Origin of the sequence: Virgibacillus dokdonensis (assembly GCF_900166595.1) — a bacterium.
In the GTDB taxonomy this organism is placed as follows: domain Bacteria; phylum Bacillota; class Bacilli; order Bacillales; family Amphibacillaceae; genus Virgibacillus; species Virgibacillus dokdonensis.
Genome location: NZ_LT745763.1, coordinates 749731 through 807401 on the forward strand (window position 1 = coordinate 749731; position 57671 = coordinate 807401).

General features: G+C 37.6%; 51 protein-coding genes, 1 pseudogene and 1 riboswitch (2 of these 53 only partly in view). Of the genes and pseudogenes, 40 read left to right on the forward strand and 12 right to left on the reverse strand.

The window, feature by feature from the left end; all coding sequences use genetic code 11:
- A protein-coding gene (locus B2C77_RS05235) for a DmpA family aminopeptidase (RefSeq protein WP_077702684.1) crosses the window boundary here: on the reverse strand, positions 1–58 show its start. Its footprint begins 929 nt before the window's first position; the window shows 58 of its 987 coding nt (coding positions 1–58); its start codon is at positions 56–58; the stop codon falls past the left edge of the window.
- A 281-nt stretch (positions 59–339) separates the two neighbouring features.
- Between B2C77_RS05235 and B2C77_RS05240 the strand changes: the two genes are divergently transcribed.
- The 24 genes and pseudogenes from B2C77_RS05240 to B2C77_RS05355 all read left to right on the forward strand — a co-directional run bounded on the left by B2C77_RS05240 (position 340) and on the right by B2C77_RS05355 (position 23696).
- Positions 340–1461 (forward strand): CdaR family transcriptional regulator, encoded by a 1122-nt coding sequence (locus B2C77_RS05240; RefSeq protein WP_077702685.1) that lies wholly within the window; start codon positions 340–342, stop codon positions 1459–1461.
- Positions 1462–1708: 247 nt separating this feature from the next.
- Positions 1709–3121, forward strand: a complete 1413-nt coding sequence (glcD, locus tag B2C77_RS05245) for a glycolate oxidase subunit GlcD (protein WP_077702686.1) — start codon at positions 1709–1711, stop codon at positions 3119–3121.
- On the forward strand, positions 3122–4492 hold the full coding sequence (locus B2C77_RS05250; protein ID WP_077702687.1) for a (Fe-S)-binding protein: 1371 nt from the start codon (positions 3122–3124) through the stop codon (positions 4490–4492).
- A 617-nt stretch (positions 4493–5109) separates the two neighbouring features.
- The gene (locus tag B2C77_RS05255; protein ID WP_077702688.1) at positions 5110–5364 is read left to right on the forward strand and encodes a metal-sensitive transcriptional regulator; all 255 of its coding nucleotides are present in this window, start codon (positions 5110–5112) and stop codon (positions 5362–5364) included.
- Positions 5365–5609: 245 nt separating this feature from the next.
- Positions 5610–5969 (forward strand): rhodanese-like domain-containing protein, encoded by a 360-nt coding sequence (locus B2C77_RS05260; protein WP_077702689.1) that lies wholly within the window; start codon positions 5610–5612, stop codon positions 5967–5969.
- Positions 5970–6037: 68 nt separating this feature from the next.
- Entirely contained in the window at positions 6038–6391 is a 354-nt protein-coding gene (locus tag B2C77_RS05265) for a rhodanese-like domain-containing protein (protein ID WP_077702690.1), read from the forward strand.
- Between the two features lie 185 nt (positions 6392–6576).
- Entirely contained in the window at positions 6577–7056 is a 480-nt protein-coding gene (locus B2C77_RS05270; protein ID WP_077702691.1) for a DsrE/DsrF/DrsH-like family protein, read from the forward strand.
- 26 nt (positions 7057–7082) lie between these two features.
- Complete coding sequence (locus tag B2C77_RS05275) at positions 7083–7382, forward strand: rhodanese-like domain-containing protein (protein ID WP_077702692.1); 300 nt, start codon at positions 7083–7085, stop codon at positions 7380–7382.
- Positions 7383–7393: 11 nt separating this feature from the next.
- Positions 7394–7966, forward strand: coding sequence for a sulfurtransferase TusA family protein (locus B2C77_RS05280; RefSeq protein ID WP_077702693.1), 573 nt, complete (start codon positions 7394–7396; stop codon positions 7964–7966).
- A gap of 18 nt (positions 7967–7984) precedes the next feature.
- Positions 7985–8383 carry a DsrE/DsrF/DrsH-like family protein gene (locus tag B2C77_RS05285; RefSeq protein ID WP_077702694.1) on the forward strand — a complete coding sequence of 133 codons (399 nt, stop codon included), beginning with the start codon at positions 7985–7987 and terminating at the stop codon, positions 8381–8383.
- A gap of 126 nt (positions 8384–8509) precedes the next feature.
- Complete coding sequence (locus B2C77_RS05290) at positions 8510–8737, forward strand: sulfurtransferase TusA family protein (RefSeq protein ID WP_073011143.1); 228 nt, start codon at positions 8510–8512, stop codon at positions 8735–8737.
- 156 nt (positions 8738–8893) lie between these two features.
- Positions 8894–10576: a SulP family inorganic anion transporter gene (locus tag B2C77_RS05295; protein ID WP_077702695.1), complete on the forward strand. Its 1683-nt coding sequence runs from the start codon at positions 8894–8896 to the stop codon at positions 10574–10576.
- Positions 10569–11120: a carbonic anhydrase gene (locus B2C77_RS05300; RefSeq protein WP_077702696.1), complete on the forward strand. Its 552-nt coding sequence runs from the start codon at positions 10569–10571 to the stop codon at positions 11118–11120. Before B2C77_RS05295 ends, B2C77_RS05300 begins: the two co-directional genes overlap by 8 nt.
- Positions 11121–11282: 162 nt before the next feature.
- Positions 11283–12410: an MBL fold metallo-hydrolase gene (locus B2C77_RS05305; RefSeq protein WP_077702697.1), complete on the forward strand. Its 1128-nt coding sequence runs from the start codon at positions 11283–11285 to the stop codon at positions 12408–12410.
- A 337-nt stretch (positions 12411–12747) separates the two neighbouring features.
- On the forward strand, positions 12748–14052 hold the full coding sequence (locus B2C77_RS05310; protein WP_077702698.1) for a globin-coupled sensor protein: 1305 nt from the start codon (positions 12748–12750) through the stop codon (positions 14050–14052).
- 183 nt (positions 14053–14235) lie between these two features.
- Entirely contained in the window at positions 14236–14655 is a 420-nt protein-coding gene (locus B2C77_RS05315; protein ID WP_077702699.1) for a hypothetical protein, read from the forward strand.
- A 307-nt stretch (positions 14656–14962) separates the two neighbouring features.
- Positions 14963–15111: riboswitch (FMN riboswitch) on the forward strand.
- A gap of 892 nt (positions 15112–16003) precedes the next feature.
- Positions 16004–17392 (forward strand): group II intron reverse transcriptase/maturase, encoded by a 1389-nt coding sequence (gene ltrA / locus B2C77_RS05320; RefSeq protein ID WP_077701832.1) that lies wholly within the window; start codon positions 16004–16006, stop codon positions 17390–17392.
- Positions 17393–17774: 382 nt separating this feature from the next.
- On the forward strand, positions 17775–18383 hold the full coding sequence (gene ribE, locus B2C77_RS05325) for a riboflavin synthase (RefSeq protein WP_331805381.1): 609 nt from the start codon (positions 17775–17777) through the stop codon (positions 18381–18383).
- A 142-nt stretch (positions 18384–18525) separates the two neighbouring features.
- Positions 18526–19116 (forward strand): annotated as a pseudogene (ribB, locus tag B2C77_RS05330) (3,4-dihydroxy-2-butanone-4-phosphate synthase); the annotation flags it as partial.
- Between the two features lie 28 nt (positions 19117–19144).
- On the forward strand, positions 19145–19609 hold the full coding sequence (gene ribH / locus B2C77_RS05335) for a 6,7-dimethyl-8-ribityllumazine synthase (protein ID WP_414930283.1): 465 nt from the start codon (positions 19145–19147) through the stop codon (positions 19607–19609).
- A 597-nt stretch (positions 19610–20206) separates the two neighbouring features.
- The gene (locus tag B2C77_RS05340) at positions 20207–20386 is read left to right on the forward strand and encodes a hypothetical protein (protein WP_077702702.1); all 180 of its coding nucleotides are present in this window, start codon (positions 20207–20209) and stop codon (positions 20384–20386) included.
- 6 nt (positions 20387–20392) lie between these two features.
- Complete coding sequence (locus tag B2C77_RS05345) at positions 20393–22267, forward strand: ABC-F family ATP-binding cassette domain-containing protein (RefSeq protein ID WP_077702703.1); 1875 nt, start codon at positions 20393–20395, stop codon at positions 22265–22267.
- Positions 22268–22468: 201 nt separating this feature from the next.
- The gene (locus B2C77_RS05350; RefSeq protein WP_176087279.1) at positions 22469–23041 is read left to right on the forward strand and encodes a hypothetical protein; all 573 of its coding nucleotides are present in this window, start codon (positions 22469–22471) and stop codon (positions 23039–23041) included.
- 70 nt (positions 23042–23111) lie between these two features.
- A complete protein-coding gene (locus B2C77_RS05355; RefSeq protein WP_077702705.1) occupies positions 23112–23696 on the forward strand; it encodes a hypothetical protein in 585 nt (194 codons plus the stop codon).
- Between the two features lie 51 nt (positions 23697–23747).
- Here the strand turns inward: B2C77_RS05355 and B2C77_RS05360 are convergent, their stop codons facing one another.
- On the reverse strand, positions 23748–25475 hold the full coding sequence (locus B2C77_RS05360) for a DNA-binding protein (RefSeq protein ID WP_077702706.1): 1728 nt from the start codon (positions 25473–25475) through the stop codon (positions 23748–23750).
- 331 nt (positions 25476–25806) lie between these two features.
- Here B2C77_RS05360 and B2C77_RS05365 point away from each other — a divergent pair, with 331 nt between their 5' ends.
- The 3 genes from B2C77_RS05365 (at position 25807) to B2C77_RS05375 (ending at position 29227) form a co-directional block, all read left to right on the forward strand.
- Positions 25807–26853 (forward strand): C45 family autoproteolytic acyltransferase/hydrolase, encoded by a 1047-nt coding sequence (locus B2C77_RS05365; protein WP_077702707.1) that lies wholly within the window; start codon positions 25807–25809, stop codon positions 26851–26853.
- 257 nt (positions 26854–27110) lie between these two features.
- Positions 27111–27782 carry a hypothetical protein gene (locus B2C77_RS05370; RefSeq protein ID WP_077702708.1) on the forward strand — a complete coding sequence of 224 codons (672 nt, stop codon included), beginning with the start codon at positions 27111–27113 and terminating at the stop codon, positions 27780–27782.
- Positions 27783–28135: 353 nt separating this feature from the next.
- Positions 28136–29227, forward strand: coding sequence for a glycerol dehydrogenase (locus B2C77_RS05375; protein WP_077702709.1), 1092 nt, complete (start codon positions 28136–28138; stop codon positions 29225–29227).
- Positions 29228–29319: 92 nt separating this feature from the next.
- Here B2C77_RS05375 and B2C77_RS05380 read toward each other — a convergent pair whose 3' ends face one another.
- The 5 genes from B2C77_RS05380 to kynU form a co-directional block, all read right to left on the reverse strand.
- Positions 29320–30663 (reverse strand): CoA-disulfide reductase, encoded by a 1344-nt coding sequence (locus tag B2C77_RS05380; protein WP_077702710.1) that lies wholly within the window; start codon positions 30661–30663, stop codon positions 29320–29322.
- A gap of 233 nt (positions 30664–30896) precedes the next feature.
- Positions 30897–32243, reverse strand: coding sequence for a sodium-dependent transporter (locus tag B2C77_RS05385; protein ID WP_077702711.1), 1347 nt, complete (start codon positions 32241–32243; stop codon positions 30897–30899).
- Between the two features lie 365 nt (positions 32244–32608).
- The gene (gene kynA, locus B2C77_RS05390; protein WP_077702713.1) at positions 32609–33457 is read right to left on the reverse strand and encodes a tryptophan 2,3-dioxygenase; all 849 of its coding nucleotides are present in this window, start codon (positions 33455–33457) and stop codon (positions 32609–32611) included.
- Positions 33447–34100 carry an arylformamidase gene (kynB, locus tag B2C77_RS05395; RefSeq protein ID WP_077702714.1) on the reverse strand — a complete coding sequence of 218 codons (654 nt, stop codon included), beginning with the start codon at positions 34098–34100 and terminating at the stop codon, positions 33447–33449. The genes kynA and kynB overlap by 11 nt, the downstream gene beginning before the upstream one ends.
- A complete protein-coding gene (gene kynU / locus B2C77_RS05400) occupies positions 34101–35372 on the reverse strand; it encodes a kynureninase (RefSeq protein WP_077702715.1) in 1272 nt (423 codons plus the stop codon).
- A 414-nt stretch (positions 35373–35786) separates the two neighbouring features.
- Between kynU and B2C77_RS05405 the strand changes: the two genes are divergently transcribed.
- The 7 genes from B2C77_RS05405 (at position 35787) to B2C77_RS05435 (ending at position 44743) form a co-directional block, all read left to right on the forward strand.
- On the forward strand, positions 35787–37340 hold the full coding sequence (locus tag B2C77_RS05405) for a Na+/H+ antiporter NhaC family protein (RefSeq protein WP_077702716.1): 1554 nt from the start codon (positions 35787–35789) through the stop codon (positions 37338–37340).
- Between the two features lie 251 nt (positions 37341–37591).
- On the forward strand, positions 37592–38761 hold the full coding sequence (locus B2C77_RS05410; RefSeq protein WP_077702717.1) for an aminotransferase class I/II-fold pyridoxal phosphate-dependent enzyme: 1170 nt from the start codon (positions 37592–37594) through the stop codon (positions 38759–38761).
- 10 nt (positions 38762–38771) lie between these two features.
- The gene (locus B2C77_RS05415) at positions 38772–40424 is read left to right on the forward strand and encodes a thiamine pyrophosphate-binding protein (protein WP_077702719.1); all 1653 of its coding nucleotides are present in this window, start codon (positions 38772–38774) and stop codon (positions 40422–40424) included.
- A 27-nt stretch (positions 40425–40451) separates the two neighbouring features.
- A complete protein-coding gene (locus B2C77_RS05420) occupies positions 40452–41948 on the forward strand; it encodes an aldehyde dehydrogenase family protein (RefSeq protein WP_077702721.1) in 1497 nt (498 codons plus the stop codon).
- Between the two features lie 265 nt (positions 41949–42213).
- On the forward strand, positions 42214–43404 hold the full coding sequence (locus B2C77_RS05425) for a saccharopine dehydrogenase family protein (RefSeq protein WP_077702722.1): 1191 nt from the start codon (positions 42214–42216) through the stop codon (positions 43402–43404).
- Positions 43405–43625: 221 nt separating this feature from the next.
- Positions 43626–44375: an IclR family transcriptional regulator gene (locus B2C77_RS05430; protein ID WP_077702723.1), complete on the forward strand. Its 750-nt coding sequence runs from the start codon at positions 43626–43628 to the stop codon at positions 44373–44375.
- A gap of 56 nt (positions 44376–44431) precedes the next feature.
- A complete protein-coding gene (locus tag B2C77_RS05435) occupies positions 44432–44743 on the forward strand; it encodes a DUF3870 domain-containing protein (RefSeq protein ID WP_077702724.1) in 312 nt (103 codons plus the stop codon).
- Between the two features lie 215 nt (positions 44744–44958).
- Here B2C77_RS05435 and B2C77_RS05440 read toward each other — a convergent pair whose 3' ends face one another.
- The 4 genes from B2C77_RS05440 to mreBH form a co-directional block, all read right to left on the reverse strand.
- Complete coding sequence (locus B2C77_RS05440; RefSeq protein ID WP_077702725.1) at positions 44959–46407, reverse strand: NAD-dependent succinate-semialdehyde dehydrogenase; 1449 nt, start codon at positions 46405–46407, stop codon at positions 44959–44961.
- A 342-nt stretch (positions 46408–46749) separates the two neighbouring features.
- On the reverse strand, positions 46750–47964 hold the full coding sequence (locus B2C77_RS05445; RefSeq protein ID WP_077702727.1) for an acyl-CoA dehydrogenase family protein: 1215 nt from the start codon (positions 47962–47964) through the stop codon (positions 46750–46752).
- A gap of 83 nt (positions 47965–48047) precedes the next feature.
- Positions 48048–49184, reverse strand: a complete 1137-nt coding sequence (locus tag B2C77_RS05450; RefSeq protein ID WP_077702729.1) for a CaiB/BaiF CoA transferase family protein — start codon at positions 49182–49184, stop codon at positions 48048–48050.
- 776 nt (positions 49185–49960) lie between these two features.
- Complete coding sequence (gene mreBH, locus B2C77_RS05455; protein ID WP_077702730.1) at positions 49961–50968, reverse strand: rod-share determining protein MreBH; 1008 nt, start codon at positions 50966–50968, stop codon at positions 49961–49963.
- 730 nt (positions 50969–51698) lie between these two features.
- Here mreBH and B2C77_RS05460 point away from each other — a divergent pair.
- From B2C77_RS05460 to B2C77_RS05485, 6 genes are all read left to right on the forward strand, one after another.
- Positions 51699–52562 (forward strand): CAP domain-containing protein, encoded by an 864-nt coding sequence (locus B2C77_RS05460; protein WP_077702731.1) that lies wholly within the window; start codon positions 51699–51701, stop codon positions 52560–52562.
- Positions 52563–53051: 489 nt separating this feature from the next.
- Entirely contained in the window at positions 53052–53810 is a 759-nt protein-coding gene (locus B2C77_RS05465) for a lysophospholipid acyltransferase family protein (protein WP_077702732.1), read from the forward strand.
- A gap of 108 nt (positions 53811–53918) precedes the next feature.
- Positions 53919–54914 (forward strand): glutaminase, encoded by a 996-nt coding sequence (locus B2C77_RS05470; protein WP_077702733.1) that lies wholly within the window; start codon positions 53919–53921, stop codon positions 54912–54914.
- A gap of 315 nt (positions 54915–55229) precedes the next feature.
- Entirely contained in the window at positions 55230–55703 is a 474-nt protein-coding gene (locus tag B2C77_RS05475) for a low molecular weight protein-tyrosine-phosphatase (RefSeq protein ID WP_077702734.1), read from the forward strand.
- Positions 55704–55712: 9 nt separating this feature from the next.
- On the forward strand, positions 55713–56012 hold the full coding sequence (locus B2C77_RS05480; RefSeq protein WP_254843938.1) for a YtxH domain-containing protein: 300 nt from the start codon (positions 55713–55715) through the stop codon (positions 56010–56012).
- A gap of 114 nt (positions 56013–56126) precedes the next feature.
- On the forward strand, positions 56127–56951 hold the full coding sequence (locus B2C77_RS05485; RefSeq protein WP_077702736.1) for a YihY/virulence factor BrkB family protein: 825 nt from the start codon (positions 56127–56129) through the stop codon (positions 56949–56951).
- Positions 56952–57082: 131 nt separating this feature from the next.
- On the opposite strand, the gene B2C77_RS05490 is transcribed toward B2C77_RS05485, so the two are convergent.
- Positions 57083–57671, reverse strand: the final stretch of a protein-coding gene (locus B2C77_RS05490; protein WP_077702737.1) for a heavy metal translocating P-type ATPase. 1286 nt of this gene lie beyond the right edge of the window; 589 of the gene's 1875 nt are visible here — the last part of the coding sequence; its start codon lies beyond the right edge, outside the window — the gene reads right to left on this strand; the stop codon is at positions 57083–57085.

A 57671-nucleotide genomic window follows, 5' to 3' on the forward strand; every position in this document is an offset into this window, starting at 1 on the left:
CAATTTGGACTCCTGCAATATCCGTAATACAATTATGGCTCCCTTTTTTTAAATTCATCTGAGTAAACTCCTATCCATAAAAAACTTTATACATGCTAAAAAATTAATAGAATTATTTGAATAGGACAAGTCTAAAGGATGAACAGAATAGTTGCAAATAAAAGGGACGGAGCAATAAACAGATGAGAAGAAAAACAAAAACGGCATTTCCCTTCCTTTTTTCTATCTCGCTTTGCTTTTTAATAGCAATATCGAAATACGCCTGTAGCTGATCGAAAGACAGCTTTATTGTTTGCGTGATAAGATAATGTAGAAATACAAACGAGTAGGTGAAAAGCATTGGAAAATATTCTGCTGCAAACAGATCGGCTCTATAACTCGATTGTTCAGGAAATGAATCGGCTTATTAAGGAAGAAGTGATTGTAACAGATCAGCAAGGTTATATTGTGGCGAGTACAGATGCTAAACGAATTGGCAGTTACCATGAAGGTGCTTGTATAGCAATGCAACATAAAGAAAAAATGATCATGTCAAAAGAGTTAACCAAAAAACTACATGGCGTAAGAGAAGGCGTCGTGTTTCCAATTGTGATTAACAAAATTCCTTTGGGTGTCCTTGGGATTACTGGTAACCCGTCTATCGTAGAGCCATATGCTAGATTGGTACAAAAAGTGACAGAATTATTTATACAAGATTCGCTAACTAGAATAAATCAGGAAAGCAAAGCACGTGACGTGGAATTTTTTATTTTTGACTGGCTCAATCAAACAAGCAGCTATACGAGTTTAGTTGAGAGAAGTAAATTTTTTCATATTAACATGGAAGCTTATAAGCAAGTAGTTGTATTTAAAAGAAAAGAATTAAAAACTGGATTTTCGTACCATCGATTTGAAAAGTTGAAATCTGTTTGGGATGATTTCGTCGGTGCTTTGTTTGTAAGGTGGGGGCAAGACCGAATTGTCATGTTAGTTGAAGCAGTAGAGGCATCGTTATTAGATCATTGCCTACGCAAATGGATCGCTGCTGTATACCAAGAATTAGATGAACATTTGTATGCTGGGGTTGGAAATATTGTTGAGCCAGAGCACTTATCGGCATCGTTTTCGCAAGCAGTAAAGGCAAGCGAACATGCTGATGGGACAAATCCTGTTGTGTTTGAAGCGGATTTACGTTTTGAAATGCTCGAACATGAAATTAGTGCGCAAACAAAAGAAACGTTTATTTGTCGAACTTTAAAAGAGTTAGTAAAAGAAAAAGAGCTAATGAAAACGCTAGCGAGCTGGTTTTCTCATGATATGCAAATGCAAGTTACGGCGAATGCTTTACATATTCATAAAAATACATTGCATTACCGGCTAAATCGAATTGCAGAAATTACTAATTTAAATCTTAAAAAGTTGGATGATGTTATGTTATTGTATATGGCCTTTCGCTTATCATCATGTAATTATAATAAGTAATAAAATGTAAAGTTGCTGAAGTTCAAAATGACAAAAGTTATAGCAAGCGCGGAATCTAGAATTTGATATACGAACCACGAAATGTTACAGCTTGTAAGCAGATTTCATATAAATTGTTTTTATAATTAAAAACTTGTACATTGAACCAAAAGAAGGCGTTATCTCTGCTGAATTTTTGTTCAAATATACATTTCTTTTTCTTTTAATTTTTCTTAAAATAGAATTATTACTATGTAGGAGAATGTGTATGTTAAATAGGGATGTAAGAGAAAAGCTAATCGCAATTGTCGGGGAAAATAATGTAGAAGATAACAATGCAAGTTTACTAGCTTATTCATATGATTCTACGCCACGGTATCAGACATTACCTGATGCAATGGTAGCACCGAGAAATAAACATGAGGTTTCAGCGGTGGTGAAAGTTTGTAATGAACATCAAATACCAATTGTACCTCGTGGGTCTGGGACAAATCTATGTGCTGGCACAACGCCTTCAGAAGGAGGAATAGTGCTTATTTTTAAGCACATGCGAGAAATTTTAGAAATTGATGAAGAAAACTTAACTATGACCGTACAGGCTGGGGTATATACAAAAGATATTTTAGATAGAGCGAAAGCAGTAGGTCTTTTCTATCCGCCAGATCCAGGTTCGATGCACATATCGCAAATCGGGGGGAATATTAGTGAGAACTCTGGTGGACTGCGAGGGCTTAAATATGGTGTGACGAGAGATTACGTGCTTGGACTTGAGATCGTTTTGCCAAACGGTGAGATCATTCAAACTGGTGGAAAGCTTGCCAAAGATGTAGCGGGGTACGATTTGACAAGATTGTATGTCGGAGCAGAGGGGACGCTTGGGGTTATTACCGAAGCGATCTTAAAGCTTGTTCCACAACCAGAAACAAAACAAACGATGCTTGCCCTTTATCATGATTTAGCAGCTGCCGCGGAAAGTGTGTCAGCGATTATTGCCAACCGCATTATTCCTGCTACCTTGGAATTTTTAGACCAAGCGACAGTGCAAGTTGTAGAAGACTATGCCAAAATTGGACTGCCGACAGAAGCGAAAGCAGTGCTATTAATTGAACAAGATGGGTCACCTGAAGTAGTCGCTCGTGATATGGAAAAGATTGCGTCGTTATGTAAAGATAATCAAGCATTTGACGTACAGGTGGCGCAAACAGATGAAGAGGCAGAGCAATTGACGGCAGCGCGGAGAACAGCGTTATCCGCGCTATCTCGGTTAAAGCCGACAACTATTTTGGAAGATGCTACGGTGCCGCGCTCGAAAATTGCAGCAATGGTAAAAGCAATTGGGGAAATTGCTGCAAAGTACGAGCTAACTATTTGTACATTCGGTCATGCTGGTGACGGAAACCTCCATCCGACATGCCTTACAGATGCTCGTAATGAGAAAGAAATGGAATTAGTAGAAAAAGCATTTGCAGAAATTTTTGAGAAGGCGGTTGACCTTGGAGGAACGATTACAGGTGAACACGGTGTCGGAATGATGAAGCTTCCTTATTTGCATTTGAAAGCGGGAGAGCATGGAGTTGAGGCGATGCGCCGTATAAAGCAAGCGTTAGATCCCCATGAAATTATGAATCCAGGAAAAATGTTTGACCCGCTCACAAAGCAAAGTAAGGAGGTGGAGAAATAAATGGATACACAAGAAAAAGCACGCATTCAGACCGCTTTTCAAGAAAAAATGGATTATGATGAACTAATGAATTGTACGCGTTGCGGATTTTGTTTACCAAGTTGTCCAACATATGTTGAAACAGGAAGAAATGAAGTCCATTCACCACGTGGGCGAATCGCTTTAATGAAAGGTTTGGTCGACGGGGTGATTGAACCTAGTGAAGAAGTGAAAGAATCTATTGACCTTTGTCTTGGCTGTAGAGCTTGTGAACCCGTGTGTCCTTCTGGTGTGAACTTTGGCAGATTATTAGAGCAAGCAAGGGATGCGATTTATCAAAGCAAAAATCCAACATTACCAGAAAAAGTAATGAAGGGGATCTTTTTAAAAAATATTTTCCCTCAACAAAATCGCATGATTGGGCTGACTGGTTTACTGAGCTTTTACCAACGTTCTGGTGCTCAAAAACTTGCACAAGCAACTGGCGTCATGAAACTTTTTCCTGAGACGATGCGCACCATGGAAAAAGTGCTTCCAGATGTTCCAAAGCGTTCTGCAATGAAACGACGCCCACATCACTTACAGCCACTCCACAGAAATCGTACCAAGAAGATAGCGTTTTTTTCTGGCTGTTTAATGGATACCATTTTTATGGAAACAAATGATGCTACCATGAAGCTATTGCAGTATGCAGGGTGCGAAATTGTTGTTCCTAAAATACAAGCTTGCTGTGGAGCATTACACGGACATAGTGGGGAAATGGATCATGCTCGAGAAATGGCAAAATGCAACATTGCTGCTTTTGAAGAAGCTGAAGTGGATTATATTATTACAAATGCGGGTGGATGCGGTGCCTTTTTAGTGGAATACGCTCATTTATTAAAAGATGATCCGCAATGGCATGAACGTGCAGAGCGCTTTTGTGCGAAAATCAAAGATATCACTCGGGTGTTAGTAGAACTTGAATTTCATAAACAGCCGTTGTCTTTACCGGAACAAGTCGTTACGTATCAAGATTCTTGCCATTTGAAGAACGGTCAAAAAACATTTATGGAACCAAGGCAATTGCTAGAGTCAATTTCCGGTGTTCAGTATGTAGAAATGAAAGATGCAAGTTGTTGCTGTGGTTCAGCAGGCATTTATAATATTGTTCAATCCGAAATGTCGATGCAAATCCTTGATTATAAAATGGAACAAGCAAGGAATACGAATGCGAAAACGATTGTGACGACGAATCCAGGTTGTCTACTGCAAATGAAGCTAGGTATTGAAAGAGAAGGTTTGTCTAAGGAAATGAATGCCGTGCATATTGTCGATTTTTTACTGGAAGCATATGAAAGAGCAAATGATAAAGAAGCGACAAGCAAGCAAGTTGCAGCTTCAAAAGTATGAAAGATTGGAGAGACCGCGGTTTTGTAGCGGTCTTTCCTTGTACTACTAGGAAAGTATAAAAGTTTAAAGGTTTATAGTATAAGAAAACTACAGTTTCGTTATAAGACTTGACGGTAAACCTTTTTTTCTAATTCTTATGAAAGAATAAAATGTTTATGATTTATAGATAAGCAAAAAGACCGCATTTTCGCTATAAAAATTTGATGATAAACCAAGTTATTCTAATAAGAAACGAAAATTGTTGACAAAATACCTAAGGGGGTATAAAATGGGTTTGTAGCATGAAAATGATGCACCAATGAGGATGGTCTCGTGGTCAACTTATTTTATATTATACAAAGAATGAAATCGTAGATTTGGAGAAAAGTCAAGTTTTCTATCATTATAGGAAAGTATAAAATCATCGCCCAGCAACGAGGCGACTTCACGATATTGCCCTAAGCTAAGTCATTATTGGTTCGTTGCTAAGAGGAAGGCCGACTAAAAACGGGCTAGCGCCCACGTCGGTATAACTCTGTTTTAGTGATGATTCCTAAATCTTTCGTTAATTTCGTAAAGATAGCAGTTTGAACATGAAGTGGATTTAGATATAACTTTGAGGAAAGGAGTAGACGATCATGAAATACGATGCAAAAGTAAAAAATCGTATGAAACGTATAGAAGGACAAGTAAAAGGTATTATTAAAATGATGGAAGAAGAAAAAGATTGTAAAGATGTCGTCATGCAGTTATCAGCTGTAAAGAGTGCCTTAGATAGAACTTCAGCACTTGTAGTTAGCAAAAATCTGGAGGCTTGTATTCGTCAAGCAGATGATGAAGATGCAGAACCTTTAATTAATGAAGCGGTCAATTTGCTTGTAAAGAGTAGATAAAGCATCTTTTTTGCACGATAGATTTGAGGCTGGTATAAAAAAATACGCTTATTTGGTAAAAGGATAGTTCTAAACAAAGAAAACCAGTTGGTCTAGTCATACTTGTTTGATCCATGTGTGTCTTAATATATTATTACTCACTCTTGATACTATGATGGATAACATGAAGAGCTATTAGAAAACAAAACCGATATATAAAAAATTTTTCGAAAATAATACCTATACCCCTATAAGGAGAGAGTGATATGGAAATAGTGCAATGGGTGCTCATTGCTATAGCAGTTGTGTTTATAGTTAGTAGGTTTATGCCGGTAAAAGGCGTGACACAAATGACTGTACAAGAAGTAAAAAACAAGTTGAAAGATAGAAAAGTACAATTTATTGATGTCCGTACCCCGCAAGAATATAAGGCAAATCATCAAAAACCATTTAAAAACATACCGTTACACGAGCTAATGAATCGTTGTAACGAATTAGATAAGCAAAAAGAAGTCGTCGTTATTTGTCAAAGCGGTATGCGTAGTATGCGTGCAGCAAAAATATTAAAAAAACAAGGATTTGGAAAAATAACTAACGTAAAAGGTGGCATGGGTGCCTGGATATAGGGGGAGAGTGCTGTTAGAGATAATAGGCGAATATCAACGTCTAAATATACTATACAAGGAGTCGTAGTATGGCATTGTTGTTTATGAGTATAGTTGTTCTAATTCTATATTTTTCCTACCAAAGATATTTCCCTGTACGGGGAGTTAGTAGCTTAGATGAAGATGAATTATTTGTTAAAGATGATCAAACCGTTTTAGTTGATTTAAGAGATTATAATAAATCTTATAAAGATGCGCTGGATCGAGCTTTATGTTTACCGTTAGCTTATTTAAATCGGCATTATCAAGACATTCCAAGCAACTCTGTTATTTTAGTTGCTTCAAATAGTGTAGAAAAAAATATTGCTGCTAGATTTTTATGCAACAAGGGGTATGCTGTCAAAGGCTACTATGTAAGAGACGAAAAAAGCTGCTCTGATTAGTGAGTAGCTTCAAAGCGAAGGTGAAGCGCCGTATCATTTTACCGAGTAACATGGCAGATGAATTTATAGTTGACAAATCATTAGATAATAAATATTATTAACAATAGTGATTAAACAAGTCACCCATTTTTTTATAGTGAACAATACCCCTACGCCTATATATATAAAAAGAAAGGAGTTTATGGATGGCTGAAAAAAAGAGGACGACAATTATTCTATTTAGTGGTGAATACGATAAAGCGATGGCTGCTTATATTATTGCTAATGGTGCTGCTGCCTATGATCATGAAGTAACGATTTTCCACACATTTTGGGGGTTAAACGCACTACGCAAAGATAATCAAGCTCCTGTAAAAAAAGGCTTCTTGGAGAAAATGTTTGGAAAAATGATGCCGCGTGGTGCTGATAAAATGGGACTATCTAAGATGAATTATTTAGGAATGGGGCCAAAAATGATGAAGCAAGTCATGAAAAAGCATAATGCTATGCCACTTCCTGATTTAATTTCTATGGCGCAGGAGCAAGACATAAAACTACTTGCTTGTACGATGACAATGGATTTATTAGGTTTGCAAAAAGAGGAGTTGCTCGACAATATTGAGTACGGTGGCGTAGGAGCATATGTCGGAGATTCCGAAGATGCAAATATAACCTTATTTATATAAAACAAACAGCTCTTGGAGGGTGAAAAATGAAGGAAATTACAACACAAGATTTGATAAAGAAGTATCAACAAGATCAACAAATAAAGATTATTGATGTTCGGGAAGATGATGAAGTAGCGCTAGGGAAGGCCCCTGGAGCACTCCACATCCCATTAGGAGACGTAGCAAATCGTGTCCAGGAATTAAACAAGGATGAACATTATTATGTCATTTGCCGTTCTGGTGGTAGAAGCGCCACTGCATGTAAAATTTTAGCAGAAAACAACATTGATTGTACAAACATAGCTGGAGGCATGCTTGCTTGGGATGAAGAAGTAGAAATATAGGAGGAATGAAGATGAGTATTACTGCAAATGAAGTATTAGATGCCAAAGGGCTATCTTGCCCTATGCCAATTGTTAAAACGAAAAAAGCGATTAGCAATTTAAAGGCTGGAGAAGTTATTGAAGTGCAAGCTACAGATAAAGGTTCTACAGCGGATATAAAAGCTTGGTCTGAAAGCACAGGGCATCAATACATTGGCACGGTAGAAGAAGGAGACGTGTTGAAACATTACATCCGCGTAGCTAGTGAAGCGGAAAAGAAAGAAGAAACGAAGCATGATAACGTGGTTAATTTAAATGACTTACAAAAGAAAGTAGAAGCAAAGGATACTATTTCTATCCTTGATGTGCGTGAGCCGGCAGAATTTGCCTTTGGTCATATACCTGGGGCAATCAATATTCCTTTAGATCAATTGGATACAAGACTAGAAGAATTAGATAAAGAAAGAGAATTATATGTTATATGCCGGACGGGAAGCCGTAGCGATTTAGCTTCGCAAAAGCTTACTGCTCATGGATTTAAGGATGTGATCAACGTTGTTCCAGGTATGACCAAGTGGGAAGGATCACTTGAAAAAAATAACTAAATATGGAGGAATAAAAACATGGCAAATACAAAAGTGGCAATTATTGCAGCAAATGGGGGACTGTTTGATGCATATAAAGTTTTCAATTTAGCAACAGCAGCTGCAGCATCGGATGCAGAAGTAGGCATTTTCTTTACATTTGAAGGATTAAATTTAATTCATAAGGAAGCTCATAAAAACCTTCCATTGCCAGAAGGAAAAGAGCATTTTGAGGAAGGCTTTAAACAAGCAAATGTACCATCCATTGCAGAATTATTAAGTATTGCGCAAGAAATGGATGTAAAAATACTAGCCTGTCAAATGACAATGGATGTAATGAACTTAGAAAAAGATCAGCTCGTTGATGGTATTGAAGTCGCTGGTGCAGCATCTTTTATTGAATATGCGAAAGATGCCAATATGACGCTAACATTCTAAACTAGGAAATAAACGAGTGAGTTACTTTATTCTAAATGGTAGATTATATTAGATAAATGTATTTAAAATCAGGGATATCCCTGTTTGACGCAGATATACAGTCAAATTTAAAGGAGGATTTTATTTATGGAAGCAGCAAAAGTATTAGACGCAAAAGGGTTAGCATGCCCAATGCCAGTAGTAAGAACAAAGAAGGCGATCGAAGAAATAAATGCAGGAGAGATTTTAGAGGTGCATACAACAGATAAAGGTTCAAAAAGTGATTTAACGGCGTGGGCTAAGTCTGGTGGGCATGAATTAGTAAAAGAAGCCGAAGAAGGCGATGTATTTAAGTTTTGGATTAAAAAGGCTTAATAACATTTCTCGGGGGCACTTTCCCCCGAGACTAGAAAACGATCTGAACGTTTCCTAATAATGTAATAAGTGAATTGGAGGTGGCTCCATTGGGATGCAAGGCGCAAAATCCATGAAAAGCGTCTGTACCCGATTCAGCAGGAAGGGGTTTTTAAATTGTGGAAAAAACTAGTTCCAGCGTTTGATTGGTTGCCAAATTATAATCGTAGTGATTTCAGTGGTGACTTATCAGCCGGATTAATTGTAGCCATTATGCTAATCCCACAAGGTATGGCTTATGCCATGTTAGCTGGTTTAGACCCAGTTATCGGACTATATGCTTCAACAATTCCTTTAATTATCTATGCGCTTTTTGGTACATCAAGACAGTTAGCAGTAGGTCCAGTAGCAATGGTGTCTTTACTTGTTCTAAGTGGTGTTTCAACATTAGCCGAACCCGGATCATCGGAGTATGTTTCGCTCGTTCTTTTACTCATGCTAATGGTAGGATTGATTCAATTATTATTAGGGGTTCTTAAGCTAGGATTCTTAGTTAACTTTCTGTCGCATGCTGTCATTAGTGGCTTTACTTCAGCAGCAGCGATCATTATCGGTTTGAGTCAATTAAAGGACCTAACTGGTGTTACGTATGAATCTGGAAAAAGTGAAGTGTTTTTGCTTATCTTAGAATCTGTAAAACGAATATCCGAAATTAACCCAATTACATTAACGATTGGTATTGGTAGTATTGTTTTGTTAATTCTATTTAAAAAATATGTAAAAAAGATACCTGGCCCTATTGTAGTGGTTACACTAAGCATCTTAGCAGTGTATGTTTTCAATTTATATGAAGATGGTGTATCGATTGTAGGGCAAGTTCCTAAAGGACTGCCAGCATTGTCTTTCCCAACATTTACGATGGATTCCATCGTTGCTTTGCTACCAATAGCGTTTACCATTACCTTTGTTGGCTTTATGGAATCTATTGCTATGGCAAAGGCTATCGCAGCTAAAGAAAAGTATAAAGTAAATGCAAATCAGGAATTAATAGGCTTAGGTTTGGCAAATGTTGGAGGTTCCTTTTTCTCTGCTTATCCTGTAACAGGTGGTTTTTCTAGATCAGCGGTCAATTACCAAGCAGGTGCAAGAACGCCGTTAGCTTCAATTATTACGGCAGTGCTCATTATGCTAACATTACTTTTTTTCACAGATTTATTTTATTATCTTCCAAAGGCTGTGTTGGCGGCAATTATTATGGTAGCTGTCTATAGTTTGATCGATTTTCATGAAGCTAAAAAACTATTTAAACTTAACAATGCAGACGGTTGGACTTGGATACTAACATTTTTGGCAACATTAGTGCTCGGAATTCAAACAGGTATTTTAATCGGTATTGTATTTTCACTGCTTGTCTATGTTAGTAAAAATGCTTATCCACATATTGCGGAATTAGGCTTTGTGGAAAGTCGTGGTGTGTATAAAAACAAGCAACGTTATCCTGATGCAATGGATGATCCAGAGGTAATCATCTTTCGTGTAGATGCTGATCTGTTCTTCGCTAATATGTCATTTGTTGAAGATAAATTGTGTAATCGGTTAGCAGAAAAACCAGATACAAAGTATGTTATTATGGATTTTTCCGGAGTGAATTCGATGGATGCTGTTTCCATTCATTCATTGGAGGAAATGATGCAGACTTGTAATCAGCATACGCAATTTTTATTTGCGGGTATTAAAGGGCCTGTCATGGATGTATTAGAAAAAGCAAGCTGGGATAAAAAATACCATCAGATGATTCACTATATTACTATTGAAGAAGCAGTAAAATCATTGAAAAATAGGGTGAAGAACGATGGATGAACAACATATCATTCAAAGTAATCAAGATTTTGTTAAAAAAACGCAATTGGAAGACCCGGATCTTTTCAATCAGTTACAACAAGGGCAACACCCTGATTTCTTCGTATTAGCATGTAGTGATTCTCGAGTTAGTCCATCAGTCATTTCGCAAATGAAGCTTGGCAATATGTTTGTCCACCGAAATATTGCTAACCAAGTAGCGAAAGAGGATGCAAGTTTTTCAGCGAGTCTTTATTATGCCTTGGTCCATCTTAAAGTGAAGCATATTATTATAAAGGGGCATACAGAATGTGGTGGTATTCACGCTGCTTGGAGTGGTAACAATGAAGAAGAATTAGCACCATGGATTGCTAACATCCGCAGTAATTTACCAGATTCAAGTTCTAACAAAGAAGTCTCCATGGATGAGCTAACGAAAACCAATATCATGAAACAGGTAGAGCATATAAAAGATCATCCTATCTACAAAGCATATGGAGAAGGAGTAAGCGTAAGTGGATTATTGTTCCATCTTGACAGTGGAAAATTAGAAAAAATCGTCTAAGTTTTAAGTGGTTGACAATGTGGATATATTATTCTATAATACCTCATAGGGTATAATGAAGAGAAGTTATTTTTTTGGCTTTAACAATACCCTGCGGGGTATTGTTAAAGAGTAAGGATCCAAAAGTAAGTAAATAAAAACGTAACAAATGGAGGTATGGAGATGTCTTTTACAGCAATGAAGTCTCATGAAGTAGCAAGAAAGGTCATCCAAAAGAAAGAATTATTTATTTTGGATGTTCGTAATGAAAGTGATTTTGCAGATTGGAAGATAGAAGGAGAAAATTTTTCATATTTAAACGTCCCTTACTTTGATTTAATTGATGGTGTAGATAGTATTTTAGATAAATTGCCAACAGATAAAGATATTTTAGTTGTTTGTGCGAAGGAAGGATCTTCTGTAATGGTTGCTGAAATGCTGTCGGAACAGGGATTACAAGTTTTCTATTTAGAAGGCGGTATGAAAGCTTGGAGCGAACACATGGAGCCAATAAAAGTTGGTGATTTAACTAACGGTGGTGAAATGTATCAATTTGTTCGCTTAGGAAAAGGATGTCTCTCTTATATGGTAGTGTCTAATGGTGAAGCGGCAATTATTGATGCTACACGCATGACAGGAATTTTCACTCGTTTTGCGAAGGAGCTTGGCGTTACTATTAAGCATGTGCTCGACACACACTTGCATGCAGATCATATTTCTGGTGGTAGAAGTATCGCTAAAGAAACAGGAGCGACGTATTGGCTTCCACCGAAAGACGCTGGAGAAGTTGTATTTGATTATCAAGCTCTAGAAGACGGGGAAGAAGTGAAGATTGGTAATACAACCATTAATATCCATGCTTTATATAGCCCGGGGCATACCATTGGTTCTACATCCTTTGTCGTCGGTGAAAAATATTTATTGACAGGTGATATTCTATTCATTGATTCTATTGGTAGACCAGATTTAGCTGGACTTGCAGAAGATTGGGTAGGAGATCTACGCGAAACGTTGTATCATCGTTACCGTGAATTATCAAATGAACTCATCGTTCTTCCGGCTCACTTTATGATTATCGAAGAATTGAATGAAGATGGTACAGTTGCTGAAAAGCTGGGAACACTATTTGCGAAGAACCACGGATTAAATATTGAAGACGAAGCGGAATTTAGAAAACTAGTAACGGAGAATTTACCACCTCAACCAAATGCGTATCAAGAAATTCGTCAGACGAATATGGGGAAAATTACTCCTGATGAGGAAAAACAACGTGAAATGGAAATCGGTCCTAATCGTTGTGCTGTTCGATAATAATAAGTGAAAGAGAAAACTGTCTTAAAACGCTTGTTTTGGGGCAGTTTTCTTTTGCAGCCAAGTTTTTCTACCACAATAGAAAGAAATGGAAAGAAAAAACTATCGTATGGCAAATGAAAGATGGACAATAATTTAAAGTAGTGAGCATTTTGGTCGACATATATAAGGTGTACCCTAAAACTGAAATGGTTGTATAAGAGAGAAGAAAGACATTAAATGTATGCTGCAGTTTGAATAATCGCTCTTTTGGGCTTTTTATAGGAAAATCGTAGCAAAATCTAGTAGAATATAACTACTTGTCATATAGATATATACATAAATAGGGGGTTTTGCAATGATTTTTAAAAAACAGAAAGAGGCTTCTTTTTTTCGAAAAAGTGCAGGGAAGAATACGGAGATAAGCTTGAAGGTAGAGAATGGTAATGATGTTGCTAAGCAAATTCAAATGATTGGGCTAACTATATCTGATCTATCCATCATTCGTCAATTAAAGCCTTATGTAATACAAAATAGCCATGAGATTGTTGAACGTTTTTATGATAATTTAGCTAAGGAACCATCTTTAATGCAAATTATTAATACACACAGTTCCATTGAAAAATTAAAACAAACGTTAAAGCGACATATATGTGAAATGTTTGATGGTGTCATCAATCCTACTTATTTTGAAAAACGAGTAAGAATTGCTAACATGCATGTAAATATAGGACTTGATACAAAATGGTATATGAGTGCCTTTCAGGATTTGTTTTTATCGCTAATGGATATCATTGAGCAAAATATAGAAACGAAAAATGAATCGCTTTTGGCTATACGTGCAGTATCAAAAATAATTAATTTAGAACAGCAACTTGTGCTAGAAGCCTATGATCAAAAGACGAACCAATTAAAACGGGAAGCAAATTTACAAAAACAACAAATTCGGGAGCGAGTAGCAGAATCTACGGAAAGCTTAGCAGCTATTTCTGAAGAAACGAATGCTTCCTTTCAGCAGTTGCAATCGCAATCAAAAGAAGTGATAGCGATTGCCAATAATGGCACATCATTATCGGAGGATGCTTACAGTAGAGCAAAAAAAGGAAAAGAACAATTAAATAAGCAGGATGAAAACATGAAAGCTCTATATAATTCGGTAGAGCATCTAGGAAATGATGTGCACCATTTATTAGATGTTTCTAAAAAGATGCAGTCCATTGTAAATATTGTTAAAGAAGTTGCTGAACAAACGAATTTACTTGCCTTAAATGCTTCTATAGAAGCAGCAAGAGCGGGTGAATACGGCCGAGGGTTCGCAGTAGTGGCTGAAGAAGTTCGCAATTTATCTGAACAAACGAAAGAATCGGTAACGAATGTATCCTCACTCATTGGGAATATGAATACGCAAGTGGATAAGATTACAAGCTCCTTAAGTGCAGTAGGAACAAAAATTAAACAAGGAAACGATGGGTTGCAAGAAACAGAGCAGCATTTTTCACAAATAATGGAAGCCATGCATGAAACAAAAAATCAAAATAATAAGATTGATCGTGAAATTGTATCTTTTATAGATATTATTACAGAATTAAGTAAAGCAGTTGACGAAGTAGCAGCTTCTGCAGATCATTTAACAACCATTACATATGAAATGAACGAAAGTTAAACGATATAAAGTGCTGTAAGATTTCATCCATAGGACTTGGCGACAAACCAAGTCCTATGGCCGAAAAACGACAGTGTTTTTCTTATATGTATTTGTCATTAATTCTGATATAATGAAGGTAGCATCAGGTTTTGCGGAAAATGACTTTTTTATGAAAATTATAATGATAAAGAGGTGATAAATATGTCAAAATTTGAAGAGAATGTAATGAAGCTATTAGGTGAAATAAACAGTCGGCTTGATAAAATGGATGAGAAGTTCGCAGGTATAGACAGTCAATTTGATAAAGTAAATGAGAAGTTCGCAGGTATAGACAGTCAATTTGATAAAGTAAATGAGAAGTTCGCAGGTATAGATAGTCGATTTGATAAAGTGGATGAGAAGTTTGTTGAAATGAACGATAGATTTGAAAAGCTGGAAACAGATATAGAAGAAATAAAAGCGGAGAATCAGTTCATTAAACGTGCTGTATTAGAAACTAATGATGGCGTTAAAACTATTTCGGAAGATCAAAAGTCCATTCATGAAATATTAGGTGAGCATGACGTTTCGATTAGAACGTTACGAAGAAAATCTGCTTTAATTGAGGAATACGAATTGTAATTTATATTTACAATATAGGAAAAGGCTATATCATAAAAGGAGCCACCATGCCTTGTCTAGAGCGAGACACCCTCTAAATGTTAACCCCCTTGGCTAGACAGACAAAACATCTTGAAAATGTGACGATAAGGCAAGCTTTTCTAATATGTGATGAACAAGGCAAGTAAGTTTTTAAACTTGCTTTTTATTTTTGTTATTGATACTATCTAGTTATCAGAAAAGAAAAAACATGTGATAAGCAAAGGTTTCTTCCTAAATACTTATGCGGATCCATGTTAGAACTTACTGAAAACCAAAACTAAATTTAGCATTCCTTCGGGGCAGGGTGAAATTCCCGACCGACGGTGAAAAGTGGTACGCCACTTTAAGTCCGTGACCCGTTTGATATTCGCGCAAACGGTGGATCTGGTGTGATTCCAGAACCGACAGTTAAAGTCTGGATGGGAGAAGGAAAAAGGTAATTCCATATTTGGATAGTTGTTCCAAACTAGATGGCTTTATTGTGCCTGTTTATCATGAAGATGAATTGGGTTTTTAGCCATTCGAAAAGAATAACAGATATAAAAGAAAGCGCTAAACTGTATGTTTTTTCCCATAAAATCCGTACACTACATGAAATAACCAAGTTCTTTTACACGATAAGATAGTGGTTTATCGGATAAGAAAAACCAGTGTTTTATTCCATAAAGACTTGGACACAAGCCATTTTTTCTAAAGATAAGGTAAAGAAAAAGGTTCTAGTTGTGGTGGCAAAACAGGGAATAGCTTAAGTTTGACTTTTGTGGGATAGAATCATAGCTACTTTTTTTTTAATAACTTACTAGCCTTTCTATTATTGACTGTCCAAAAGCGGAAACAAGAGGAATAATCTGACTTTTCAAAGCCCCTAAATCTATGTTTAGGGGCTTTTTGTGGGTGCGCCCTGCATGGGCGAAAACTTGGTGGTGAAAGTCCACTACAGGCATGGCAGTAGGAACTGTTAGCGAAAGACAAGGTGGCTATCGCGAGGTAGTGGCTGAAGGAAGTCGGACGCAAACTCCTGAACTGACGAACAGAAACTAGATAGAAGGCTGAATTAGGTCGGATAAGGTTGCCTAACAAACTGAAGTCCAATACTGCCCGAAACCTATACAGTAAATCTAGCAGTTACATGGGAGGAAAGTTTTCGCTCTTACCGGGGGAGGTCTTGTGAGGGTGCAGTGGGAGTTGAATGATAACAAACCAGCACAACCAAGACGATGACGTCTTGGTGAATCACAAGAAGTCAGCAGAGGTCATAGTAATGTTACTTGACGAAACATGAAGGACCGAACAATAGTCGTTTTGAAAGCTCTAGGAGGTGTGTAAGGTGCGACAACTGCAGAAAACAGGAGAATCTGGCTATCGGCAGAGAGATAGTGTGGAACATGAAGGGTATGTCGAAGCGCATAGTGGCTTACATGGTGAAAAGAACAATCAAAATGGTGTATCCAATCTGTTTGAAAGAATCCTGTCAAGGAACAATCTCAATCAAGCTTACCTTCAAGTCGTCAGAAATAAGGGGGCAGCCGGTGTAGACGGTATGACGTGCGACCAACTACTTCCATACTTGAAGGAACATAAAGAGGAACTATTACTCCAGTTATATCAAGAAAAATACAAACCGCAACCCGTCCTGCGGGTTGAAATCCCGAAACCAGACGGTGGAAAGAGAAAACTGGGGATTCCGACAGTCATCGACCGGATGCTTCAACAAGCGATTAACCAAGTGCTCCAACCAATATTTGAACCAAAGTTCTCCGATAATAGTTTTGGGTTTCGTCCAAAACGTAGTGCACATCAAGCCATCATACGGGCAAAGTCATACTACGAACAAGGGTACAAATATGTGGTGGATTTGGATATGAAATCCTACTTCGATACGGTAAATCATGACAAACTGATGTATTTCGTGGAAAAACAGATAGATGATAAGCGCGTGCTTCGCTTGGTAAGACAGTATTTATTGAGTGGAATTATGATAAACGGTATCTTTGAGAAATCGGAAGAAGGAACGCCGCAAGGTGGAAACTTATCGCCGTTACTCAGTAATATTTATCTGAATGAATTAGACCAACGATTAGAAAAGCGTGGTCACAGATTCGTCCGCTATGCGGACGACTGTAATATCTATGTGAAAAGCAGGAGAGCAGGATATCGGGTAATGGATAATATAACGAACTTTCTTGAGAAGGATCTGAGTTTAACTGTTAACCGAGAAAAGAGTGCGGTTGGAAGTCCTTTGAAACGTAAGTTTCTTGGCTTCTGCTTATTAGCTACGAAGAAGGGTGTCAAAATTCGTCCGCATAATAAAGCGAAAGTGACCGTCAAAAGGAAACTCAAGCGGATCACCAAACGCAATCGTGGACGACATCTCGAAGTGATTCTTAAAGAAATCCAACAACTTATGACAGGTTGGATAAACTACTATGGCATAGGGGAAATGAAAGGATTTATAAAGAATCTCAATGGATGGTTGAAGCGAAGAATTAGACAATATCTCTGGAAGCAGTGGAAAAACCCACGCACAAAAAGGAAAAATCTAATTCGCTTAGGTATCGATAAACATAAAGCTTATGAATGGTCGAATACAAGAAAGGGCTACTGGGTTATATCCAGTAGTTATGTACTCCATCGTTCATTAACAGATAAAGAACTGGCATCGAGAGGATATAAAGACATCGCTCTACAATACCAGTTCGTACACTCAAACTATTGAACCGCCGTATACCGAACGGTACGTACGGTGGTGTGAGAGGGGCGTAAAGTTACTTAACTTTTCCCTCTACTCGATTCTAGGAAATTATAAAATTTTGCAGCATGGGCCCCGTCCGGCTCCAGCGCCCAGCAATTAGGCGACTTCACGAATCGCCTTACTATAAGTCATAGATCGGTTTGTTCTAAATAGGAAGGCCGACTAAAGACGGGCTTGCCGGAGGACAATGGGAAAGTATAAAAGTTTAAAAACTTATAGTATAAGAAGAACTACAGTTTTTGCTATAAGACTTATCTACAAGTCCAATTTTTCTAATGACCCTATGTTTTTGCGACCTTCTCCCAGAAGCGATAGGTTATAAGTCGGTTAATAATTAAAGGAGAGGATGAGTGGTTTGTTTACTGGAATTATTGAAGAAAAAGGGGAAATCATTTCCATGAAACATACTTCTAAGCACGCAATCGAATTAGCAGTGAAAGGTTTTAAAGTGTTACGTGATGTCCAACTAGGGGACAGTGTAGCTATTAACGGTATCTGCCTAACGGTAACTTCTTTCGATAAGCACAGTTTTGCAGTTGACGTTATGCCGGAAACGTTTAAAACAACTTCCTTACGATCATTAAAAGTAGGTTCTGCTGTGAACTTAGAACGTGCGATGGCAGCTAACAGTAGGTTTGGGGGACATTTTGTTTCTGGGCATGTGGATGGATTAGGAACCATTATTCGAAAGCAATATGAAGAAAACGCTATTTATTATGATATTAAAATCTCAGCAGATTTAGCAAAGTATGTTATTTCTAAAGGATCAGTTGCTGTGGATGGTGTTAGCCTCACTGTATTTAAGGTAAAGAACAATATATTTACGATATCGCTTATTCCACATACAGCTTCGGTAACGATAGTAGGGAAAAAGAATATAGGTGATATTGTGAATATAGAATGCGACATGCTCATGAAGCATGTAGAACATTTATTGGCGTTTTCAAGAAAATAGAAAATTTGAGTACAGCCTTTTTACAAGAGAACGGTTTCATCCCAAATAGAGGGTAGTAAGATTATCTTCATAAAAACCTGGTGATAAGTCAAGATGGTTTAACCATGAAATGGATATAGTTAGTTAAATAAGAAAGGAGAATATTATGGACACGATAGTAGAAGCGATAGAGGACTTAAAAGCAGGAAAGCCGGTGATTGTGATAGATGATGAAAACCGGGAAAATGAAGGGGATTTTGTTGCTATATCTGAATACATTACGCCAGATGCCATTAATTTTATGATAACACATGGTAAGGGATTAGTATGCACAGCGGTAGATTGTAAAATAGCAAAACGGCTTGGATTAACATTAATGCCAACAACACATACAGACCCATTTGCAACTGCATTTACCATTAGTGTCGATCATAAGAAAACAACAACAGGTATTAGTGCATTTGACCGTGCGACAACCATTCGTGCGCTTGCGAACCCTTTCTCTGAAAAAGATGATTTTCATCAGCCTGGGCATGTGTTTCCGTTAATTGCTAAAGATGGTGGTGTGTTTGTACGTCAAGGACATACAGAAGCTGCAGTAGATTTAGCAAAATTATGTGGAGCTACGGCTTCAGGGACCATATGTGAAATCATCCATAGCGATGGCTCGATGGCAAGGCTGTCGGATTTAGAGAAAATGGCTGAACAATTTAATGTAAGAATCATTTCTGTACAGCAATTAGTAACATATAAAATAACACAAAATGAGGAGTGTGGCGTCATTGAGTAACGTAATACAAGGTGATTTAGTCGGAACAGACCTGCGGATTGGCATTGTAGTTGGTAGATTTAATGATTTTATTACTACAAAATTAGTAGAAGGGGCACAAAACACATTAATGCGTCACGGTGTAATCGCTGATCATATTACAGTTGCTTGGGTACCTGGAGCATATGAGATTCCATTAGTTGCAAAGAAGATGGCAATGAAAGATGCGTATGATGCGATTATTACGCTTGGGGCGGTGATTCGCGGTGCTACGCCACATTTTGATTATGTTTGTAATGAAGTGGCAAAAGGTGTATCGCAAGCATCGCTACAAGCGGATAAACCAGTTATCTTTGGGGTTTTAACAACGGAAACTATTGAGCAGGCAGTTGAAAGGGCAGGAACAAAAGCTGGAAATAAAGGTTCTGAGGCAGCCGTTGCTGCGATTGAAATGGCTAATTTGCTTAAGAGCCTGTAAGGAAGTACACTTAGGTAGTTAACTATATACTTGTAAAATCATTTTTACACCTTAAGGAAATTATATTGATGGAAGGTGTTGTGACGCCTCATTTTAAGGATTGGAAAATTGTGATTTAAACGATCTTCAGTGGGAGATAACAGCATCTGCATCCTTTTTTTCGTAAGCGTGTTTTCGGTCATCTCCTTGCTATACGAAGCAAGCACCAGAGTAAAATAGGAAAGGTAAAGTGAAACATTGCTTAATAGAGGTCTGGCGGTAAGTAAGTTTTTGTTAAAAAATTAATACATTGATCTTAGGCGTATGCTAGAGGTATTATAATAGACAATGGGATAAAGAAGGGCATGCTTATATAATTTTCTGTCTTTTTAATGATAGAAAGCTATCATAGATTCCTAATGAACGAGCCACATCCATACAATAGTGGCTTTCTAAGCGAAGAGAGTTTTTAAGAGTTATCGTATAATTAAACCATGGTAAACATTGGGGGAATCACTATCTACTATACTTGCAGTCGAGTTTTTATACAAAGTGTATTGCGCTATTTGACGGAAAGCCAAGTTTTTCTAATGATACATATTTTGGGGGGAGATTGTTTTGAAGCTTATATTAGCACAATTACTACTCATCGGTGTTGTCTGGACTGGTATGGCTTTTTTCTTTTCGGAAATGACAGAGCCAGCTAAGATTATTTTTTATTTAGTGACTTCATGGATGTTATTATTAATCGTACTTATTGCAAAAATATGGTGGAAAAACAGAAAGAATGAAGGATGATGACAAATGCTATCAATAGAAAATGCTTCCAAATCGTATGGCGATAAAACACTGTTTCATGCAGTTACCTGTCATATTACTAGTGGTGAGCGAATTGGGTTAATTGGCGTCAACGGTACAGGAAAGTCTACCTTTTTAAAAGTTATTGCTCGCATCGAACCAGCCGATCAAGGAGAAATTCATCATGCAAATGATTATCGTATTCAATATTTATCTCAAGACCCGTCATTAGATCCAAACTTAACTGTAATGGAACAAATCTATTATGGGGACGCGGCTATCATGAAGGTGATGCGTAATTACGAGGAAGCGCTGCTTCAGTTACAGCAAAAACCTGAAAGTGAAAAGGTGCAAAACAATTTACTAGCTGCACAGCAAGAAATGGATCGCTTGGGAGCTTGGGAAGCTAATACGACAGCGAAGACCATTTTAACAAAGTTGGGAATTACAGATTTCGATAAGCTAACAGCGACACTATCAGGAGGGCAAAAAAAGCGAGTAGCTCTTGCAAATGCATTAATTCAGCCCGCTGATCTACTTATTTTAGATGAGCCGACGAATCATTTGGATCATGCGGCTATTGAATGGTTGGAGAAATATTTACAGACGTATCCCGGATCGCTGTTGCTAGTAACCCACGATCGTTACTTTTTAAATCGAGTTACCAACCGAATTTTTGAATTGGATCGTGGTAATTTATACACATATGAAGGGAATTATGAACTGTTCTTAGAAAAGAAAGCAGAACGCGAGGAACAGGAAAAAAGTGAAGAAATAAAACATCAAAATACGCTGCGACGGGAATTAGCTTGGTTGAGAAGCGGTGTAAAGGCACGTTCTACAAAACAAAAAGCAAGAATTGATCGTGTGCAAGCTATGAAGGGAAAGACGTTTAATACGAAACAGGAAAAACTTGAAGTTCCTGTTGGTTCGTCAAGGCTCGGAAAAAAAGTTATCGAATTAAAACAAGTGCATAAATCATTTGGGAATAAGGAAATGCTATCTAATGTAAAAGAACTGTTAATACCTGGTGACCGTGTAGGTATTGTAGGACCTAATGGATCTGGAAAGACTACTTTTCTTCATATTATGGCACAACGGCTAATACCTGATGCTGGTGAAGTGATCGTTGGAGATACAGTAAAAATTGGTTACTATACGCAAGGGGAAGAAGAGTTAGACGGGGAACAGCGTATTATTGATTATATTAAAGAGATAGCGGACGTCATTTACACAAAAGATGGTTCTGTGATTACAGCTGAGCAAATGCTGGAACATTTTTTATTCTCGCGGAAACAGCAATGGACGTATATTCGAAAATTATCGGGCGGAGAAAAGCGCAGGCTATATTTACTGAAAGTGTTAATGCAAGAGCCTAATGTGTTGTTTCTGGATGAACCAACAAATGACCTAGATACGCAAACGTTAAGCGTGCTAGAAGAGTACTTGGATCGTTTCCCAGGAGTTGTCGTCACTGTTTCTCATGATCGTTATTTCTTAGATCGAGTTGTCGACAGGTTAATTATTTTTGATGGCAAAGGGAATATTACTTCTTATCATAGTAATTATAGTGATTTTTTAGCGCAACAAGAGAAAGCCGAAATAGCAACGAAAGCGGAAAAGAAGACCAAGATCGTAAAGCAATCACCAAGCCTACAAAAGAAAAAGCTGTCCTATATGGATAAGAAAGAATGGGACGAAATCGAGGATGTTATAGCTTCGTTGGAAGAAAAGCTAGAAACGATTAAAAATGATATTGTGGAGGCGGGAAGCGATTCAGAAAAAGTGCAGAAACTATACGAAGAGCAGATGAGCGTAGAACAAGCTCTAAATAAAAAAATGGACAGATGGGAAGAACTATCTTTGCTTATAGAAGAATAGTTCCCTCTATATGAAAAAACACGGTGCTTGTTAACTATAACACTGTGTTTTTTCGTTATTTAACAAATAGTAGCTCTTGTGTAGAGAGCGGACGGTATTGAATGATAGTTTGCATAAAATAAACCTTTTATGTCTAAACTTACATAGAGTAGATGATGTATTTTTGTTATAAATATAAGTGCTATGACTGATTTCAAAAAGGTGAGTTTATTGAGTGCTGAAACATTATATCTGCAAATATATAACTTGAAAGAAAAACTGGGTAAGTTAGAATCAGAGTACTGGCAACTTACCTCTAATGTTGAAACATGGTACTTTTGGTTTAATATTTCGTTTTTCTTTATCCCGCTGTTCATTTTATACAAATTTATTGATCGAGAGAGAATATTTGAAATATCATTTTATGGATATTCTGTTCATATGATTAGTTCCAAAGTGAATGGTGCGTTAGAGGCGAATAATTTGCTTGTTCATCCTCATGATTTAACATCTTTATTTCCTAGTGGCATGACAGTAACAGCGGTCATTTTACCAGTAGCTTATATGCTATTGTATCAATATTGTATCAATCAGAATAAAAATTTTTATGTCTACACGCTATTATTATCTATTTTAATTTCCTACGGTCTTGATTATATATTTATTCTGATTGATTATTTAAAGCTTAACAAAGGGATGAATTTAACCTATTTATTGTTATTAAATTTTGTGGCGGCATGTCTGTCCTACTGGTTGACCGTTTTGTTTAAGTGGATCAAGGTACATAGAAAGTAGAAGGAAAGGAATAGTTTTAAATGCGTGAACACAAACTAAACGTAATAAAGCGACGTGAGGTGAGTGAGTCATGAACGAGCAAGAAATGATGAATAAAATATTTCATTTAAAAGATGAGTTGGATTATTACAGGCAGCAATTTTGGGAGCTAACGTCAAGTATCGATACATGGCATTTTTGGTTTAATTGGATAAGTGTTCTGATTCCACTTGTTCTCTTGTACTTTTTTATGGATCGAAAAAGCGTTTTTGAATTAGGTTTTTTTGGGTTTGCTATTCATGTGATGTGGACAAATATAGATACGGTGTTATCCATGAAGAATGTATTAATTACCCCACATAATATTTTTTATTTATTTCCAACAAGCTTAACAATTACAACGGTTGTATTGCCGGTAGGTTTTATGTTTATATATCAATATTGCGAAAACAAAGGGAAAAATTACTATATCGCAGCAATTATTATGTCAGCCTTTTTCGGATATTTGTTAGCACCTACTTTTGAAGCTATAGGAATGCTGGAGTTAAGAGCAGGTATGCGATTTACTTACATTTTTTTAATTGACATTGCCGTTGCTTATTTGGCTTATTGGTTAACGAAAGGATTCTGGTTATTAAAACGGCAGGGAGGTAAATCATCAAAACAAGCAGGCTAACCTAAGGCTAGCCTGTTTGTTTAAGAGTTATCTTTAAAGTTGTAAAATACTTTACTGTTTAGTGTTGGCCAACCCTTCAATTGCGATCGTTTCTACAATAGCTGTTTGGTTGTCTCTAATATTAGCTTCTAATTCTACTTTGTCTCCTTGCTGCAAGAATATGGCTCTTGGAGCTTTTCCGGAGTTCACCGTGTAGATAATAGGGTCATCTTGAAGTAGAAATTGTACAACTTGCTTTTTATCTTGTGTTGTAACTAGTACACGTTCTACTTCGCCGTCACGCTTTTCTAAGTTTGCATCTCCCGTTGATTCCACATTACTTGGATCTTGTGCCAAAGCAAGGCGATAAGATTCTAGTGTGCCTCTAGCAGTATCTCCAAAGACGACGAAATCGGAATCGGCTGCTTTAATATAAGCATAATGTTTAAAGAGTCCATTTGGATCGAGAACATTCACGACCCATGTAGGGTTTCCATCGATATTATAAAGAACTGGCATGGATCCAGTCCATTTTTTCTCTGGAAATTCTTTGTTGACAATCTCTTTTGCACCTTTACTATCCATAATGCCGTTATTTTTTTCTCCGTTAAAATATGTTAATTCACCTGTTCTAGCGTTTATTAGTGTATAACCTAGAGCAGAGTCAATGTTTTCCTTTGGAGAGGACATATCAGTAAAGTAATGCATTTCCCCATTCTCGTCAAAGATTGGTGTAACACTTGCTTCAGTCCCAGATTCGTTCGGTATTTTAACATCTTTTTTGCCAAAGATAGAATTGAGCCATCCATGTACATATTTTCCGAAGTATTCATTTTCCTCCGAAGCCATCTCAGAGCTAATAGGGCCTTCAATAAATGAAGGTGCTTCTTCTGATTTATACAGCTTTACATCACTGGATACTGGATCAACAACAGCTACATGTAATTTTTGCAAATTAGGTTTATTCGTTAATCCAATCGGTTTATACAGTGTCTGTACATACCAAGGTTTTCCTTCTTCATCGACTTCAATTTGCGCCTCTCCGCTTTGGATATAATCAGGATGCGCATTGTAAATGGTTCGTGATATTTGATGGTTAAAGTAACTTGAATTGGTATATTTCATCTTGCTCTTAACAAATTTTGGCTGCGCGTTTACATCTGTAGCTGAGATGGTGAAATATCCTTCTGTTTCTTTACCGCGAAAGTATTTCCAAAACCCAGTAAACTCTACAGGGGCTACAAAAACAATCTCGTCACCGATCTTTTGTACTTGTAATTTACCTAGATCATAAAACTGTGTATTTGGTACTACGCTCATTGCCTTTTGTACTTTATTTCTTGCGAATTCTGGTGATACAACAATTGGTGTTGCATCTTGATCTAATGGTTTTGCTTCGTCTATTTCTTCTTTGGTTATGGACTGATGTGCATCATCTAACGTAAAGATTCCTAAAATGATGAAACCGGGAATAGTAATAATGGCAAGCAGAATAAGTGCCCCTGTAATAGCATCAAAATGCTTGGTTGATTTCGTGAATGGTTTACTTTTTGTTAGTGCATATAAGCTAACCATTCCTACAGTCCCGACAATTAAATTTGCTATCGTCATGTTCGGTATCGTAATTGGTGGCATGACTATGTATATGATAATCACACTGAGTATGAATAAGGTCGCAAAAACAAGACCAACTGCTTTTAGTGTTGTCATGCGGTATTTTTTATTTTGTACAATAAAAAATATAGCGATAAGAGCATACAAAATAAATGAAAGTATCGTTGTTGTTAGCATTCCTATCATTTTTTCCACTCCTTAAAAAATTTGGCTTGTCGCCAAGTCTTCTGGCAACAAGCTGTTTTTTGCTTATACTATAAACCTTTAAACTTTTATACTTTCCTATAGTATAAATAAAAAATCTACCTGTTTCTACGTTTTTAAAAAGAGAAAAGTTTCATTAAACATATAAACTGAGGTGTTATCAGATGAGAAAATCCTATACTTTTCTAAGTGTATTATAAACCATAGCGTTTATGTTACGATTGGGCAATGATCTAAGCAAACCTTTTCGATTTTCAAATGGAAGAAAAAGGATTACAATGAGAAAAGAAATGAAGGAAAAGGGTGGGAAACGATGCAAACCATCTATAGTGATGTTAAACAATTTCGGGGCAGTCATTATGATTATGGCTATCAACAAGGATTAAATCTAAAGCAGACATATATATTGCAAAATAGGAAAAAACAATGGAATATCCGGCAACCACGATTTGAAATTCATGAAGCTGAAGTAAAGCAAATAATCCAACCAATTGCACCTGGCATTTGGGATGAATTATGTGGGTTAATGGATGCACTTCAATGGCAGATGGTCGATATACTAAAAGAATTTGGTGGTTACCGATTGGAATATAAAAAAAGCGGCTGTTCCATTTTTACTAGTTCTGAATACATGATCCGCAACTACGATTATCATCCAAAGACATATGAAGGTCGCTATACGGTTTTTCAGCCTAGCGATCAAGGTTATGCAACGATTGCTCCATCTCAACGCATCACTGGTAGGATGGATGGAATGAATGAACACGGATTAGCAATTGGCTATAATTTTATTCATCGACGTCGTCCCCAAGATGGATTTATTTGTAATATGATTGCAAGAATCGTCATAGAGAATTGTAAAAATGCACAAGAAGCAATAGCTTTATTACAGGAAATTCCCCATCGACATTCGTTTAGTTATGTTTTATTGGATAAAAATGGGGAAAGCTATGTTGTAGAAGCGTCACCACGGTCTGTAAATATTCGTACAGATCAAGTTTGTACCAATCACTTTGAGAATCTGGTTGAAGAGAATCGTCATCATTTAAAAGACTCAAAACGAAGGCAACAAATCATTAAGGAGCAAACGAACGATACAACCAATGCTTATGAAGCTTTTAAACTGATGAATGATTCTAAACGTGGGGTTTTTTCGACGAAATATAAGCAATGGGCTGGAACGATTCATACATCAGGTTATTTTCCTAAGCAGTTAAAAGCATGGTTCGCCTTGGGAGGCGATAGAGACCCGGTTATTTTTGATTTCAAAAAGTGGTTAAGTGGAAAAAACTTTACTATTAAACAGGTGATTGGTAAAGTAGATACTTCATTACCGTTTATTCATATGGAAAGAATATGAACGTAAAGTATGTGCTGTAAGACGACGAGTTAAACAATGTGGGAATACATATTGCTAAATACGCGTTTGTCAAAACTTAGGTGATAATGATTGTATGAATATTTCATAGCACAATGAAAAAATGCACCATGAAAAGCCTACTTTAGCTTGGGGAAACGTTTAAATAACTAGAAAAAAAGGAATATCAATATAAGTCTTTCCTTTTGTACCATAGTTGTAATATACTCTAATGGAACATCATTATAGGAGGTAGTCTAATGAAGCTTTTTCAAGTGAGGAAAGGGCAGTTTGTTTTTTATCGAAATGAATTGCACCAAGTGTATTCAGTAAAGCCGATGTTTAAGAAATCTGTACATTTATATCGTTTAAAGGATATGCAACAGATATTGACGAAAGCAAGTGAAATTGAATTATGTCGTCCACAACATAATGATACATTTATTTTTTATGGGAAACGATATACCATTGATAAATATAAACGACCAGAGTCAGGTGATTATATTCTAATCATTAAGCCAGCGCCAGATTTTCTTGACCACTATTCACTGAATGCGATTGAAAAAGTTGATAGTGTAGAAGATGGGAATGTGGTTACTACTAGAGATAATGGTGTAAAGCATAGCGAATATGTTGTAATGGTTCCAGGGAAAGCAGAAGCTAGTCGAGAAATTGCATATTATGATAAAAGTTTGGTCCCTGAGGAGCAGCAAATTCAAGATGAATCGATCAGCTACTTGGCGGAAAGTGATACGAATCTTAAACCTGCTGTTGGGGATATTTATATTGATGTACATCAAGAAACAAAGGCAATGATTGTTGCGATGACCGAAGATGAAGTCGTATTTGGTCACGGGGTTCGCATACATGTATCTGATTTGTTAAATGAAGAGAAGTATAAATTAGTTTATCGGTTTGAAGAGGATTTATAAGGAGTAGCTGACTCTACAGAAAGCACGTTTTCTGGTAGGGTTGGCTATTTCATTTTTCCTTTATCTTAGTTGATTTGTTCCACTCGCTACGTTGCTAAACGGGTGCCCCGAGCCTTTATTCTATGGCATATAAAATAGCTGAGTTATTAAAAAAATGTGAAATTAGTCACGGAAAGCTTGTATAATTTATTTGATCACTGATATACTAAAAGGTGTGTGGAGTACTAAAATTGTCCGGGAATTCAATTGGAAATGCAGGTATGTAAAGAGAGAAGTTTTTATAAATTAGCTCAAGCTTTTGTTACGTTGCCTGCATATCTACTCTTTGATAACCGGTAGAAGGGGCGATGACAATGTCAGAAATTATTTTTATTTCACCAAGCAAGTATATTCAAGGAAAAGATGCTTTAAAGAGTCTAGGGAAACATGTCAAGCCAATTGGTAAAAAGCCATTAATTTTGTCTGATGATGTGGTATGGGAGATTACAAAAGAAACCATTGAAGCAAGTATGAAAGAAGAAAATGTAGCTTATCATTATGTACCATTTAATGGTGAGGCTTCCATAGCTGAAATTGATAGAGTTGTAAAGAAAGGTAAAGAAGCAAGTGTTGATACGGTAATAGGTGTAGGCGGAGGAAAGACGCTCGATACCGCAAAAGCAATTGCTGACGGATTGGAAGTAAGCGTTATTATCGTTCCAACAACTGCGTCCACTGATGCGCCTACAAGTGCGTTATCTGTTATTTATAGCGATGAAGGTGTTTTTGAGTCGTATAAATTTTATGATAAAAACCCAGATCTTGTGTTAGTTGATACAGCTGTTGTCGCTAAAGCGCCTGCAAGGCTCTTTGCTTCAGGAATTGCTGACGCAATGGCGACATGGGTTGAGGTAAGAGCTACATTGAAGAGTAATGGAGAAGCTATGGCAGGTGGAAAACCAAGTATTGCTGCCAAAGCGATTGCGAAAGAATGTGAACATACACTATTTGCATATGGCGAAGCTGCATTTCATGCAGTGAAGAAAGGTATTGTAACCAAACATGTAGAAGCTGTAGTTGAAGCAAATACATTGTTATCTGGTCTAGGGTTTGAAAGTGGTGGTCTAGCAGGTGCGCACGCTATCCATAATGGTTTTACAGTTCTAGAGGGAGATATTCATCATTTAACACATGGTGAAAAGGTCGCTTACGGTACATTAGTACAGCTTGTTTTAGAATTGCATCCAAAAGATGAGTTACAAAAATACATCGACTTTTATAAGAAATTAAGCTTGCCAACGACTTTAAAAGAGATGCATTTGGATAATACTTCTTATGAAGATTTACTCCGAGTTGGTAAGGCTGCTACACAGGAAGGCGAAACGATGAGCAATTTATCCAATGAAGTTACTGCAGATGATGTGGCCAATGCCATTCTTGCGGTAGACCAATTAAGCAATGCGTAAGATTAAAATGAGAAAAGAAATCTTAAAAAAGAACCGTCCAATAGCTTTAGGGCGGTTCTTTTTTTGTACTATAGGAAACTAACAAGATTGTTCTATGTCTTTAACATAGATGCTGCTTTGTATCCAAGGATATTCACGGGATCTTTTGGACTGGAATAAGGCGGTGCATAGGCAAGCTCTATTTCTTGCAAATCAAAAACAGTAAGCTTTCCTTTAATAGCAGTTGATAAAATGGCCAACCGTTTATCAGCACCTGCATAGCCAACTACTTGTCCACCGTAAATCTGCCCATCTTTAGCATCAAATAAAACTTTGATCCAAAGTTTGTCTGCAGAAGGAAAATAACTAGCATTCGATAAGGTTTCTAATGTTGCTTCTTTAAATAAAATGCCTCTAGCTGTTAAACTGTCACTGTTAGCACCAGTGGCTCCAATGGTCATATCAAACAGCCGTAATATACTTGAGCCAATGGCCCCTTGATAGGGAATATATTCATTGTTTAAATGGCTAGCAATGATAAAAGCTTGGCGATGGGCTGGCCAGGCTAAAGCAATTATTTTTGCTGCTCCAGTAATTTCATCGGTTGTCTCCACAGCATCTCCAAGTGCATAGATGGAAGGGTCTTCCGTTTGCATAAAATGATTTACTTTAATAGCGCCCGTTTCGCCAATTGATAAATCCGCATTGCTTGCTAATTGAGTATGGGGTTTTATTCCTACCGCCATAATGGTCAGATCAGCTTCTACTGTTTTGCCGCTCTCTAAATGTAAAGTTCTTCCGTCATTCGTAAACTTTTTTAACCCATCATGAAGGACTAAGTTTATATTTTTTTCTTTTATATACGAATGGACAAGTGCAGCCATATCGCTATCTACGGGATTCATTACTTGGTCAGACCGATCAATTAATGTGCAAGTTATCCCTTGTTCATAAAGATTTTCCAGCATTTCTAAACCAATAAAACCTCCTCCAACGATGGCGGCTGTTTTTGGTTGCTGTTCTTGCATGTACTTCGCGATTTTATCCATATCAGGGATTGTGTGCAGAGAAAAAGTGCGTGCTTTATTTAATCCTGGGATAGATGGCATGATTGCGGTAGCGCCTGGGGATAAAATAAGTTTGTCGTAGTTCTCCGTGTTTTCTTGTCCATCTGCCATGTAAGTAACTGTTTTCTCGTTTCGCTGAATAGCGGTTACCTCAGCCTTGGTTTTTACGTTTACATTATACTTTTCGGTAAATTTCTCTGTGGAAAATAAAATCTGATCACGGTCTTGCACAGTACCCCCTAAATAATAGGGCATGCCACAATTTGAAAAAGCGACGTATTCTCCTTTTTCAAACAGCATAATGATAGCATCTTGATTATTTCTACGAATTTGTGCTGCAACTGTAGCGCCTCCCCCAACTCCACCTACAATGAGTATTTTCTGTGCCATGAAACCACTCCTTATGTCTCTTTTATTAACTTAGCGCATGTCTAGTTATGAAGAAGACTAGACATGTAAAAATCTTTGCTATTGCAATGGAAGTAAACCTCTTAGGAAAAAATAAATTGCTATAATTATTCTTCCCTCTCTACAAATGTTCAAACGAATTCAAACGAAGCAGAAATTCATGACACAGAAAGTGAGTTATTTGATAATCCCCTTACAGTCGCATCCGTGTTCTCCTATATGAAGCCAAGAGAACCTAAAAATACGATAAGAATAGTTATTGGCGCTAGCCAGCGCAGTAATTGATACCAAGCCTTATATACCGTATCTCCTAGTTCATTCCCATAACCGAACTCTTGCTTCATTAGCTGTTTTTCAAGCTTAAAGCCAACAAATAAGGAAATAAATAAACACCCACCAGGGAGCATAATATTACTTACTAAAAAATCGGAAGCATCGAAAAATGTTTTTCCAAAAATAGTTACGTCCGATAAACTGCTAGAAGACAATGCTGCAGGGATTCCGGTAATAAATACAAGCATACCTGCCAAAAAAGCTACGGTCCGTCGGGAACGTTGTTTCTTTGCTGTAATGGCAGCAGTAATAATTTCGAGCATGCTAAGTGAAGAGGTTAATACGGCAAATAAGAATAATAATAGAAATAAACTTAAAAACAACTCTCCAAATGGCATCTGAGCAAAAGCTTCAGGTAAAACAATAAATAATAACCCTGGCCCCTCAGCAGGTTCTAAGCCGAAAGCAAACACAACAGGAAATATAGCTAAACCTGCAAGCAAAGAGACAAAAATATTCATAATAGAAACAGAAGCTGCCGACATTGGCAAACTAACATCCTTTTTCAAGTAAGAACTATAAGTGACCATCACGGAAACACCTACTGCAAGGGAGAAGAAGGATTGCCCCAGTGCATAAAGGACATTTTCTGTATTTAATTTAGAAAAATCAGGTTGTAAAAAGAAACGAATTCCCTCTATGGCTCCTTCGAAAGTGACGGAACGAATGACGAGAATGATGAAAAAAATAAATAATAATGGCATTAAAACTTTACTTGTCTTTTCAATTCCATCCTTAACACCAAAAGAAACAACAATAATGTTAATTAGAATAAATAGGAAATGGCCTAAAATTGTATAAAAAGGACTACCAGTAATCGTGGCGAATAGATCGGCATAATTTGTTTCATTGCCAATAATCATTCCTGGAATAGATAAAAAGCTGTACGTAAGCACCCATCCACCTACAACACTATAAAAAGACATGAGTAGAAATGATCCAGCTACGCCCCAATGGCCAATAAATTTCCATAAGCCTCGTTTGGGAGCTAACGTTTGGTATGCTGATATGGCTTCTTTTTGTGCACCTCTGCCAATAATAAATTCAGCTATTAATATAGGTAAGCCGATAATAATCGTAAAAGCGATAAATAGAAGGAAAAAAGCACCACCACCATTTTCCCCTGTCATATATGGAAATTTCCAAATAGCTCCAAGTCCAATCGCCGCTCCAGCTGACGAAAGAATAAATCCAATTTTACTTGCCCATTGTTCTGGTTTATTTTGCATAAAAAGTCTATCTTCCTTTCTGTGAAAACTTTTTTCCGTTTCGCCATAAAGGCTTAACAATAAGCCAAGTTTTTCTAACGAAATGAAAATAGAGAGGAGTTCCACCTCTCTATGTTTTGGTTTTGTAGATTATATTTTACTCTATTTTGATTGCTAAAAAAAGTCAAGTTATTTTCGCAATTAATTCAAACTTCATATTCATAAAAGGGCAGAAGAATTTTCGTGTGAGGCGGGTATACACTGCTGCTTCATTTATCTGTATGATTCTCCTGCATGAATTGGAAGATCCGAGCTGCACAAGCCAGCAAGAAAGATAACTGCTAAATGAACCATTTATACATTTAACACGAGTGAAAGAAAAGCCATTATAATTTGCTACGTATTTCCCATAACTCAGGAAAAAAATAGTGATCAAGTACTTTTTTTAAATAGTGCACACCTGATGAACCACCTGTTCCGGTTTTAAAGCCGATAATTCGTTCTACGGTTTTCATATGCCTGAATCGCCATTGTTGGAACCAATCTTCAATGTCTACCAGTTTTTCCGCAAGCTGGTATAATTCCCAATAATGGTTGGTATTTTGGTAGACGGTTAACCAAGCTTTCTCAACGGAAGCCTCTTTTTCATATGTTTTTGAATAATCTCGTTGTAAAATGTCCGGATTAATTGTTAATCCTTGTTTTGCCAAAGCTAAAATAGCCACATCATAAAGACCAGGTGCATAGTACGCATTCCTTAATACTTGGTAAACCTCTGGGTCTTTTTCATATATTTTTAAAATATAGGGGGTCTTGTACCCAAGTACAAATTCGACAAGCCGATATTGGTAGGATTGAAAACCTGATGCATTCCCAAGGCTGTCTCTAAATTCCATGTATTCTGCAGGTGTTAAAGTAGATAATACATCCCAAGCTTGAATAATTTGCGATTGTGTTTTGGAGACACGTGCTAACATTTTAAAAGATGCTTGCAATTTCCCTTCTTGAATTGCTGTAATCGCTGCTTGGATTTCATGGATAATTAATTTTAGCCAAAGCTCACTCACTTGATGAATAATGATAAATAGCATTTCATCATGATGATTAGATAAACGTTTTTGGCTAGCTAACAATGTTTGTAACTGTAAGTAGTCTCCATATGTCATTTTCTCTTTGAAATCTGTATGAATCCCATCTTCCGCATGAAAAACGCGATCCTCTTTATTATTTACCATGTAGCTTCTCCTCCTTTTCAATGGGGCGAATGACTGCTCGGACAGGGCTACCATCAGCGCCTTGTATAGCTAGTGGAAGGGCTATAAGTTCGTATTCTCCAATTGGTACAGTATCCAACAGCAAATTTTCTAAAATAAGTATTCCATGTTTGTTCAAAGCATGATGTGTGGCTAAGTCTTTACTATCTGGTGCATCGACAGAAGGCATATCGACGCCTAATAAAACAACACCTTTCGCTTGCAAGAAGGGGGCAATATCTGGATCTAAATATGGAAGCGTTTCAGGAAATCGAGTTGGATTATTTGGCAAAGATGTGTGTAATAAAACGCGCTTGATATCGCTTGACCAATTCATCTGTGATAAAACTGCAGCGTTAATGATATCAGTGCGACTTACATTGAGAACTACCGCCTTGCCAATATATGGTTCGAGCGGTAGTTGGTCGACTGTTTTTCCGTTTTTGCTAAAGTGATACGGCGCATCAATATGTGTACCAATATGCAAGCTCGTTTGTATATTGCCGATATTTACAGAATTTTTTTCCTCGATAGAAGCAGTTAACTGATATTGAAAAGGCGTGTCTCCAGGCCAATGAGCAATCTGAGTTGAAAGCGGTTGGGAAATATCTATCCATTGTGCCATCTATGCAATCACTCCCCGTTTATTTTCATAGTTTGTATAGGTTTTTTCTTCCATAATATTTTTAAGTATTTGTACGGTTTGCCATATTTCGGAAAATGTATTATACAAAGCTACGGGGGCTAACCGAATCCCATTTGGGTTGCGGAAGTCTGGAATAATGCCATTTGCTTTTAATGCTTTACATATGCGGGCAGCTTCTTTATGTTCTAAATATATATGTCCACCTCGCAGGGAATCTGAACGTGGATTCGCTATTGTAAAATCATATCCAGCAAGCTCTTTGTCGATTAAATCCATGAAATAGGCTGTTAACTGTAGTGATTTTTTCCTTATTGCTTCTATGCCTGCTTCTGTGATCATTTCCAGTGAACCAATTAATGGGGCGGCACTTAACACATGTGGTGTACCAATTTGAAATGCACCGGCATGAGTAGCAGGTGTTAAGTTATGTTCCATATCAAATTGTTTCCCTTTGTCGGAACTAAACCATCCTGCAAGTCCAGGAGCGGTTCCGAAATGCTTGCGATTAACATATAAGCCACCAACACTACCTGGCCCTCCGTTTAAATGCTTATACGTACACCAAAAGGCAAAATCAACGCCCCATGCTGACAATTTATGTGGAATGGCTCCAATCGAATGACACAAATCAAAGCCTACTTTAATGCCTCTTACATGCGCTTCTTTTGTGATCGTTTCCATATCAAGAATTTGCCCACTTCGGTATAGAACACTAGGCAAGATAATAAAGGCGATATCTTCTGTCATTGCTTCAATAATTGCAGACGTTTGTAATGTGTTTCCATCTGTACTTTTTACTTGAACGAGATGATCATCTGGGTTAAGCCCTTTTAATTGTAATTGGCTTTTTAATGCATAAATATCGGATGGGAAATTTAGGGTATCAGCAAGGATTTTCGTTCGCTTTCCATATGGTTGAAAAAAACTTGCTGTAAGCTGATGTAAATTCGTAGTTGTTGATCCAGTAATCATTACTTCCTCATCATGGGCTCCTATTAACGGTGCGGTCATCGCTCCTAAATTTTCCGATAAATAAAACCAAGGATATTCTCCTTCCGTCCATCCATCGATCCCATGCTCTTTCCAGGAATTTAATAAATGGAGAAGTGCCGTCTCTGCTCGGGTAGATAGTAAACCTAAAGAATTACCATCCAAATAAATTTTTTCAGAAGAGGTGTAAAACTCTTCTCGATAGTGGCCTAATGTATCATTTTTATCTAATTGCTTTGCCTCACTACTATTTGTTTTCAAACTATTTCCTCCCACAACTTAAGTTTAGTGACCTTACTGACTATTTTAACAAATAACACGATGTTTTGGTTACATTTCTTGTGGCGCGATAGAAAATCTAAAGTATTTTTAGAGGAATAGCCTTGCACCTGCGATAAGAACTCCACGAAGACGAGCGGCAGGACATTCCACAATGATAAAGAAAAACTATAAAGCTTGTAATAGGCAATGATAAATGACACCTGATGAGGACTATTTTTAAATAAAAAAGAATATTGTTAATTATAAAATAAAAAGAGAGGGTAGAGTATACCAATATCGTTTTTGGTTTTGCACTATAGGATAGTTTGACGTTTTTAGGTTTATAGTAGAAGCAAGTTTTCTAGGTGTAGAAAGTTGCTAAGAAATAATTTGCTTATAGGGAGGAGCGGTAACATGGAAGAGACAATATGGGCATTAATTCCGCCAGTGATGGCAATTATCATGGTTTTGTTGACAAAAAGGGTATTACTGTCTCTAGGTATAGGTATTATTACTGCAGGTTTGTTTTTAGCTGAGTTTCGTTTAGGAAGCACATTACAGTTCATATGGGAAGCGTTTAAAGTGGTGTTTGTTGTAGACGGGGCACTAAATACGTGGAATATTTTTATATTGTTATTTGTGCTTATGCTAGGTATGCTAACAGCTTTAGTTACCATGATGGGAGGAACACGTTCTTTTGCTACATGGATGATTCGTAAGGTTAAAACGAGAGCTGGAGCACAGTTAATGACGGTTTTATTTGGCATCATTATTTTTGTTGATGATTATTTTAACAGCTTAACAGTTGGACAGATTGCGAAGCCTGTCACAGATAAGCAACGCATATCACGTGCGAAGCTTGCTTACCTTGTCGATTCTACTTCTGCTCCAATTAGTGTAGTGGCACCTATATCAAGTTGGGGAGCTTATATTATTGGTATTATAGGTACATTATTAGCGACCCATCATATAACGGAGTACGGTGCTTTCCAAGCATTTTTACAAATGATTCCAATGAACTATTATGTGTGGGCTGCATTAGGCGTCGTCATATGGATAGCAATGAAACAAGTTGACTTTGGGCCTATGAAAGTGCATGAACAGCGGGCAATAAAAACAGGAGAGGTATTAAGTCCAGAGCGAAAAGAGCAAATAGATGTCGATGCAAAACTTTTTGTAAGTGAGCTTAGCCAAAAGCGCGATTTAGTTTTTCCGATGATTACTTTATTTTTGGCCACATTAATTGCTATCTATGTGAATGGTTTACGTAACGTAGAAGGCGAAAAAACATGGATGAATATACTCGGGAGCGCTGATGTATCTTTTGCGTTATTCGTTGGCGGTGTTATCGGTATGGGAATAACCATGATTCTTTTTTATCAACATATTCGCACAGGTAAACTATCCCTTAAAAACTTTATTATAGGAGCTGCTACAGGAGGTAAATCGATGATGCCTGGGTTCAGTATTCTTATTTTTGCTTGGGCTATCGCAACGTTAATTGATCAGCTTGGTACGGGCGTTTATTTAGCTAGTGTTGTCGAAGCTACACATGTAAGTTTTGATTTACTCCCATTTGTTGTATTTTTAATGGCGGGATTTATTGCATTTTCAACAGGTACATCTTGGGGATCATTTGGTATTTTACTGCCAATTGCTGCTGAAATAGCAGTAGCAACTGATGTAACGTTATTTTTACCTATGTTAGCGGCTGTTTTAGCTGGAGCTGTCTTTGGTGATCATTGTTCCCCTATTTCTGATACGACGATTTTGTCGGCAACGGGTTCTAGTTGCCATCATATTGATCATGTTACAACGCAAATCCCTTATGCGCTTGTAGCTGCAGGCATAGCTGGCATTGGGTATATTACCTTTGGATTTACAGGAAATGTCTGGTTAGGTTTAGGCCTAGTTATACTAATCAATTTAAGCTTATTTATCACTGTACGCAGAAATAAAGTGATATAAATAGTTGTGGGACGTAACAGAAATTTAATATTAAAAAATAAATTCAGTATATTGCTAATTGATAGAACATATTTTATACTAATGATAATAAATGAAATGCCATTTCAGTTAATGAAATAGAAGGATTGCCGCTGTTATCTTACCATAGAGCTTGTATACTATTTGCAAACTGTTTCAGCCAACACGTTTCATATGGTACGCCCGTTAAAGATGTTATGTAACTAAATGTCACTGTGTAAGGGAGAGAAGCAATGGTTTTTATATCGGAAAAAGTACAAAATCTTCCTCCATATTTATTTTCGCAATTTCAGCAGCGAAAAAAACAATTGGAGAATAATGGTGTAGATGTCATTGATTTAGGGATTGGCTCTCCTGATTTGCCAACACCAGCATTTATTTGTGAGGAATTACAGGAGCAAGTAAAGTGTCCGGAAAATCATCGTTACTCTCCATATAGTGGATGTGACGAATTTAAGCAGGCAGTAGCTTCTTATTATGATAGACGCTACGCGGTCACCCTTGACCCTAATACCGAAGTACTCGCATTAATTGGTTCTAAAGAAGGGATTGCTAACTTAATTCAAGCGGTTATTAATCCAATGGATAAAGTGCTTGTTCCAGATCCTGGCTATCCAGCTTATCGAAAAGGCGTTCATTTAGCAGGGGGAGTAAGTGTCACGTTGCCACTTGACGCTAAAAAAGGGTACGCACCTATGTTCCAGCATATATCCAAAGATGATGCGGAAGAAGCAAAAATGATGTTTTTAAATTACCCTAACAATCCAACAGCAGCGCATGCAGAATGGCGAACTTTCTTGGAAACGGTTTCTTTTTGTCGAAAATATAACATTCTACTTGCACATGATGCGGCTTATGATCTTGTAACCTTTGGAAAGTATCGAGCGCCAAGTGCTTTGCAAGTACCTGGCGCTAAAGACAACGTTGTTGAATTAGGTTCCCTATCCAAGAGTTTTAATATGACAGGGTGGAGAATTGGCTATGTTGTCGGAAATAAGGAAGTTATTCATGCGCTTGCTACGCTAAAAGGTAATATAGATACGTGCCAGTTTATGCCCATTCAAAAAGCTGCGGCAAAAGCTTTGACGAGTGATTTAACCGCTGTAGAAAAGAATAACTTGGTATATGAACAGAGAATAGAAAAGCTTTATCTTGTCTTAACTGAATTAGGTTTCCATGCTGAAAAACCAAGAGGGACGTTATACCTTTGGGTAGGAGTACCTAAAGGCGAAAGTTCTCTGTCATTTGCAAATCGAGTTTTGGAAGAAACGGGGATCATTGTAACGCCAGGAACGGCATTCGGAGATAACGGAGAAGGATTTATTCGAATTTCCCTTTCTGTGCATGCAGAACGTTTAGATGAAGTCATTCGCCGTTTAAAGGCTTTAAATAGAAAGAGGTGACTAGAAGGAAATGAAGGAGAGGAAAGAAACTGCTGCACAGGCAATCGTACACTGTCTACAGCAAACACAAGTAGAAAAAGTTTTTTGTGTACCTGGTGAGAGTTATTTAGCTGTTTTAGACGCGCTCTATGATACACCATCCATAGAAGTGATTTCGGCTCGGCATGAAGGTGGTGCTAGCTTTATGGCAGAAGCTTATGCAAAATCTACTTTAAAGCCCGGTATTGTTATGGCGACAAGAGCAGTTGGGGCGGCTAATTTATCAATTGGCGTGCATACCGCTTATCAAGACTCTACACCATTGGTCGTATTTTTAGGTCAAGTTCATAGTAAATTTCGGGGAAGAGAAGGATTTCAAGAGGTGGATTTGGAGCAATACTTTCAATCTATTGCCAAATGGAGTATAGAATTGACAGATGCGGAGCGAACGGTAGAAATAGTCCAACGTGCATTTCACATCGCTACTTCAGGAAGACCTGGACCTGTTATCGTCTCTTTACCAGAAGATGTATTACCTCAAGAAGTGAATATGCTTTATCCGCCTATGCCACAAAGACCGTCACCAGCTCCTTCTGTATGGGAAGTGAAACAAGTAGAGGAAATACTAACAAATGCAAAACGACCTGTCATCATCGCTGGCGGTGGTGTAAAGAGTGCAAAGGCAGAACAAGATTTACAAACTTTTGCAGAAATGTTGCATTTACCAGTAGTAACTGCGTTTCGTAGGCATGATGTATTTCCAAATGATCATTTACTTTATGCAGGTCATCTTGGATTAGGTACACCCACGTCCATATTAAAAACCGTAAAGCAGGCAGATGTCGTTTTAGCATTAGGTACGAGACTATCAGAAGTGACCACCCAAGATTATTCACTTTTATCTCCAGAACAACAACTCATCCATATTGACATTGATTACAACAGTATTGGCAAAAGCTATGCCCCAAATGTGGCAATTGTAGCGGATATAAAAGAAGCGCTCATGCAATTAAATACGCTAAAATCAACTTCTACAAATTGGGAGAATTGGGCTTTTTCCTGCAATGCTGCTTATATGCAGGCGAGTCGCAAGGAAGAAAGCTCATCTACAAATATAAATAGAAATATTATTGACCATATAAAAACGACATTACCTCATGACGCTATCATTACGAATGATGCTGGTAATTTTGCAAGTTGGATCCACCAATTTTATATGTTTAATCAGTCGCATACGTATGTTGGTCCGACCTCAGGTGCCATGGGATATGGTCTACCAGCGGCTATAGGTGCAAAACTTGCTTACCCTGAGCGAACAGTTATCGCTTTTGCTGGAGACGGCGGTTTTATGATGACTTGTCAAGAATTAGAGACAGCAGTCCGTTATGATATTCCAGTCATATGTCTCGTTTTTAATAATAAGATGTATGGGACGATTCGTATGCACCAAGAAATGCATTATCCGACAAGAGTAGTCGCTACAGATTTAGGAGATGTTCGTTTTAAAGAATTAGCGAACAGTATGGGAGCGGTTGGCTATCGGGTTACAACGATGCAAGAATTTAAGGTTGCGTTTGCAGAAAGTTGTCAAATAAAAAAGCCAACAGTAATTGAAATTATGAGTGACCCTGAGCAAATATCTGTGACAGCAACAATTACAGACATACGTAAAGCGAGAAAATGATAAATACAAAATAGGAGGAGTTTTCATATGACAACCATTTTACAAACAGATAAGCTGAAAAATTTTATTGCAGGGGAGTGGCAGGAAGCAAATCCGACAGTAGCTGTTCATAATCCGGCAACCGGCCAGGAAATTGTGCATGTGCCCTTGTCAGGTAAAACAGAAGTCGACCAAGCAGTGGAAGCAGCAAAGCAAGCGCAAAAAGATTGGTCACTGGTTCCAGCTCCTCAACGGGCAGAAGTTCTTTATCAAGTAGGAATTTTAATGAAAGAGCGAAAAGAAATGCTTTCCCAATTATTAACGATGGAGAACGGAAAGGTGTTAGAAGAAGCGCGAGGGGAGGTGCAAGAGGGAATTGATATGGCCTTTTATATGGCAGGAGAAGGACGCCGGTTATTTGGGCAAACGACGCCTGCAGAATTAAAGGATAAGTTTGCGATGAGCCAGCGTTGCCCTGTTGGTGTAGTGGGAATTATCACCCCATGGAATTTTCCAATAGCAATCGCTACGTGGAAATCATTTCCGGCGATCGTTGCTGGTAATGCGGTCGTTTGGAAACCTGCGACAGAAACGCCAATTATGGCTTATGAATTAGCAAAAATTTTTGCAGAAGCAGGATTGCCAAAAGGAGTACTAAATGTTGTCTTTGGTAGTGGGGCTTCAGTAGGTGATGCGATGGTGCATCATGAAGCTATTCGTGTTATTTCTTTTACGGGTTCCAATAATACTGGTAGAGACATTGCTGCTGCATGTGGACGACAACTGAAGAAGGTGTCGTTAGAAATGGGTGGGAAGAATGCGGTAATCGTAATGGATGATGCTGACTTAGATTTAGCGGCAGAAGGGATCATTTGGAGTGCGTTTGGAACGAGCGGGCAACGTTGTACAGCATGTAGCAGAGTAATTGTACATGAAAAGGTAAAGCAACAGCTAGAAGAACGATTGCTTATGAAAGTGGAAGAGTTAACCATCGGAAATGGTCTGGATGAAACGGTGCAGGTAGGTCCAATTATTAACCGACAAGGATTGGAGAAAATTAAAAAATATGTTCAACTAGGTAAAGAAGAAGGCGCAACATTACTTGCTGGTGGTGAAGAATGGAGCTCAAAGGACGGCGATTTGGGAGGTTATTACTTTGCGCCAACGATTTTTACGGATGCGATTGCTTCAATGCGAATTGCTCAAGAAGAAATATTTGGTCCTGTCGTTTCATTAATTTCTGTAACGGATTTTGATGAAGCAATTGAAGTAAATAATCAAGTATCATATGGCTTGTCTAGCTCTATTTTCACTAAAGACGTGAACCGTGTATTTCGTGCCCAAAGAGATTTAGATACTGGCATTGTTTATGTCAATGCTGGAACAACAGGCGCAGAAATCCATCTTCCATTTGGGGGGACGAAAGGAACTGGGAATGGGCATCGTGATTCAGGCGTGCAGGCGTTGGATGTATTTACGGAATGGAAGGCGATTTATGTAGATTTTAGTGGGAAATTACAGCGTGCGCAAATTGATACCGAATAAAGGAAAGCGTGCTCCAAAACCTGTATATAGGAAATTACAGGTAATAAGTTGTTTGGTGAGTTCAAGGTAGTGACCCTAGTGAGATGAGCATTTGAACACTTTTGGCGAATGAGAAATCTCAAGTCAACTTGAGGAATCGTCCGCCTGTCGTGTGAAGCGACGTGTTCAATGTACGTAAATATGTTCAAGTAGTAAACAAATAAACGATTAGAAATAATAGGCGGAATTATCAAGCCTAAAAATGATTATACAAGGAGGGGATTTAGTGAAAGTAGGTGTTTTAGGAGCTGGACTAATGGGGAAAGAAGCAGCTAGAGATTTAGTTGCGAGTGAAGGGGTGACAGCTGTAGGCTTAGCAGATATTGATTTATCAAAGGCGAGTAATATTTGCAATCAACTGTCCTCGAATAAACTGACCCCTTATCAAGTAAACGCAGCAGATAATGTTGAATTAGCTAATTACATTCGAAAATTTGATGTGGTTATAAATGCTTTGTTTTACTCGTTTAATGAAATTGTTGCTAAAACTGCTATTCGTGTGGGCGTGCATGCCGTTGACTTAGGCGGGCATATCGGACATATGACAGATAAAGTCTTAGCACTCCACAAACAAGCTAAGGAAGCAGGTGTTACGTTAATTCCTGATCTAGGCGTGGCTCCTGGTATGATTAATATTCTTTCTGGTTTTGGAGCTAGCAAGCTAGACCAATTAAAAGCGATTAAGCTGTATGTAGGTGGTATTCCAGTAAAACCGGAACCACCATTAGAATATAACCATGTATTCTCGATGGAAGGTGTATTTGATCATTATACAGACCCATCCCTTATTATTAGAAATGGTGTAAAGCAGGAGGTCCCTTCTTTATCTGAAGTGGAAACCATTCATTTTGATAGATTCGGTCCACTGGAAGCCTTTCATACGTCAGGGGGAACTTCAACATTATCCATTTCTTTTCCACAACTAGAAACGTTGGAATACAAAACGATACGTTATCCGGGGCACGCAGAAAAGTTTCAATTGCTTGTTGATTTGAATTTAACCAAAGAAAATTATTCTGTTGATATACATGGTCAAGAAATTTGCCCGCGTGATGTATTGTTAAAAGTTTTAGACCCTATCGTTGACTTAGGTGATAAAGAAGACGCCGTCCTATTGCGAGTACTTGTTGCTGGTAAAAAGGCAGATGTAGAAACGACCTATATCTATGAGATGACAACGTATAAAGATGTGCATACAAATGTTACTGCGATGGCTAGGGCAACAGCAAATACGATTTCGATTGTTGCACAAATGATTGCCAGCCAAAAGATCGGTAGAAAAGGAGTTTATCCTCCTGAGCAAGTCGTTCCTGGAGATGTTTACATGAAAGAAATGGCAAAGCGTGGTGTATCCATTTCTGAACAGCAAGTAACGAAAGAACAGCAGACTGTTTATTCGCACGTAAAGGAGAAATAGAACACGGTTTAAGTAACAAGTAACTGTCAGTATGTAACAGTGGGGGATAAAAATAAAAGCCCCCACTGATGGAAAGTGCTACTAAATTGTCTAACAAAAGGTAGAGAAGTAGTGTGATTCAACATATTTAAGAAGCAATATACCATATGTACAAGATCCATAGAATAACGATAATGCCATGGATGTTCGTACTATCTAAAAGAATAAAAGGAGCCTCATTGATGAATCAAAGTGTCTTGAAAGCATTGACATTAATCGATTTATTTCAAGATGAGAATAATAAGTTATCCCTGAAAGAAATTGCTGAACAAGCTGGTATGTCAAAGCCAACAACATACCGTTTACTTGCTGCTTTAGAACAAAAGGGTTACGTCTCAAGAGGGAAGGGGCGAGAAAGTGGAACATACTGTTTAGGTTTAAAATTAATGGAATTAGGCAATTTAGTTGCTAGCCGAATCGAAATTAGGCAGATAGCCCTGCCCTTTATGCAAGCGTTAGCCAAAGAGATCAATGAAGTGGTGCATCTCGTAATTATGAATCATGATCAGGCTACATATATTGAAAAAGTAGAGAGTAGACGGGCGTTACGGTTGTATACGAAAGTTGGCAAAAGTGTGCCTTTGTATCTTGGTTCTGGTCCTAAATTACTATTCGCTTATTTACCTGAGGAAAAACAACAAGAGATTGTGCAACGATTGGAACTTCCATTAGAGAAAAAAGAAAACGTAATTCAAGAATTACGGGATATTAGAAAAAATGGTTTTGCCTACAGTGTCGGAGAGCAGGATGAAGATACGACAGGTATCTCTTACCCTGTTTTTAATCACCATCATGAAATGGTAGCTTCATTGACAATAAGTGGATTATCAACACGATTTTGCGGAGAGAACTTACAAAAATTAAAGAAAGATACAAAACAGGCAGCTAACCGTATATCGGAAAAACTAGGCTATCAGATGAAGTATGGATAACGATTATAAAGCAGTTATCCATTTAAGGTTAGAAAGTTAGTAGGAGGGAAACGATATTGAATACGGTTTTTATTGCTGGACATGCGCGTCTGCCTTCAGGAATGGCGGCACAAAGTATGTATGAGACATTAACAATTACCGCTGAAATTGATAGAAAGTATGCAGTGATCGTTACAGCTAGTTGTACACTTGCTACCGATCATGGAAAAGAATTTGTGCAACATTTGCTTCGTGGTCATAGTTTGCAGGATGGAATTGACAAGCCAGTAGAAATGATAAAGGCGCATTATTTAGGGAAAGCAGGGAACGCCCTTGCATCTGCTTTGAAAGATTTATACAAACAATATGAGGCTAGAAAACAAGGGTGACATCATGTTCCTATTTCATATTGAAGGTAGTATAGTTTTACCCTCCCTACTATACTAGAGTAGAGAGGGCTTACTTGACTAAAATAATAATTCTAAAACTATTTCTGAGATTCTATGTCTTAATACTAATTGCGCTTTTTGAGCTTTTATACTTAGGTATGCTAAATCTTCTGCTTAAACCAGTCTCGTTTTCTAAATTACAGCAAAAGAATAACTTAATTCATACCAAAAGAAATCAATTTCTTTTCCATAAATTCTTCCATCCCGTGATGACCGCCTTCTTTCCCCAAGCCAGATTGTTTCACACCTCCAAATGGTGCTTCAGGTGTTGCAGGGAATACGTCATTCACACCAACGATACCATAATCAAGCTTTTCGGATACACGAATAGCCGTACTTGTATTTTCTGTGAAAACATAAGCGGCTAAACCATAGTCTGTATCGTTAGCCTTTGTAATTACTTCTGTCTCATCAGAGAACGGTTGAACTGGCAGTACAGGTCCAAACGTTTCTTCATGCATAATCTTCATATCCTCTGTTATGTTAGAAAGGATGGTTGGATTGAAATAACAATGAGAAAATCCTTGTTTATGCCAACGCTCTCCCCCGTATTCGATAACTGCTCCTTTTTCAACGGCATTTTGAACATGTCCTTCTACTTTTTTGCATGCCTGTTCATTAATTAACGGGCCAATAGTTGTGCCATCTTCTAAACCATCGCCAATTTGAAATTTGGAAATCTTTTGTTTTAATAACTGGATGAAATCAGCAACCACTGATTCATGGACAAACAGGCGATTTGTACATATGCAAGTTTGCCCGTTATTACGGAACTTGCTCGCCAAAACAAGCGAAGCGGCTTTTGCTAAATTGGCATCGGGAAAAACGATACTTGGTGCATGCCCGCCTAATTCTAAAGAAAGCTTCTTTACATGCTCAGCACTTTCCCGCATTAAATGCTTTCCGACAGCTGTTGAACCTGTAAAGGTAAGTAGTCGAACTTCTTTATGTGTAAGTAATTGTTTACCAATTGCTTCTGCATCTCCTGTTACGAGGTTTACTACGCCTTTTGGTAAGCCCGCACGTTCAAAAATCTTCATAATTTCAATAGCAGATAATGGGGTCTCCGGTGCAGGTTTAAGTACAGCCGTACATCCTGCAGCTAATGCGGGTGCAAGTTTTCGCGTAATCATAGAAGATGGAAAGTTCCACGGGGTTATAGCACCAATCACGCCAACTGGTTGTGACATGACAACGAGTCTTTTCGCATTTGTCGATGAAGGAAGCCATTCCCCGTAATTTCTACTTGCTTCTTCGGCGTACCATAATAAAAATTGCGCTGCTCCTTTTACTTCTCCTACTGCTTCACGGAGTGGTTTACCTTGTTCCATTGTCAATATGTTTCCGAGTCGCTCCGCGTCTTCTAACATCAGTTGCGAAGCCTTATAAAGAAATGATGCACGTTCTCTTCCCGTTTTTTCACTCCATATAGGGAATGCTTGTAACGCTGCATGAATAGCTTGCTTTGTTTCCTCTGCACCTGCATAAGCAACCGATGTGATTGCTTTTCCAGTAGCTGGATTATAAATAACTTCCGCTAATTTTTCGTTTATATCCTGCCACTCGCCATCAATAAAAACACTTTTTGTATAGGTATTTAACATAAAAGACCTCCTCATATAGGTTTTATTCACTGTAGGAAAGTTAAGCTTTATCATACAAGCCACGTTTTTCTAACAAGTTAATAAAGTATAAAATTAGAGACTTGTGTGAAAAAGGGAATAACTGAATAGCTATGTCCGGCTCCAGCACCCAGCAACTGGACAACTTCACTTCATTGCCCTAAGCTAATTCATCATCGGTTTGTCGCCTAAGAGGAAGGCCGACTAAGAACGGACTTGCCGCCTGACATCGGGATCCCCCTGTTTTATGGCATAATTCCTAAATCTTTCGTTAATGCGTTCCAGTCGTTGCGTTGCTACACGGGCGCCCTGAGCCTATGTTCATCACTTTTTAATGGAAATACTTTCATTTTCTTCCCAAGCCGGCAGCATTTTATGAAGTGGCTTATCATTACGGTAGCCAAGTACGTATTCAGCTTGCATGATTGTATGAATTTCTCTCGTTCCTTCATAAATGACTGGTGCTTTTGAATTACGTAAATAACGCTCAACAGGGTATTCATCAGAGAACCCGTAAGCACCATGAATTTGTACAGCATCATCAGCAGCTTTATTTGCAAAATCACAAGCTTGCCATTTAGCTAGAGAAGTTTCACGAGTATTGCGTTTCCCGGCATTTTTTAATTCTCCGGCACGATAAACGAGAAGGCGGCTCATTTGTAGCCCAGCTTCCATGTTGGAGAGCATTTGTTGTACGAGCTGGTGTTTCCCTATTTCTTTACCAAAGGTGGATCGTTCATGGCAATAAGCTACACTTGCTTCTAAACAAGCCATAATTTGCCCTACTGCGCCTGCTGCTACTGTAAATCTACCGTTATCTAAAGCTGACATTGCAATTTTAAACCCTTCTCCTTCTTCTCCAAGGAGATTTTCTTTTGGAACTTTCACGTGGTCAAAAAAGATCTCACCTGTATTCCCTGAACGAATGCCCAGTTTGCCTTTAATAGCTTGTGAAGAAAACCCTTCCCATTCTCTTTCTACAATAAATGCTGAAATCCCTTTATGTTTTTTTGAGCGATTTTTTGTGTAGGCGAAAACAATAAAGTTGTCTGCTTTATCGCATAAGGAAATCCACGTTTTTTGCCCGTTTAAAATATAGTAGTCGCCTTGGCGATAAGCGGTTGAATCCATTGCAGCAACATCTGACCCCGCGCCAGGCTCTGTTAGTCCAAATGCGCCAATTTTTACTCCTTTTGCTTGAGGGACTAAGTATTTCAGTTTTTGCTCTTCATTTGCCCATTGTAATAACGTCATGCTATTTAAACCGGTGTGGACAGAAACAGCTGTACGAAATGCCGTATCTCCGCGTTCCAATTCTTCACAAACAATGGCAAGTGCATTATAATCCATTCCACTACCACCATATTTCTCTGGTATGCATACACCCATTAATCCTAAATCAGCTAGCTTTTCTAAAATAGCTGGGTCAAATTTCCCCTTTCGATCCCAATCGGCGATATAAGGCATAATCTCTTTATCTGTAAATTGACGTACCGTATTACGTAACATATTTTGTTCTTCCGTAAATTGAAAATCCATTTTCATTACAACTCCTTTTAAATAGTGAATGTATTTTTATAACGATGTTTTTTTAAAAAATCTGCATAGGATTCAAAAGTTAGTTAATCATTTAAAATCATTTGATTATGTTCCCCCGCATTTGGTGGGTGATATCGATACGATACAGGTGTACGCGATAGCTTTAACGGGCTTCCAATTAAATGAATTTCTCCAGCGGTTGGATGCTTCATTTGAACAAACATGTCTCTAGCTAATAACTGTGAATCTCTTGCTACCTCAGCCATATTTTGAATAGGGCCACATGGAATAGATTGCTGTCTGCATTCTTTTAGCCAATAAGCCGTTGGTTGTTGTAAAAACAACTGCTGTAGTAGTGGTACTAATTCGTTTCTGTTCGCTACACGATCAGGGTTGGTTTTAAATTTAGGATCTGTTTTTAAAGAAGCAGCACCAAGAATATCGCATAACATCTGAAACTGTCGGTCATTTCCAGCGGCTATGACCATTTCTCCATCTTTTGTATGAAACGTCTGATAAGGAACGATGTTCGCATGCTGATTACCGAGCTGTGAGGGTATTTCTCCAGACATGAAATAGTTGCTTCCAATATTGACGAGTGCACTAACAGCTGCATCATATAAGGCAATATCTAATTTTTGACCTTGCTTGGATTTAGATCTTTCTAGTAAAGCAGCTTGTATGCCTATCGTTGCATACATACCCGTTAAAACATCTGTGATCGCAACTCCCATTTTTTGTGGTCCTGTTTGTTCATCGCCAGTAATGCTCATCAGTCCACTCATAGCTTGAATAATAAAATCGTAACCAGGCAAATCTTTAAAGGGTCCTGTTTCCCCAAAACCAGTAATCGAACAATAAATTAATTTAGGGTTAATGGAGGATAATGTGTGATAACTTAGTCCAAAACGCTCCATTGTACCTGTTTTAAAATTATGAATGATAACGTCGCTCTCTTTAATCAGTTGTTTAATTTTTTCCGCACCCGATGCCGATTTTAGGTCGAGAGTAATACTTTTCTTATTACGATTTGCACATAAATAATATGCACTCACTTCTTCTTGAAAAGGAGGCCCCCATTTGCGTGTTTCATCACTTCCACCAGGCGCTTCCACTTTAATAATTTCTGCACCTAAATCGCCCATAATCATGGTGCAATATGGCCCTGCCAATACTCTAGATAAATCTAGAACACGAATATGTTCTAAAGCTCCTGCCATGCTTTCCCTCCTTCTAATACATATTTTGTCTGAAACGCTTGCATGCATGGAATATTCGTAACCGCTAAAAACTTCTACATAGACTTGTTATGTAGCTGTTGTAGAAGCAGTCGTATGAATAAGCGAACTACAAAACGCAAAATCCTTCCTACAGAACAAAGGTGCAGGGCGCCCCGCACGGTTAGCAACGTAGCGACTGGAACGAACCAACGGAGATAATGGAATCATGCCACTAAAACAGGGGATGTCGACGCACTAAGACAAGCCCGTTTTTAGTCGGCCTTCCTCTTAGCGACGAACCGATGATGATTTAGCTTAGGGCAATGGTGAAGTGAAGTCGCCTAGTTGCTGGGAACTGGAGCCGGACATGGTTTATTCGGCTATGTTGTTATACTCAAGCCACTAATTTTATACTTTCTTATCTTATAAAAAAAGCCAGTTCAATTTAAATTACAAACGACTGTAATTTAAATATGAACTGGCTTTCGCCTGCTTAGACAACTCTGGAATGGAGTTGTAGTCAGGCTAGGCAGTAAGTTGATAGGAATTATTTAGTAGGAGTAAATAATTTCTTATTTTTCAGTATACTACAAACAGAATGAAATGTAAACGATTGCTTGTAAGTGGTTTTATAAGGTGCCGTAATCTCCCTATTCAAAATAAGAAAAGGAGGAGACGGCACCAATATAGTAGCTTCATTTAGAAGCGGTTATAGTAACAACATTTCCTAGAAATTGAAACAGAGTAGTGTACCAGTGTCGAATGATTCATCCCCATTATTTAGTAGCTTTTTGTAATTTATGAATCATTTTTAAAGAGCGTCCTGTTCCTATTGCAACAGACTCCAAAGGATTAGGTGCTAGGTGAACAGGAACAATCAACTCATGAGATAACCACTCCTGCATACCTTGTAGCAAAGCTCCACCTCCTGTAAGTACAATGCCGTGATCTACAATATCACCACTTAACTCAGGAGGGCAGTTCTCTAATGTTGTACGAATAGCTCCTAATACTTGTTCCAATGATTCTTTTAAAGCAAGATAAACTTCCTTGGAAGTAATGGTAATCGTCTTTGGTAAGCCAGTAACCATATCACGACCGCGAATTTCCATCGTTTCTTCTTTATGATTTTGATGTGCATAACCTATCTCCATTTTTATATTTTCTGCTGTTCGCTCACCAATAAGAATGTTATAGTTTTTGCGAATATGATGAATAATTTCTTCATCCATTTTATCTCCGCCAACCCGAACGGAATTGCAGGACACGACGCCGCCAAAAGATATAATACCGACTTCCGAAGTACCTCCACCAATGTCAACAACCACATTAGCGACCGGCTCATCAACAGGTAAATCCGCTCCAATAGCAGCGGCGATTGGCTCTTCAATTAAGTGAACTTGTTTTGCGCCGTAGCTTGATACTGCATTATGGATAGCTCTTCGTTCTACAGTCGTGCTTCCTGATGGTGTACATACGACAACAACAGGTTTACGCATGGACATACCAATTTGCTTGCTTACTTTTTTTAAAAACGCTTTTAACATTTGGGAGGTAACATCATAATCCGCAATCACACCGTCTTTTAATGGGCGGATAGGAATGATATTCTGTGGTGTTTTTCCGACCATTTCTTTTGCCTCAGTACCTACTGCCACTACTTGTTTTGTATTTACATCAATAGCAACAACAGATGGTTCATTTAATACAATTCCTTTTGATTTCGTGTATATTAATATGTTTGCGGTTCCTAAATCAATTCCAACTTCTGCAGTAGAAAACATAATTGAATCCTCCAATAAATACATTTTTCTTTTTATACTAATTAAGAAAGCATAAAAGTTTAAAGGTTTATAGTATAAGCAAAACTACCATTTCCGCTATAAAGATTTGGGGAATCATGGATAGTAGGTGCTGTATGACTTTTGCTTCAAGTATTGGAAATACTGAACTAGGTTAGATAATAGCACCTAACCCCACTTGTTTAAAGGTGCACTTTATAGCATTCTCTTAATTTTTACCATTTTAGGGGGTAGCTGGACAAGTGTTAGTTTACACTATAGGAAAGCATAAAATCTTTTTGGTTTATAGTATAAGAAAAACGAATATCTCCCGAAAATACTTGGTAAAAAGGTGGTGCTTCTATCTAACATGACATGATAACATGAACCAACATGCAAGTCAGCCACTTATGTTAAAAATCTATTATACTATATTTTTTATCTATCGGGGGGAATAGGAGCGTAACAATTTCATTACAGATAGTCAGATTTTGTAATATAAGCTCGAACATTTTAAGTATGTCAACACTAAATTTAATGAAATGTTTTCCTAGAGGTTGAAAAATTACCATTTTTGTTGCCTAGAAGCATATAGTAGTTCCTTATGTTTCAAGACTTGATTGTATAGACAAATATGAATAATAGCTTTTGGAAATCGATGGCATAATTATTACAAAAAATCCATGCTATGATGATTTTGCACAAAACAAAACCAAAGGGAGCGTATGCAAATATGTTTAAGAAAGTAGCTGCAACCGTAGCTTTATCATCAGCCTTATTATTTGGGGGAACTTTTTCAGCCTCAGCAGATACCGTCTCTAAAGAAACTTCACCATATCAGATATACAAAGTCTATTATTCTATAAATGGTAATTGGCAAAGCTTTTCTGAAAATAATATAAATCAATTGCTTCAGAAGTATATGAGTAATATGCAACGTTATGGAAAAAAGATAGATTGGAATAATGTTCATATAGAAAAACAAGAAGCTAACAAGGAAAATGCTGATCAAGCAGCAGATAAGCAAGATAAAAAAGAAGCGAATCAATCAGCGCCAGAACAACCAAAGCAAGTAGAACAGAAACCAAAAGAACAAACACCTGCAGAACAACCTACAGAGAAGCCTGAACAACAAAAACCTGTACAACAAGAAAAACCAAGTAATCAACAAGTGCAAGAGAAAGAGAAGCAAGAGCCTTCTCAAACAGATAAAAGCGAGTTAAGTCAATTTGAGCAGGAAGTTGTTGATTTAACGAATCAAGAAAGAGCAAAACAAGGTTTGCCTGCACTAAAAGTAGATACAGAGCTTAGCAAAGTGGCACGTGCAAAATCTAAAGATATGGCAGCAAATGGATATTTTGCTCATAATAGCCCAACATACGGTTCTCCATTTGATATGATGAAACAATTTGGCATTAGCTACTCAACAGCAGGAGAAAACATTGCAAAAGGGCAGCGTAGCCCGCAAGAAGTAGTCAATGCTTGGATGAATAGTCAAGGGCACCGTGAAAATATTATGAATGCTAAGTTTACGCATATCGGTGTTGGTTATGTAGAGCAAGGCAACCATTGGACACAACAGTTTATTGGTAAATAATATACCATTATTTATATATTTAGCTTGTAGAGAAACCACTCGTTTTCTACAAGCTTTTTTGTACTATAGGCGAGTATAGATTGGTATACGCAGGTTTTTATTCACTACAGAAAAAGTATAAGATTTTTTGGTTTATAGTATAAGAAAAAAACAAAGTCTTTCTAAAAAGATAAGGAGTATAAATTGAGGTGCTTAGGATAACGAAAAACGAATATCCACGCCCAGATCCACCGCCCAGTGATGAGGCGACTTCTCGAAATCGCCCTAAGCTATGTCATCTTCTGTTCGTCCCTCACAGCTTTTTCATGCTTGTATTGGAAAGATAAAATTTTAGGATTTGCCGCATACGTTAAGTTTTCCAAGCATCATTCTATGGTGATCGATATGAAGCGAGATATAAGGTAAATCCTTTCTGATTGAAGTCGACTTTATCTTGCTGTTATAGAAATCCAGCGGTATAATAGCTTGTGGTGAAAGGAGCTACTTTAAATGATTCGTACGATAGGAATATACCTCTATGCTAGCATTTTAGTACTCGGAACATTTTTTAAATTGCAGAGAGCGAAAAAATTACAACATGAACTAACTAAAGAAGAAATTTTCATTCAACCAAGTCTTGTCTCGAAGAAGGTGTTTCAACGAACAGGGAGCACTATTAAAGTAGAAGGGCAAGAAAAACTTCCGGAAGGCCCAGCACTATTTGTTTCTAATCATCAAGGGTTGTTTGATATATTAGTGTTACTCGGTTATTTAGGGAAGCCAGTTGGATTTATAGCAAAAAAAGAGATTAAAAAACTACCCATTATTTCCTCTTGGATGGAGCTAGTTCATTGTGTGTTTATGGATCGTAAAGATCGTCGACAATCGGTTCGTGCTATCGGTCAAGGGATTGAGTATTTGAAAGAAGGGCACTCTATCGTTATTTTTCCTGAGGGGACCAGAAGCAGGGGGAGACAACTTCATTCCTTTAAACCTGGCAGCTTTCGTTTAGCAATAAAAGCGAACGTACCGATTGTACCTGTTGTGATAGACGGAACATATCATATGTTAGAGGAACAGGGTGGAAAAGTTTCCTCGTCATCTGTACGTCTTATGATTAAAGATGCTATTACTCCTGATAAATATATGGAGATGAAGAGTAACGAGTTAGCGACACATATAGAAGAAATAATTAAAAAGCAACTAGAAATAAATGCGTTAGGACAAGATAAAGAAAAAGAAGAAAATCAACTGTTATCAGCGGAATAAAGTTAGAAGTAGTGCTTGTAGTCTAACCGTGGGAGTTATGTTACATAACGCTCACGGTTTCACGTTTCAAATTTATAATTCGAAACATACTATATTAGAGGTGATAACATGGTGCAAGGTACGGCAAATTGGAATACAGAAATTACGAAAGAATGGTTACAATCCTATGTAGATGACTGGGTGCAATTTTACAAGAAAGAGACAAAAGAAGGGAAAGTTGCTTCTTATATTCCAGTGTTAAAAAAAGCTGATCCAAATCTTTTAGGAATTACTATCATTGGCAAAGACGGGATGATGATTCAATCTGGAGATGTTGGCACCCCATTTACCATTCAAAGCATTTCCAAAATATTTAGTTTTATAGTAGCTTGTATGGAAAGAGGAGTATCTTATGTGCTCGATCGAGTGGATGTGGAACCGACAGGAGAGGCATTTAATTCTATCATGCACCTAGAGATGCGTAAATTAAAGAAACCATTTAATCCATTTATTAATGCGGGAGCAATTACAGTAACGTCATTATTGAATGGAAAAAGTTCAGAAGAAAAATTAGAACCTATATTTCAGTTGTTTACCAAAATTCTCGGTTACAGACCGCGCATAAATGAAGACGTCTATGTATCCGAACGAGAAACATCTGTAAGAAATCGTGCTATTGGTTATTATCTCATCGAGTTAGGTTATTTGGAGTCTGCATTAGATTTGACGCTTGATACGTATTTTAAGCAATGTTCTATAGAAGTAACAACAGAAGATTTGGCCAAACTTGGTTTAGTTTTAGCTAATGATGGGATAGATCCTCAGACAGCCGAAGAAATCATTCCTAGAAATGTGGTTCGTCTAGCAAAAGCGCTCATGTTAACTTGTGGAATGTACGACGCTTCAGGGAAATTTGCTGCCTATGTTGGTATCCCAGCAAAAAGTGGGGTTTCAGGAGGGATTATTGCTACAGCTCCTCCAAGAGTTAGAAAAGAAACATTGCCTTTTATTGAAGGGTGTGGCATTGGTGTATATGGTCCTGCGTTGGATGACAAGGGCAATAGTATTGCAGGCATAAAATTATTAAAGCATATTGCAACCAAATGGGATTTAAGTGTTTTTTAGAAATAGTAGAATTGTTCGAGTAAGCGTTGACACAATCAATAGCACGTCAACATCTAGATAAATATGGTGGCGATACTATCTAACGATTGCTTTTTCACAGTGGTTACGAGATAGCATCATGAATAGATTGGACACGTGTGAAAAACTTAAAATAGGCACCGCAGAAATTTTGTTTGCTTCATTTTGTAATATTGGATGAGACTGTGATAAAAAGCATGCTGAAACTTACACCTATTATAGAAATGGAAACTTTTGCTGTTAGGGGGGAAGTTGCTTATAATAGAAGGGAACAATTAGCGGAAAGTGGGGGATTTAATGATACGGGTCATGTTTGTTTGTCTTGGTAATATTTGCCGCTCGCCAATGGCTGAAGCTATTTTTGTTAATTTAATACAAAAAGAAGGATTAACAGACCAAATTGAGGTGGAATCTGCCGGAACTGGTGCATGGCATATTGGCAAACCACCCCATAAAGAAACGATAGCGATTTTAAAAAAGTATGAGATTCCAACGAATGGATTAGTTGCTCAACAAATAACATCAAAAGATAAAGGTAAAGCGGATTATTTCATTGCTATGGACGAGGAAAACAAACAAGATTTATTGCGGATGTTTGGAGAAAACGGTAAAGTACGAATAGCAAAATTAATGGATTTTGTGGAGCATACCAAAGAAGAAAATGTGCCTGACCCTTATTTTACAGGTAATTTTTCATATACATATGAATTGGTAGCTGAAGGGTGTTATCAACTCTTACAATATTTAAAACAAAAACATGCGATACAATAAGGAGTGTACATGATGGGAAAAAGAAAATTAGTTACAGGAGTCGTACTAGGGGCAACAGCAGGTGGATTAATTAGTCTTTTAGATAAAGAAACAAGAGTTTATGCAAAAGAAAAACTTGCATCCGCAAAATCTGGTGCAAGCTACATGTTAAAAAATCCGTCTGAGACGATCCACACAGTGCGGACTAATTTTGATAAATTAAATCAAGCATTTACAAAAGGTGCTGAGAATACAATTAATGCTTTGAACGAAGCGGAAACAACACTTGAAAAAGTAACGAATAAAAGGAAAACGGACCGAATAGAATAAAGTACGATGGACAAGTCATACTTCATAATGATGAACCAATGATCTGACCTTGTATAATAACCTATGCTTAAAACACATATCTAAGCATGAGGGAACAAGTTTAGGAGTCGAGTAATGGTAAATACAGTACTTTCTTTTGGAAAGCAGCTATATCAACGAATGATAAAGATAGACCTGTTTGGATTGGCTGCACAGTTAGCTTATTTCTTTTTGTTGTCACTGTTTCCATTTCTATTATTTTTAGTGACGCTTGTTGGTTATTTACCGATGGATGAGTTAGCTGTATTAGATATTATTTCTTCGTATGCTCCACCTCAGATTGTAGAGCTGATTTCAACAAATGTTACGAATTTAATTAGACAACAGAACGGTGGATTGCTTTCTTTTGGTATAATTGCCACACTATGGGCATCTTCTAATGGTGTAAACGCCTTAATGCGGGGTTTTAACTATGCGTATGAAGTAGATGAAAACCGTTCGTTTATTGTTTCAAGACTTATTGCTATTATAATGACAATAGCAATGATAGGAATTATAATTATCGCATTATTATTACCTATATTTGGTAAATTAGTTGGTTCTTATTTATTTTCATTTGTCGGTTTATCAGAAGGTTTTATTCATGTATGGGAAGCCTTGCGTTGGGTTGTTTCGTCAGTTGTTTTCTTTATTGTCTTTCTTGCATTATATAAGCTTGCACCGAACAAACGAATCTATTTAAAGGATGCAGTGCCAGGAGCTTTGTTTGCTACAGTAGCATGGCAACTAGTTTCATTAGGTTTTTCTTACTATGTGAGTAATATTGGTAATTATTCAGCAACATATGGCAGTCTCGGAACTGTCATTGCACTCATGATTTGGTTTTATTTATCAGGGATCATTATCCTAACTGGCGGTCTAATAAATGCTGTCATTCGAAAAAACAAACATGTAAAATAATATAGGATTAGACAAGGCATTTTCATAAACTTTGTCAATGATCTTTGCATATAGAAAGCAAGCAATTATATTTTAATAGGCCTTAGGGAAATTGGTAACCCCTAAGGCCTTATCGGTCTTAACTTGATAAGTTATTTTAATAACCGTAATCCATTTAAAATAACTAAAATGGTGCTACCCTCATGTCCTATTACTCCTAATGGCATATCAAGGATTTGTAAGAAATTAGACGCAATGAGTATAGCGATAACTGCAAGGGAGAAAAATATATTTTGTTTTACGACGCGATTCATTTTTTGAGACGTGTGAATGGCGTTGGTTATTTTGCTAAGGTTGTTTTTCATAAGCACGACATCTGCAGTTTCTAACGCTACATCTGTTCCTTCTCCCATTGCAATGCCAATATTTGCTGTAGCTAATGCTGGGCCATCGTTAATTCCGTCACCAACCATGCAAACATGTTGATATTTTCCTTTCAGTTTTTTTATTTCTTCCACTTTCTCATGTGGTAAACAATTTGCTACATATTCATCAATACCAGCTTCTTCTGCAATGGCTTTCGCAGTAAGATCATGATCTCCCGTAAGCATAACGGTGTGAATTCCATGTTGTTTTAATAATTTAATAGCTTGTATGCTGTCTTTTCTTACCGTATCTTTCAGTGCAAATAAAGCTACAATCTGCTGTCCTTTTTTTACATAAACGATTGTTTTCCCCTCA

Coding starts and splice junctions, on each gene's coding strand:
- B2C77_RS05385 (WP_077702711.1), bottom strand. CDS start 32,243: ATGCAAAATAAACCAGAACAATGGGCAAGTAAAATTGGATTTATTCTT.
- B2C77_RS05405 (WP_077702716.1), top strand. CDS start 35,787: ATGGAAGAGACAATATGGGCATTAATTCCGCCAGTGATGGCAATTATC.
- B2C77_RS05380 (WP_077702710.1), bottom strand. CDS start 30,663: ATGGCACAGAAAATACTCATTGTAGGTGGAGTTGGGGGAGGCGCTACA.
- B2C77_RS05465 (WP_077702732.1), top strand. CDS start 53,052: ATGATTCGTACGATAGGAATATACCTCTATGCTAGCATTTTAGTACTC.
- B2C77_RS05290 (WP_073011143.1), top strand. CDS start 8,510: ATGGAAGCAGCAAAAGTATTAGACGCAAAAGGGTTAGCATGCCCAATG.
- B2C77_RS05440 (WP_077702725.1), bottom strand. CDS start 46,407: ATGTTAAATACCTATACAAAAAGTGTTTTTATTGATGGCGAGTGGCAG.
- B2C77_RS05310 (WP_077702698.1), top strand. CDS start 12,748: ATGATTTTTAAAAAACAGAAAGAGGCTTCTTTTTTTCGAAAAAGTGCA.
- B2C77_RS05420 (WP_077702721.1), top strand. CDS start 40,452: ATGACAACCATTTTACAAACAGATAAGCTGAAAAATTTTATTGCAGGG.
- B2C77_RS05360 (WP_077702706.1), bottom strand. CDS start 25,475: ATGATAGGAATGCTAACAACAACGATACTTTCATTTATTTTGTATGCT.
- B2C77_RS05265 (WP_077702690.1), top strand. CDS start 6,038: ATGGCATTGTTGTTTATGAGTATAGTTGTTCTAATTCTATATTTTTCC.
- B2C77_RS05275 (WP_077702692.1), top strand. CDS start 7,083: ATGAAGGAAATTACAACACAAGATTTGATAAAGAAGTATCAACAAGAT.
- B2C77_RS05345 (WP_077702703.1), top strand. CDS start 20,393: ATGCTATCAATAGAAAATGCTTCCAAATCGTATGGCGATAAAACACTG.
- B2C77_RS05280 (WP_077702693.1), top strand. CDS start 7,394: ATGAGTATTACTGCAAATGAAGTATTAGATGCCAAAGGGCTATCTTGC.
- B2C77_RS05460 (WP_077702731.1), top strand. CDS start 51,699: ATGTTTAAGAAAGTAGCTGCAACCGTAGCTTTATCATCAGCCTTATTA.
- B2C77_RS05485 (WP_077702736.1), top strand. CDS start 56,127: ATGGTAAATACAGTACTTTCTTTTGGAAAGCAGCTATATCAACGAATG.
- B2C77_RS05450 (WP_077702729.1), bottom strand. CDS start 49,184: ATGGCAGGAGCTTTAGAACATATTCGTGTTCTAGATTTATCTAGAGTA.
- B2C77_RS05475 (WP_077702734.1), top strand. CDS start 55,230: ATGATACGGGTCATGTTTGTTTGTCTTGGTAATATTTGCCGCTCGCCA.
- B2C77_RS05270 (WP_077702691.1), top strand. CDS start 6,577: ATGGCTGAAAAAAAGAGGACGACAATTATTCTATTTAGTGGTGAATAC.
- kynA (WP_077702713.1), bottom strand. CDS start 33,457: ATGGTAAATAATAAAGAGGATCGCGTTTTTCATGCGGAAGATGGGATT.
- B2C77_RS05260 (WP_077702689.1), top strand. CDS start 5,610: ATGGAAATAGTGCAATGGGTGCTCATTGCTATAGCAGTTGTGTTTATA.
- ribE (WP_331805381.1), top strand. CDS start 17,775: ATGAGTGGTTTGTTTACTGGAATTATTGAAGAAAAAGGGGAAATCATT.
- B2C77_RS05370 (WP_077702708.1), top strand. CDS start 27,111: ATGAAGCTTTTTCAAGTGAGGAAAGGGCAGTTTGTTTTTTATCGAAAT.
- glcD (WP_077702686.1), top strand. CDS start 1,709: ATGTTAAATAGGGATGTAAGAGAAAAGCTAATCGCAATTGTCGGGGAA.
- mreBH (WP_077702730.1), bottom strand. CDS start 50,968: ATGTTTTCTACTGCAGAAGTTGGAATTGATTTAGGAACCGCAAACATA.
- B2C77_RS05445 (WP_077702727.1), bottom strand. CDS start 47,964: ATGGATTTTCAATTTACGGAAGAACAAAATATGTTACGTAATACGGTA.
- B2C77_RS05285 (WP_077702694.1), top strand. CDS start 7,985: ATGGCAAATACAAAAGTGGCAATTATTGCAGCAAATGGGGGACTGTTT.
- B2C77_RS05375 (WP_077702709.1), top strand. CDS start 28,136: ATGTCAGAAATTATTTTTATTTCACCAAGCAAGTATATTCAAGGAAAA.
- B2C77_RS05470 (WP_077702733.1), top strand. CDS start 53,919: ATGGTGCAAGGTACGGCAAATTGGAATACAGAAATTACGAAAGAATGG.
- B2C77_RS05430 (WP_077702723.1), top strand. CDS start 43,626: ATGAATCAAAGTGTCTTGAAAGCATTGACATTAATCGATTTATTTCAA.
- B2C77_RS05300 (WP_077702696.1), top strand. CDS start 10,569: ATGGATGAACAACATATCATTCAAAGTAATCAAGATTTTGTTAAAAAA.
- B2C77_RS05365 (WP_077702707.1), top strand. CDS start 25,807: ATGCAAACCATCTATAGTGATGTTAAACAATTTCGGGGCAGTCATTAT.
- B2C77_RS05315 (WP_077702699.1), top strand. CDS start 14,236: ATGTCAAAATTTGAAGAGAATGTAATGAAGCTATTAGGTGAAATAAAC.
- B2C77_RS05305 (WP_077702697.1), top strand. CDS start 11,283: ATGTCTTTTACAGCAATGAAGTCTCATGAAGTAGCAAGAAAGGTCATC.
- B2C77_RS05250 (WP_077702687.1), top strand. CDS start 3,122: ATGGATACACAAGAAAAAGCACGCATTCAGACCGCTTTTCAAGAAAAA.
- kynB (WP_077702714.1), bottom strand. CDS start 34,100: ATGGCACAATGGATAGATATTTCCCAACCGCTTTCAACTCAGATTGCT.
- B2C77_RS05480 (WP_254843938.1), top strand. CDS start 55,713: ATGATGGGAAAAAGAAAATTAGTTACAGGAGTCGTACTAGGGGCAACA.
- B2C77_RS05415 (WP_077702719.1), top strand. CDS start 38,772: ATGAAGGAGAGGAAAGAAACTGCTGCACAGGCAATCGTACACTGTCTA.
- B2C77_RS05255 (WP_077702688.1), top strand. CDS start 5,110: ATGAAATACGATGCAAAAGTAAAAAATCGTATGAAACGTATAGAAGGA.
- B2C77_RS05410 (WP_077702717.1), top strand. CDS start 37,592: ATGGTTTTTATATCGGAAAAAGTACAAAATCTTCCTCCATATTTATTT.
- B2C77_RS05355 (WP_077702705.1), top strand. CDS start 23,112: ATGAACGAGCAAGAAATGATGAATAAAATATTTCATTTAAAAGATGAG.